This is a genomic window from Xanthomonas sp. NCPPB 901, from assembly GCF_056725085.1.
In genome coordinates this window covers 3824886-3881945 of the sequence record NZ_CM161511.1, presented here as the reverse complement: position 1 = coordinate 3881945, position 57060 = coordinate 3824886, and the positions used below count along the sequence as shown (strand labels likewise).

Here is a 57060-nt window from a genome sequence, read left to right as displayed (position 1 = left end):
TGATGATGGAGCTGGAAGACTGCGCGTTCCCGCTGCTGGCCGGCATGGTCGGCACCGACGACGCCGAGGTGGCGTTCAAGGACGCCGACATCGCCCTGCTGGTCGGCGCGCGTCCGCGCGGCCCGGGCATGGAGCGCAAGGACCTGCTGCTGGAGAACGCCAAGATCTTCACCGCGCAGGGCGCGGCGCTGAACAAGGTGGCCAAGCGCGACGTCAAGGTGCTGGTGGTCGGCAACCCGGCCAACACCAACGCCTACATCGCCATGAAGTCGGCGCCGGACCTGAACCCGAAGAACTTCACCGCGATGCTGCGCCTGGACCACAACCGCGCGCTGAGCCAGCTCTCGCTCAAGCTCGGCAAGCCGGTCGGCGGCATCGAGAAGCTGGTGGTGTGGGGCAACCACAGCCCGACCATGTACCCGGACTACCGCTTCGCCACCGCCGACGGCGCCTCCATCGCCGAGGCGATCAACGACCAGGAATGGAATGCCGGCACCTTCATCCCGACCGTGGGCAAGCGCGGCGCGGCGATCATCGAAGCGCGCGGCCTGTCCTCGGCCGCCTCGGCCGCCAACGCCGCCATCGACCACGTGCGCGACTGGGTGTTGGGCAGCAACGGCAAGTGGGTGACCATGGGCGTGCCGTCCGACGGTTCCTACGGCATCCCGGAAGGGGTGATCTTCGGCTTCCCGGTCACCACCGAGAACGGCGCCTACACCATCGTCAAGGACCTGCCGATCGACGACTTCAGCCAGAAGTACGTCGACAAGACCCTGGCCGAGCTGGAAGAAGAGCGCAGCGGCGTGGCCCACCTGCTGGGCTGATCGCCAGCGCGATCGCGTGATCACGGAACGCCGGGCCCCGCCCGGCGTTTCGCGTTGTGGAAGCCCGAAATCATGATGAATCTGATCCACTGGCGGCTGTACGTCGCCGTCGTCGAGTGCGGCAGCATCAGCGCCGGCGCGGCGCGCTGCGGCATCACACAGTCCGGCGCCAGCCAGGCCATCGCGCAGATGGAGCACGTGCTGGGCGCGGCGCTGCTGCTGCGCGAGCGCGGGCGGATCCGGCCGACCCCGTTCGGCGCGCGTGCGCTGGAACATGCGCGGGCGATGCTGGCCGAACTGGGGCAGCTGCAGGCGCTGGCCAGGGCGCAGCGTGCGCCCGCCGCGCCGTCGCTGCGGGTCGCCGGCTTCGCTTCGTCGCGGCCGTGGCTGGCGCCGCGCCTGCGCGCGTTCGAGCGGGCGCATCCGGACACGGGCGTGGTCTGGCTGGAAGGCAGCGACGAGGAGGTCGAGGCCTGGCTGGCGGCCGGGACGGTCGACCTGGGCGTGGTGCTGGATCCAGCGCCGGAGCGTGACGCCACGGTGTTCGGCAGCGACGAATGGCTGGCGGTGCTGCCGCCGGCGCTGGCGCGTCCGCAGGCGCGCGACATTGCCCTGGCGGAACTGCTGGCGCTGCCGTTCGTGCTGGCCACCGGCGGCTGCTGGCTGCATGCGCAGCGCCTGGCCGAACGCGCCGGGCTGACGATCGCCGACCTGCGCCTGCAGGTGCGCGACTGGTCCAGCGCCTGGACCCTGGTGCGCGACGGCGCGGGCGCCAGCCTGCTGCCGGCATCGGTGCTGCCGGCCGAGCGCGACGGCGTGCAGGTGATGCCGTTGCAGCCGCGGCTGCAGCGCCGCTTCGCGCTGGTCGCCGCCGCGCAACCGGCGCCGGCGGCGTTGCAGCTGCGCGGGTTCCTGGACGCGGCCATCAGCTGCGCTACTGCCACGCCCTGACATTCTTGTTTCTCCGCAGGCGCACGCCCCGCGCACACTGCCGGCGCCGACTGTCCGGTGTTCCTGCGAGACCATCCCGATGCACCTCTATGCCGCCCCCGGCGCCTGTTCCCTGGCGCCGCACATCGTGCTGCGCGAACTGCAACTGCCGTTCCGGCTGGTGCGCGTGGACAATCGCCACAAGCGCACCGAAGCGGGCGAGGATTTCCTCGCGATCAATCCCAAGGGCTACGTGGCCGCGCTGCAACTGGACGACGGGCAAGTGCTGACCGAGGGGCCGGCGATCCTGCTGTATCTGGCCGACCGCGACCCGCAGGCGGCGCTGGCGCCGTCCGCGGACGCAGACGCCTTGCCGCGCTATCGCCTGTACGAGTGGCTGGCCTTCATCAACAGCGAACTGCATGCCGGCAGCGTGCCGCTGTTCGATGCCGGGCTGGCGCCGGAGCGGCGTACCGCGGTCGCCGCGCGGCTGCTGCAGCGCTATGCCCATGCCGAGACCGCGCTGCGCGCGCGACCGTACCTGCTCGGCGAGCGCTTCGGCGTGGCCGATGCCTATCTGTTCACCGTGCTCGGCTGGCTGCCGCGGTTCGGCCTGTCGCTGGACGCGCATCCGGCGTTGGCCGCGTACGCCGCACGCATCGCGCAGCGTCCCAGCGTGGCGGCAGCGCTGGCCGCCGAGCGGGCGCTGGCCCCGGCCTGAGCCGGCGGCACCGGCCGGCCGGACAATGACCTTCGGCAGTCGGCCGCCGCTGGCGGCCGTGCTACGTTGCCGGCGCCATTCGAAAGGGGATTTCGACCATGTTCATGCCGTTCCGCTGGATCGGCGTGCTGGCGCTTGCCAGTGCGTTGCCTGTCGCCGCCATCGCCGCCGCCGCCGGCGGTTACCGGCAACCGCCCGAGCCGCTGCTGGGGGTGATGCGCGCCCCGCTCAATCCCTCGCCGCGGCTGGACCCGACCGGGCGCACCCTGCTGCTGGTGGAGCGCCAGGCCTACCCGCCGATCGCGCGCGTCGCCGAGCCGTACCTGAAGCTGGCCGGGGTGCGCGTGGAACCGCGTACCCACGCCCGCCACGACATGTCCAACGGCTACGGCATCCGCGCCTGCCTGGACGGCTTCAGCCTGGTCGACGTGGCCAGCGGCAAGCAGACCGCGGTGACCCTGCCGGCCGGCGCCTGCCCGGCGCAGCCGGTGTGGTCGCCGGACGGGCGCCGCTTCGCCTTCAACAACACCGCGGCCGACCGCGTCGAGCTGTGGCTGGGCGACGTCGCCACCGGCGCGGTGCGCCGCGTCGACGGCGTGCAGCTCAACCCGGTGCTGGGGGGCGAGATCCAGTGGCTGGGCGGCAGCGACACGCTGCTGGTGCGCGCGGTACCGCAGGACCTGGGCCCGGCACCGGTCAAGGCGGCGGTGCCGCCGGGGCCGGAGGTCAAGGAAGCGATCCGCGGCAAGGGCGAGAGCAGCACCTACGAGGCCCGCGACACCCTGTCCAGCCCCGAGGACGAGGCGCAGTTCACCTACTACGCCACCTCGCAACTGGTCACCGTGGATGCCGCCAGCGGCAAACTGCGCACGGTCGGCAAGCCGGCGGTGTACTCGGTGGTCGACGGCGCGCCGGACGGCCGCCACGTGCGCGTGGAGCGCCTGCAGCGCCCGTACTCCTATGTCACCACCTACGGCCGCTTCGCCCACGACGTGGCGGTGCTGGACCTGGCCGACGGCAGCGAGCGGGTGCTGGCGAACCTGCCGGTGGCCGACCGGGTGCCGGTGCACGGCGTGCCGACCGGGCCGCGCGCCTACAGCTGGCGCGCCAACCAGCCGGCCACCCTGGTCTGGGCCGAGGCCCTGGACGGTGGCGACTGGAAGACGAATGTGCCGGCGCGCGACAAGCTGCTGACCCTGTCGGCGCCGTTCACCGGCAAGCCGCGCGAACTGGCCAAGGTGACCCAGCGCTACGCCGGCCTGAACTGGTTCGCCCAGGGCGGGCAGGTGCTGCTGGACGAGTACGACGAGAACCGCCACTGGCGCCGCACCACGCTGCTCGACGCGGACCGCCCCGGCAGCGCCGGGCGGGTGCTGTTCGATCTGTCCACCGATGACCTGTACGCCGATCCCGGCACGCCCGAACTGCGTCGCCTGGCCAATGGCGAGTACGTGCTGCGCGAGGACGACGGCGCGCTGTTCCTGAGCGGGCAGGGCGCCACCCCGAGCGGCGACCGGCCGTTCCTGGACCGCTACGACCTGGCGAGCGGCAAGACCCAGCGCCTGTTCCGCAGCGACGCCACGGTGGACGAAGCCTTCGCCGGGTTCGCCGGCGACGACACTACCCGGCTGCTGACCTGGCGGCAGTCGCCGAGCGACCCGCCCAACGTCTACCTGCGCACGCTGGGCCAGCCGCAGCCGGACGCGGCGGCGGGCGAGGCGGTGGTCGCCTCCAGCCTGGCGCCGGTCACCCGCTTCCCCGACCCGACCCCGCTGGTGCGGCAGATCCAGAAGCGCCTGGTGACCTACAAGCGCAAGGACGGGGTGGAACTGTCCTTCACCCTGTACACGCCGCCCGGCTACAAGGAAGGCACGCGGGTGCCGGCGATCCTCTACGCCTATCCGCTGGACTACGCCGATGCGTCCAAGGCAGGCCAGGTCAGCGGCGCCAACGACCGCGACTTCACCCGCCTGCATTCCTACCAGCTGCTGTTGCTGGCCGGTTACGCGATCATCGACGATGCCGCGTTCCCGATCGTCGGCGATCCCAAGACCGCCTACGACACCTACCTGCAGCAACTGGTGGACAACGCCCAGGCGGCGGTGGACAAGGCGGTGGCGCTGGGCGTGGTCGACCGCGACCGCATCGGCGTCACCGGCCACAGCCACGGCGCGTTGATGGCGGCCAACCTGCTGGCGCACACCGACCTGTTCCGCGCCGGCGTGGCCACCAGCGGCAGCTACAACAAGACCCTGACCCCGTTCGGCTTCCAGAACGAGCGGCGTTCGTTCTGGGCCGCGCCGGAGGTGTACGCGCAGGCCTCGGCGTTCTTCCACGCCGACAAGATCAACGAGCCGCTGCTGCTGGTGCACGGCATGGACGACGCCAACCCCGGTACCGAGACCACCCAGGCCCCGCGCATGTTCCAGGCGATCCGCGGCCTCGGCGGCACCGCGCGGCTGGTGCTGCTGCCGTTCGAACCGCATTGGTACACCGCGCGCGAATCCAACGAGGACGTGGTGGCGGAGATGCTGGAGTGGTTCGACCGCTACGTGAAGCAGGCGCCGCCGCGTGCGGCGGCGGACGCGGCGGCGCAGAAGCACTAGCGCGAGGACCTGGAAGCGCACGATGAAATTGCGTTTTCTTTGCGCGCCAGTGCTGCTGGCGCTCACCGCATGCGGTGCAGTCGACACGGTGAAGAATGCCTACGCGCATTCGCAGGACGTGGCTGCCGACCTGGAGAAATCGGTCGGCAGCAAGCCGGCCGTCGGCTTCAACTGGGCAAACGGCTCGCTGGTCCAGGTCACGGTCAATTTCCAGGGCGTGCCGCACATGCCGCTGGAGCAGATCGTGCAGCTCAGCAAGGATTCGGTGGCGACGCGCTTCGAGCAGGCGCCGGGGAATGTGGTGGTGATGTTTACGGTGCCGGGGAAGTAGGACGCGCGATAGCAGGTACCACTTGCGGTGGCGGCAAAAACGACGACGCAAGAGCAGTGCTTAGGTCAGATCAAGCTAAGGAAAGAGCTGATGGCAAAGCGAGAAGATCTTCAAGATTGGGTTGTTGCAGCACTGAAAGCACATGCGGGCTCAGCCAGCATCGTCCAAGTTGCGCAGCACATCTGGACGCATCATGAGAAAGAACTTCATGCATCTGGAGAGCTATTCTTTACATGGCAGTACGACATGCGGTGGGCATGCACTCGATTGCGAGAGCGCAAGATCGTTCAACCGGCTGAAGTTTCAAGGCGTGGTGAATGGCGCCTCGCAAGCTAACAATTCATCTAAGGGAAATGGCTTCGTAGGTGGATTAAATCAACCGTTGGGAGCGTCGAGCAATTCCATGCCATCCAAAGTCTTGGTTGTTGTCCTAGCTCTTGTTTGTGCTCTTCTTGGTCATCGTGTCCTTCGTCTAGAGTCAGAGGTGCATGAGCTTCAGCGCAATGCGGCAATTGCATTGCTTTCGGCCGAGATTGCAAACAAGAAGGTCGGGGCTTTTGCGCCTTACTTTGCCGAGGACAAGGAGGCATTTGCTAACGCTTGGCTAGATGGCTCCAATATGCCCAGTCCTGTATTTCCGGAGGACGTTCTGGTTCCTCTTCAGCGAGAGCTAGCTCGGCGTCGAGCGGAGCCGGTGTCGCAAAAGCTCAAGGCTGAAACCTTCCATTAGGTCATTGCCACTTTCATGCTGCACGCTTCGTTGCATGGCACAAGTCAGGCGGTAGCTGCCCAGCCCCTTCGACCAAGGTCTGAACGACGCCCTCCCCGCCGAAGGACTATGCTCGGAGCCGGTGCACCGGCCTTGGGAGGGGCGGCATGGACTACGCGACGCTGTACCGACGTTCGATCGAGCGGCCCGAAGAGTTCTGGGCCGAGCAGGCCAAAGCGATCCACTGGGAGCGCCCGCCGCAGGCGATCCTGGAATACGACACGCCGCCGTTCCGGCGCTGGTTCGTCGGCGGCCTGACCAACCTCTGCCACAACGCGGTGGACCGGCACCTGCCCGAGCGCGCCGCGCAGTTGGCGCTGGTCGCGGTCTCCAGCGAAACCGGGCAGACCCAGGAAGTCACCTATGCGCAGCTGCACCGCGAGGTCAACGCCTTCGCCGCGGTGCTGCAGCGGCTGGATGTGCAGCGCGGCGACCGCGTGGTCATCTACATGCCGAACATGGCCGAGGCGGTGTACGCGATGCTGGCCTGCGCGCGCATCGGCGCGGTGCACTCGGTGGTGTTCGGCGGTTTCGCCGCGCACAACCTGGCGCTGCGCATCGACGATGCGCGGCCCAAGCTGCTGATCGCCGCCGATGCAGGCAGCCGCGGCGGCAAGCGCATCCCCTACAAGCCGCTGGTCGATGCGGCGTGCGCCGAAGCCAGCGCGCCGCCGCCGAAGGTGCTGATCGTCTCGCGCGGGCTGGATCCGGCGCAGCCGCGCGTGCCCGGGCGCGACGTCGACTATGCCGCGCTGCGCGCCGAGGTCGGCGACGCGCAGGTGCCGGTGGTGTGGCTGGAATCCAACGAGCCCAGCTACCTGCTGTACACGTCCGGCACCACCGGCAAGCCCAAGGGCGTGCAGCGCGACGTCGGCGGGCATGCGGTGGCGCTGGCGCTGTCGATGCGCACGGTGTTCGACTGCGGCCCCGGGCAGGCCATGTTCTCCACCTCCGACGTGGGCTGGGCGGTGGGGCATTCGTACAACGTGTACGGCCCGCTGATCGTCGGTGCGACCTCGCTGCTGTACGAAGGCCTGCCGGTGCAACCGGATCCGGGCGTGTGGTGGGCGCTGTGCGAGAAGTACCGGGTGCGCACGATGTTTTCTTCCCCCACTGCGATCCGCGTGCTGAAGAAGCATCCGGCGCGCTACCTGCGCGAGCGCGACCTCAGCGCGTTGCGCTATCTGTTCCTTGCCGGCGAGCCGCTGGACGAGCCCACCGCGCTGTGGATCGCCGACGCGCTCGGCAAGCCGGTGATCGACAACTACTGGCAGACCGAGACCGGCTGGCCGGTGCTGACCCTGTTGCCGGGCGTCGAGCTGCGGCCGGTCAAGCCGGGGTCGCCGGGCTTTCCCAACCTCGGCTATCGCACGCGCATCGTCGACGAGCACGGGGTCGAGGTGCCGGCCGGACGCAAGGGCGTGCTGGTGATCGAGCCGCCACTGCCGCCGGGCTGCATGACCACGGTCTGGAACGACGACGCGCGCTTCCTGCGCAGCTACTTCAGCCATTTCGACACGCTGCTGTACAGCTCGCTGGACTGGGCGATCCGCGACGAGGACGGCTATACCTTCATCCTCGGCCGCACCGACGACGTGATCAACGTCGCCGGGCACCGCCTGGGTACGCGCGAGATCGAGGAAGCCATCGCCGGCCACGCCGATGTGGCCGAAGTGGCGGTGATCGGCATGCACGACGAGCTGAAGGGGCAGGTGCCGGTGGTGTTCGCGACGCTGAAGCAGGCCGCGCCGGATGCGGCGGCGGTGATCGAGGAACTGCGTCAGTGCGTGGTGCAGCGGCTCGGCGCGGTGGCGCGGCCGGCGCAGGTGTATCTGGTGCAGGCATTGCCGAAGACGCGTTCGGGCAAGCTGTTGCGGCGCTCGCTGCAGGCGCTGGCCGAGCAGCGCGATCCGGGCGATCTGTCGACGCTGGACGATCCCGGCGCACTGGAGGAAATCCGCCGCGCCTTGCGCGGTTGACCCAGCACCGATCACGCCGGCGCACACGCGCCGGCGTGCGCGCACCGCTCAGCCGAGGCCTTCGGCCTTCAGCGCCGCCTGCACCTGCGGATCGGCGGACATGCGTTCGAAATGCAACTGCAGGTTGGCGCCGAGCGGGAGCTGCTGCGCGCGCGCCCAGCGCAGGGTGACGAACAGGTAGGCGTCGGCGATGGAACGGCGTGCGCCGCCCAGCCAGGTTTGCTGTTCCAACGCAGCGTCCACGCGCGCGTACAGCGTGCGCAGGCGTTCGCGCGCATGCTCCTGGGTGCGCGCGATGGCCGCGGCGTCGTCGAGATAGCGGGTGCTGCCGAACAGCGGATGGAACGCCGGATGCAGATCGGCGTTGAGGAAGGCCAGCCAGCGCTGCACCTCTGCGCGGCTGCGCAAACTGCCGTCGCCGGCCAGCTGCGCATCGGGGACGAGATCGGCGATGTAGTTGAGGATCGCCGAGTTCTGGGTGAGCACCCAGTCGTCTTCCTGCAACGCGGGCACCGCGCCGGCCGGATTGATCGCCAGATACGCCGGCGCCTTCATCGCGGCGGCGTCCAGTAGTTTCAGCTCGAACGGCAGGCCTGCCCAGCGCAGCACGATGTGATCGGCCAGCGAACAGGCGCCAGGCTTGGAATAGAGTTTCATGGCAGGGGTCCGCACGGTGTCAGGACGCCAGAGCGTACTCGCTGCGCGGGGCGCTTGGCGATCACCACGCGCCTTGTGCGGCGCGCGCGGCCTGCATCAGGAGGTGCCTGCGCGGCGAATGGTCAGGACGCGTTGCGCGGCCGCAGCTTCTGCACGCGATAGAACGTGTGGTCGCCGATGGTCGCGACCTGGTAGGCGTTGCGCCAGCTCGGGCTGGCGATGGCATGCGCAGCGAAGTGGCTGGCGCCAGGCACGATCTCCTTGCGCTGGCCCTGCGGCAGTGCCCAGTTGCGCTCGGCGGCGAAGGCGACCTTGACCGCGTCGGCCCAGGCGTCGTCGTTCTTCAGTTCGGTACCCGGCTTCACCAGGCCCGGCGCGAACTGCTTGCGCGCAGTGACCACCTGGCACATCGAATCGCCCCACAGGCCGCTGTCCAGGCGGCGCAGCGCGACTTCGGCGACGGCTTGCTGTCCGCGCAAGGTCTGGTCGCGCGCTTCCAGGTATACGGTGGTGCTGAGGCACAGCGAATCGGCGGCGGGTTGCGGCAACAATTGCGAAAGCCAGAGAATCCAGGCCAGTTTCATCGTACTCCTTGCTCCGTATGGGCCGTCGTCGTGGCGCCGCGCCGGGATGGCGCGGCAAGCGATGCGGCTTGGCGTCATGGGGAGGCGGCCTGTCACGGGCCGCCCGGGTGCCGGCAATCTGAAGTCCGGCGAATCCGCCAAGATGGGCGGATCGAGAAGAGGCGCGAACGATAGGGGCCGGTTCCCGAATCGCAACTGAACCCGGAGTATTGACAGAGTTCACATCTGGCTGTGCGGGGATGCCGCCGCGCCTGGCCGCGCGACGGCGTGGGCTGCGCCGCGATGCGGCGCGCGCGGCTCAGGGAAACTGCCCGCGTTGCATCAGCATGGCGTAGACCTTGACCACCGGGTCGGCGTGTCCGTTCAGTTGCGCCAGGCGTTGTTCGCGATCGGGCCAGCGTTGTGCCTGATCGGCGAGCACGCGCAGATCGCCGAACCAGGTGTCGTGGTCTTGCGCGTAATAAGGACCGCTCAGCAGCGTGGCGAGCAGCGCCATGCCGCGATCGCGCGCGGCGCCGGCCGGCGCGTACTCGAGATAGCGCAACAGTTCGCGCAGGCGCGCGCGCTGCACGCGGCCGCTGCCGTCGCTGGCCGCGGTCTGCTGCAGCACGCCGTGGTCGAGCTGGTCGAGAAACTCCATCGACGCCTGTTCCGTGGCGGCATCGCCGGCACCGGCGGCGGGATCGAGCAATTGCGCGCGGATGTTGTAGCCGGCCTGGCGGATCAGCGAAATCGCATCCGCATCGACCGTCAGCGCGGGGGCCGGCGGTGCCGGCACGATGCGTTCGGCCGGCAACTGGGCGACGAAGCGTTGTTCCAGCAACCAGTGCTCGCCGAGCACGCTGGACGCACAGCGGGTCTGCGCCAGATGCGCGGCGACATAGTCGCGGTAGGCGCCATGCAGGCGCTCGCGCAGCGCAGCGTCGGACACTTGCTGCAGCAGCAGCGGCATGTCGCCGGCCACGCTCAGCTCGGTGGCGGTAAAGCCGGCATCGTCGCCGCGGATGCGCGCGAACATGCGCACCAGGCTGTCGACGAGCTGCGCCTGCCCGGCGCCGTCCAGCGGCGCCGCGGCAAGCGCCATCTTCAGCGCCGGAGCGGTGTCGGTTTCGTGGTGCGCCGCGTCCAGGCGTGCGGCGAGCGCGCTGGCGCGCGCCGCCGGCTGGGTCGGCTGCAATGCGCTGGCCAACGCATAGGTCGGACTGGGATCGTCGAGATCGTCCGCATCGCAACTGCCGGCATGCGGCGTCGGCAGTGCGGCGAACAGCGCCTGCGCCTGTGCCGGCGTGGCGCGCTGTGCGGCGCGGGTCTGCAGCGTGAGCTGGTCCAGGCCGGCGGTCCGCGATGCGCGCAATTCGTTGTCGCGCTCTTCGTCGATGCTGCCGACGCGGGCCAGGCCGGGCAGGCGCCGTTGCGCGCGCTCGGCCAAGGCCACGGCCTGTTGCGTCAGCCGTTGCGCGGCGGCGGCACGGTCGCCGTCGGCGGGCAGGTCGGCGGATGCGGCCAGGCGCAGCAGCACATCGGCCTGGAAGTCGGGCGGTAGCGCCTGCGCCGCGGCCAGCACCGCGCTTGCGGGCGGTCCGGGCATGGCGCTGCCGTTCATCGACGCGGCGTCGGTGGGCAGGGAGGTCTGCGCGCTTGCCGGGGCGGCATGCGGACGCGTTGCGAGGGAGGCCGGCGCCGCGGTCTGTGCGCCGTGCGCGGTCGCCGCGCGTTGCAGCAGCGGCACGCACGCGCCGGCGACCAGCAGCGCGAGAAGCAGATGGCGGGGACGTGGGGCGGAACGCATGGGGAACTCCTGAAGGCGTAGGGCATGCTGCACGGCGCGCGGGCGCCGTGCAGTGCCGGGGAACGGATTCCCCGGCGCGACCACGCGATGGTCAGTTGTAGCGTGCGGTGTTGCGCGGCACGTTGGCGCCGATCACGCCGAGCGGATCGTCGGTGATGATGCTGGTGAAGCCGGCGGTGACCTGCGCGCGGAAGTTCGGACGGTCGTCGGCGGTCTCGTTGCCGAAGTACTTGGTCCGCGTCAGGTAGTCGTCCAGCGACGCACAGCAGGTGCCGTTGCTGCGCACGTAGTGCTGGCCGTCATGGCTGCTGAGGCGATACTCCGGCACCGGCGAGAACGCGCCGATCGCCTGCTTCTGCGCCTGGTTGTCGGCCAGCAGCTCGGCGGTCGGGTCGCCGCGACGGGGCTGCTTGTTGCCGATTTCCAGCCAGGCGAAGCCGTTCTGCCTGCGCACTTCGGTGATCCAGCCGCTGACGCGGCACAGCGGCGTGTTGGGCGCGGTGGAGCCGCACAGGCCGACGTAGTTGTCGGCGATCCTGTCCATGTCGCCGGCGTAGACGGTCGGTGCGAACGGCACGCCCTTGGTGAAGCGGGTGATGTCGCTCGGGGTCTTCGGCAGCAGCGAGGCGCTGAACTTCAGCACCACCTGGTTCTGCATCTTGAACGCATTGACTTGGTCGGCCGCGCGCGACACCGCGTCCAGCGACTTCAGGTCCAGCACCACCACCATGTGGTTGGCGTAGTGGCTCACCGCGTCCAGTGCGACGCCCAGCGAGGCCGGATGGTCGTTGGTCTTGGCGAAGTTCTTGTCGCGCAGGTACAGGTTGATCAGATCATGGCTGCTCAGGGTGCGGATGTCCGGATTCCAGCCGGCCGGATTGCTTGCCGGCTGGAAGATGTTGAAGCCGGGGTTGTGGTCGATGACACGGCCGGCGTTCTGGTCGTGGAACAGCCAGAGCACGCCATCGGACGCCTGCTTGACGTCCAGTTCGATCGCTTCGATGTCGCGGTTGTAGGTGTCCAGGATCGAGCAGGTGGAGTTCTCGGCGCAGCCGCTGCCGACCAGGCCGCGATGCGAGATCACCACGACGTCGGCGTGATTGCCCTGGTAGGGATGCTTCATCACGTTGAGGATATGCGCCGGGTTCCAGTTGCTGGCGGCCGACGCCATGCCGGACAGCGCCGTCAGCGACGCGCAGGCCAGCGCCAGGGCGAGCGCCTTGGCGGGTTTCTTGGGCAGTTTCATGTGCTCTCTTCCGTTCGGGGGTTGATGGAATGAAGTGAAACAGGCGCAGCGCGCGGCAACCGCCGTGCCCGTGGGCGCGGTCGTCTGCAGCGCAGTGCTCGAAGTGACGGGCATCGTCCTGGCGTTGCATGCCGCCCGTCTGAAACTGGACTCCTGGCGACGCTGCGCGTGGCCATCGCGCGGCATCGCCACGATTGGGACCCAGACCGGCTACCGTGGCGTTTCCGCGCCGTGCAGGTAGCGTTGCAATGCCAACGGTTCGTCGGTCTGGATCATGCTGATGTCGTATTGGCGCAACCGGCCCCAGACCGCGGCCGGATCGCGCAGCGCGCGCTGGTCGGTGTAGTCCGCCGACAGGCGCATCGGTTTGCCGCTGGCGATGTCGTTGGTCATGGTGTTGACGAACAGCCGCGTGTGCGGCGCCAGTACGCGTTGCGCGATGTCCAGCACCGCCGGGTCGTCGAACATCAGCTGCACCACCGCCGGCTGCAAGCTTGCGGCACGGCGCAAGGCCTGCTCCGGCGGCAGTGCCGAATCGCGCTGCAGGTACAGCGCCTGCACCGCGATGTCGGCGTTGCGCGCGCGCTGCAGCACTGCCGCGGGCACGTCCAGCGGCACGTTGAGCAGCACGTCGCGTTGCGCGCCGGCGGCCTCCACCGCGTCGATCACCTGCTCCAGCGCCGCCGCCTTGATGTCGAGGTTCACCAGCACCTTGCCGCGCGCCAGGGCCAGCGCTTGCGCCAGCGTCGGCGGGTGCCGCGCGGTGAGCGCGCTGCTGCCGCCGCCGCCCTGGCTGCGCACGCGCAGCGCGGCGATCTGCGCGGCGTCCAGCTCGGCCACCGCGCCGTGTCCGTCGGTGGTGCGGTCCACGGTGGCGTCGTGCATCAGCACCAGCGCGCCGTCGCGGGTGGTGCGCACGTCGATCTCGACCATGTCCACGCCGCGGGCGATGCACGCGGCGATGCCGTCCAGGGTGTTCTCCGCGGCGAAGGTCCAGCAGGCGCGGTGCGACACCACCAGCGCCGGCCCGTGCGGATCGCGCAGGCGGTCGGGCAGGCTCGGCGCCGCCGCCATGGCCAGCATCGGCAGCGACAGCGCCGCGCCCATCAGCAGTCTCCGGCAGCGCATGCTCACCATCTCCAGGTCAGCGAGGCGTTGTAGGTGCGGCCGAAGATCGGGCGCGCGTAGATCGCGTCGGCGGTGCCCTGTCCGGACAGCGTGTCCACGCGCGCATTGCCTTCGGTCAGGCCGAGCGCGTTGCTGATGTTGGCCGCGTGCAGTTGCAGTTCCAGGTGCTCGCTCAGCCGCGCGAACAGGCCCAGGTCGTAGGTGGTGTAGGCGGGCAGGGCGGTGGCGTTGGTGTAGTCGACGTAGCGCTGGCCCATGCGATAGGCGGTGGCCGACAGTTCCACCGGCCGGCCGTCGAGATCGAAGTACAGGGTCGGGCTGAGCGAGGCCATGAACTTGGGGATGCGCGAGATCTGCTTGCCGTCCAGGTCGCCGTAGCTGGCGCCGGTGGTCGCATTGCTCAGGCTGCGCGTCTGCGGATCCTGCAGCGTCGCCGAGCCGGTGATGCCGAACAGCGGCGACGGGCGCCAGGTGAGCTCCGCTTCCAGGCCCAGGGTGCGGGTCTTGCCGACCAGCGCCAGGCTCTGCACCGCGCCGCTGCCGTCGAGCACGATGGCGTTGATCGACAGGTCGTTGAAGCGGCTCCAGAAGCCGACCGTGGAGAACGAGACGGTCTCGCCGAAGCTGCCGCGCAGGCCGGCTTCGGCCTGGTCGATGTCGGTGACGTCGGCGTTCTGGGTCTGGTAGACGTTCTGCAGCCGCGGCAGCCGTTGCGACTGGGTGTAACGGGCGAAGGTCTGCACCTGCGGGGTCAGCGCGAACTCGGCGCCAAGCGTCCACTGCGTGGCGTGGCGATGATCGGTGCGCGGACTGAATGCGCCGCTGAGGCCGCCGACGTTGTCGTCGGCCAGCGTGGTCGGATCGCCCAGGTTGCGCGTGCTGTTGGCGTACACGCCGCCGTTTGCGTTGTAGCGGGTGTAGCGCACGCCGGCATCCAGGCCGAGGCGGCCCAAGCGCACCGAATCCCACAGGTAGGGCGACAGGTAGGTGCCGTTGGCGAAGCCGCGGGTGACGCCGTTGCCGTAGCGCACGAAGCCGTTCTGCGTCACCGCGCCGACCACGTTGCCGGCGGCGTCGTAGGCCAGTACGTCCAGGCGCTGCGCGTGGTTCTGCAGCGTGGTCAGCACGGTGTTCTGCAGCCGGTCCTGGCGGTATTCGAAGTGCTGCACGTTGAGGCCGGCAGTGAGCGTGTGCTGGCCCAGCGCGGTGTCGTCGAAGGCCTTGCTCAGGCGCAGGTCGTCGGACAGCGTGCGCAGGTGGGTGCGGGCGTTCCACAGGCCGCTCTCCAGCACCAGGCCGTCGGCCGCGGCCGGATCGTAGGCGGCGCCGGTGCGGGTGACGACATAGCCGACCCCGGCCACGCCCGTGCCGAAGCCGCTGCGCGCGCGCCCGAGCTGGGTGGCGAGGTAGGCGTTGGCGTCGTAGGGCGCGGCGCCGGAGAACAGCGCGGTGTAGTCCACTTCCGCATCGACGAAGCGCATGCGGTTGTCGAGGGTCAGGCCGTCGCCCAGATCCCATTCCAGGTGCGTGCCGAGCTGCTTGACCTTGCTGTGGATGCCGTCGGCCAGGTCGAGGTTGCGCGCCAGCGGGCCGTTGCCGTCGAAGCTCAGCACGGTGGTGTGGCGCAGGTCGTCGGACAGCAGCGTGCCGTCCAGCGGATCGATCAGCGCCGACAGCGACTGCGACGGATTGCGCGGGTCGGCGAGCGGGATCGGGTTGTAGAAGGCGGTGCGGTCGTTGAGGTATTTGGCGTCGACGTCGAGTACCGCATCGCCCATCAGGAAGGTCAGGTTGCCGCGCAACTGGCCGCCCTGATCGGCGGTGTAGCCGGTGCGGCGCAGACCGTCGTCGCTGCGGTGGTAGCCGCCGATGCTGTACAGCACGTTCTCGCTGAGCGGGCCGGCACTGTAGGCGTCCTCGCGGCGCAGGCCGTCGCTGCCCACGGTCATGCGCAGCGCGCCCTCGGGCGTGGCGGTGCCGTGGCGGGTGATGGCGTTGACCGTGCCGCCCGGCGCGTTGGTCGCGAACAACGGCGAGGTGCCGCCGCGCACCACTTCCAGGCGCTCGGTCATCATGTCCAGCGCGAACAGGGTATCGACGTTGAAGAAGCTTTCCTGCGGCTCGTCGAACAGGCTCAGCCCGTCTTCCTGGTACTGCACGTAGTACCAGCCGCCGGCCGGCAGGCCGCGCACGTACAGGTTCTGGCCGCCGCCCTGGCCGCCGGAGGGCTCGGCGGAGAAGCCGGGGACCGCGCGCAGCATGTCCACGCTGCTGGTCGGGGTGCTGCGCTCCAGGCGTTCCCTGGACACCACGCTGATCGCGAACGGCGCGTCCTTCTGCGACTGGCCCTGCGGGGTGCCGGTGACCACGATCTGGTCCAGGGTAGTCGCGTCGGCCGATGGCGACGGCGCGTCCTCGGCATGCACGGTGGCGGCACTGCCGAGGATGGACGCGAGTGCCAGCGCCAGCAGGCTCGGGTGCGGATGAACGGTACGCATGAAGGTCCCCACAAAATAATGTGGGATTAATACTATTTGTGATGTATGAAACTTCTATGTCCGCATGCTAGGTTGTAGCGGTCCGTGCATCCATCACGATTTCCATCCACCTGCCCATGCCGCATCCCGCTTTCCCGCCACGCGTCAGCGCCGGCGGCCGCCAGTTGCTCGACCGTGTGTTCAAGACCGGGGTGCAGACCCAGGCGGCGCTGAGCCGCGACCTGGATCTGTCGCAGCCCACCGTGGCGCGCCTGCTGCAGGGCTTCGTGCAGGACCGCATGGTCCAGCTCAGCGCCCGCGCCGCCGAGGGGCGCGGCAATCCCAGCGTCGACGTGCGGTTGGCGCCGGACTACGCCTATGCCTTCGGCATCGGCCTGATGGGCGACGTGGCGGCGCTGGCGCTGGTGGACTTCGCCGGCAACGTGCGCGGCCAGCGCCGCATCGGCCTGGCCGACATGCGCCGCGCGCCGGTGCTGGCGCAGTTGCAGCGCTTCCGTGACGAACTGCTGGCCGAGACCGGCGTGGACCCGGCGCGGGTGGTCGGCATCGGCATGGCGATCTCGGCGTTCTTCACCGGCCAGGGCCGGCAGATGGCCGGGCCGCCGACGCTGGAGGACTGGACCCAGGTGGACCTGGTGCCGATCGTGGAGGAGGCGCTGGGCGGTCCGGTCACGGTCGAAAACGACGGTGCCGCGGCCGCGGTGGCCGAGAGCCTGTACGGCGTCGGCCGCGAGTGCCGCGACTTCGTCTACCTGCATCTGACCAACGGTTTCGGCGGCGGCATCATCGCCGATGGCCGGCTGTTCCGCGGTTACCGCGGCAATGCCGGCGAGTTCGGCGGCATCTGGACCGTCGCCGGCATGGCCTATCCGAATCTGGACGCGTTGCTGTCGCTGGTGCGCGCCGCCGGCCAGGACTATGCCGGGGTCGAGCAGATGCTCGGCGCGATCGAGGCGCACACCCCGGGCGTGGAGGCCTGGCTGGACATGGCCGAGGCACCGTTCTCGCAGCTGTGCGCGTATCTGGCCTATGCGCTGGATCCGCAGGTGATCGTGATCGGTGGGCGCCTGCCACCGGCGCTCGGCGCACGCCTGATCGAGCGCATCCGCATCCCGCGCGCACCCAACCGGCACGGCCTGGCACCGCCGTTGCCGCAGCTGTGCATCGCCCGCACCGTCGGCGACGCGGTGACCCTGGGCGCGGCGCTGATGCCGCTGCAACGGGCCTTCTTCGCTTAGGACAGGCAGGGGGCCGGGCGCGATGCGCCGTGCCCTGTGTGCACCGCGCCGATGCGATGCGGCCGACGATCCGCGTCAGAGAGGCCGCCTGCGTTGTGTCGCGGGCGGGTGCCGCGCGGGCGCCGGCCATGTCCCGACGCCTCACCCGCTGCTGGCGTTCGCCGCCATGCCGGCGCCGACCGGCAGCGATCGGCCGCGCCCGGTGAGCCGGGCCAGCAGCAGGCACAGCGCCCCGCACAGCAGCGGGCCGGCCGCCATCGCCCAGCACAGCAGCACGCAGTGCCCGTTGCGGTAGGCCAGCGCGTCCAGCAGCAGGCCGATCAGCACCACCCCGGCCGCCAGCGCGACCTGCGCGGCGGCGGTCAGCGCGGCGAAGCACAGCGCGTGCTCGGCGACCGCACGGGTCGCGGTGCACTGCGCATGCCAGGCCCACACCAGTTGCCCGCCGCTGCCGCCGATGGCGCCGATGCAGGCCGCCGCGGCTAGGCTCAGCAGCGGCTGCGCCGGCAGCGCCAGCGCGAACAGCGGCGCGCTTAGCAGCAGCGCGCTGCCGAGCCAGGCCAGGCGCTGCGGCGGCGTGCGCTGGCGGCCCCAGCGTGCGGCCAGCGGCTGTACCAGCACGGTGCCGAGCGCGTAGGCGATCAAGACCGCACTGCCCCAGCCGGGCGACAGCAGGCCGTAGGCGGCCACGTACGGGGCGAGTTTGGTGAACGCGGGCAGGGTCAGCGAGACCGCCGCGATCAGTACCAGCGGCTGCCAGGGAATCGCGCGCCAGGAGGGCGCCGCTTCGGCCACGGCCAGGTACCCGGTGGGGGTGCCGGCGGGGGCCGGGTGCGCCTCGGCGTGGCGGCACAGCACCCGTTGCAACCGCCAGGCGCACAGCATCGCCAGCGCCGCCAGCACCGCGCTGGCCTGCAACGCCAGGCCTGCGCCGTCGGCGCCGCGCGCCAGCACCGCGCCGACCACGCCGCTGATCAGCAGCGCCGCCGCGCCGCTGCCGACCAGGCGCAGCGCGCTGGCGCCGTCGTGGCCGCGCCAGGGCCACTGCGCCAGGCTCAGCAAGGTGTTCTGCGCCACGTCGCAGGCGGCGTAGGCCAGCCGGAACAGCAGGCTCACCACCAGCACAAAGCCCAGCCGCAACGGCGGCGGCAGCAACGGCGCGGCGAACACCAGCAGCAGCGCCAGCGCCGCGGCGGCCAGGCCCTGCCATTGCAGGCGCCCGGCGCTGCCCACGTCGCGCAGGCGCCGGCGCAGGCCCCAGCCGGCGCCGAGGCCGATCGCGGCGCTGAGCAGCAGGCCCAGCGCCAGCACCAGCCCGGCGGCGAGCGCACGCAGGCCCGCATGCTCGGTCAGCGAGTAGATCAGCAGCAGTTCGCCGGCGTACCACAGCAGGCTCTTGCCGAAATGCGCCCCCGCATACGCCGCCAGGGCCGCTTGCGGCAGGCGGGGCAGCGTGGACGGGAGCGAGGGACGCGGCATGCCCAGGCTTATAGCCGCGCGATGCGACAGCACCAAGTCGGCTGCACCGGCTTGCTAGGATCGGGGCCGCTGATCCCGGCCGCCCAAGGAGTCCGCCGATGTCGCTGTCGCCGTCGTTGCCCCGGCTGCTGTGCCTGTGTCTTGCCGCCTGCAGTGCGCCTGCCGCCGCGTCGGTGGCCGCGCGTCCGCAGGCGGTCTACCAGCTCTCCGCTGCCGATCTGCTGCGCCTGCTGCGCGGCGATGCGCAGGCCGCGGCGCTGCCGCTGGCCGGCAGCGCCGCGCAACGCCGGGCGCAGGCGAACGCGATGGCGCGGCTGTACATCGCCGGCGTCGCCGATGCCACCGAGGGCCGGCAATGGTGCGCTGGCGAGCAGGGCGTACTGGCGCACGAGCTGGTCGATCGCGTGTTCACCGCGCTCGCCGCGTTGCCGCCGGCACGGTTGCGGCAGCGCGCGGCGATTCCGGTCGGAGAAGCGCTGCACGCGGCGTTTCCCTGCGCGGTCCGTTGAGGCGCGCCGCGCGCGCGGCAACCGCGCCGGGATCGAGGACGACCGCCGTTCGCTGCACGACGTCGCGCCGTACGCGTCGGCGCGGCGGTGCGCGCGCTGTTCGCCGACTGCCTGCCGACCGACCGCGCGCGACGCGCCCTACAGTTGCGCCGCCAGCCGGCTGCCCTGGGCGATGGCGCGCTTGGCATCCAGTTCGGCGGCGACGTCGGCGCCGCCGATCAGGTGCGCGCTGCGGCCGGCGGCCTGCAGTGCCGCGTGCAGGTCGCGGCGCGGTTCCTGGCCGGCGCAGACCACCACGGTGCCGACCGGCAGCACCTGCTCGGCGCCGTCCACGCGGATGCGCAGGCCGGCATCGTCCACGCCCAGGTATTCGACGCCGCCGAGCATGGTCACGCCCTTGGCCTTGAGCGTGGCGCGATGGATCCAGCCGGTGGTCTTGCCCAGCCGCGCGCCGGGCCGGCCCGGGCTGCGCTGCAGCAGCCACACGCTGCGCGCCGGCGGCTCCGGGCGCGGCTTGCACAGCGCCCCACGGCCTTCGAACTGCGGGTCCACGCCCCATTCGGCCATCCACCGTGCCGGGTCCAGCGCGGTCGATGCGCCGGCGTGCACCAGGAACTCGCCGACATCGAAGCCGATGCCGCCGGCGCCGATGATCGCCACCTTGTCCGCCGCCTGCACCCGGCCCTGCAGCACGTCCAGATAGCTGACCACGCTGGGATGGTCGGCGCCGGGGAAGTTCACCGTGCGCGGCACGATGCCGGTGGCCAGTACCACCTCGTCGAAGTCGGCCAGCAGCGCCGCATCGGCGGTGGTGTGCAGGCGCAGGTCCACGCCGGTGGCCTCGAGCTGGTGGCGGAAATAGCGCAGCGTCTCGTGGAATTCCTCCTTGCCGGGAATGCGCTTGGCCACGTTGAACTGGCCGCCGATCTCGCTGGCGCTGTCGAACAGGGTGACGCGGTGGCCGCGTTGCGCGGCCACGGTGGCGCAGGCCAGGCCGGCCGGGCCGGCGCCGACCACGGCGATGCGCTTCGGCGCGCGGGTCGGCAGGTAGTTCAGTTCGGTCTCGGCGGCCGCGCGCGGATTGACCAGGCAACTGGCGGTCTTGTTCTCGAACACGTGGTCCAGGCACGCCTGGTTGCAGGCGATGCAGGTGTTGATCGCCTGCGCCTGGCCGCGTTGCGCCTTGTTCGCCCATTCCGGGTCGGCCAGCAACGGCCGCGCCAGCGACACCATGTCGGCGCCGCCGCCGGCGAGGATGCGTTCGGCCACGTCGGGCATGTTGATGCGGTTGGTGGCGATCAGCGGCAGCCGCACGTGCGGCTTGAGCTTGGCGGTGACCGCGGCGAAGGCCGCGCGCGGCACCGAGGTGGCGATGGTCGGCACGCGCGCCTCGTGCCAGCCGATGCCGGAGTTGATCAGGGTCGCGCCGGCGGCCTCGATCGCCTGCGCCTGCGCCACGATCTCCTGCCAATCGCTGCCGTCCTCGACCAGGTCCACCAGCGACAGCCGGTAGACGATGATGAAGTCCGGTCCGCAGGCGGCGCGGATGCGGCGCACGATCTCCACCGCGAAGCGCATGCGCTTGGCCGCGTCGCCGCCCCAGGCATCGGTGCGGCGGTTGCTGCGCGGGGCCACGAACTCGTTGATCAGATAGCCTTCCGAGCCCATCACTTCGACGCCGTCGTAGCCGGCCTCGCGCGCCAGCTTCGCGGCGTGCGCGTAGGCGTCGATCTGGCGTTCGACGCCGCGCGCCGACAGCGCGCGCGGGGTGAACGGGTTGATCGGCGCCTTCAGCTTCGACGGCGCCACCGACAAGGGGTGGTAGGCGTAGCGCCCGGCGTGCAGCAGCTGCAGGCAGATCTTGGCGCCGTGCGCGTGCACCGCGGCGGTGACCTGCCGGTGCGGGCGCACCTCCCAGGGCCAGGACAGCTTGCCGCCGAACGGCTTCAGCCAGCCGACCACGTTCGGCGCGAAGCCGCCGGTGACGATCAGCCCGACGCCGCCGGCGGCGCGCTCGGCGAAGTACGCGGCCAGCTTGGGGAAGTCGCGCGCGCGGTCCTCCAGGCCGGTGTGCATGGAACCCATCAGGATGCGGTTGCGCAGCGTGGTGAAGCCCAGGTCCAGCGGGGCGAACAGGTGCGGATAGGCGGCGGGGGCGGATTCGGGCTGGCCGGAGGCGGGCGACATGGCGTGGATACGCAGGCGTACGGAAGGGCGCAGGGTGCCGTGAAACTTGGGTTACGGCAAGAGGGACATTGCCTTACGTGTCCTTGCGTGCCTTTACGGTGACGTCGAGGTTGCCTTCCTTCTGGCGCTGCGATTTGAAGCATGAAGCTTTGAATCAAGAGCAAAAGCTTCCGCTGGCGCGGGTTACTTTTCTTTGCTTGTGCAAAGAAAAGTAACCAAAAGAAGCGCTTCACCACAGCCGAAGGCTGGTCAAGCACACCCCGCAGCGCGCCCTCCGCGCTGCGCGCTCCGGGTCCGCAGCCACGACGGGGATTCGCGGAAGGGGCTTGTCTGCTTCGCAGCCAAGTCCGGGGCAGTCGCCTCACGGCGCCAGCCCGCCCGCCGGGGCGAAGCAGTGCTTCGCCTTTTTCCGGCGAGCCCTGCCCCTGCCGCGAACGGCGCACATCCATGTGCGCCGCCCTTCGGGTTTTTCCCCGCCGCGTCTGCCGCGCTGAGGGGACCCGGTAGATCAAAAGCACAGCAAAGGCAGCAGCAACAAAAGCAGCAACAGAAGCAGAGCTATCAGTCACGTTCGGGCGATGACCGCTAGGCGCGCAAAGCTGGGCGATCGCACCCGTGTTCCAGTCACAGCGTGGCCCACTCAGCCCCAGCCGACCAGCGCCAGTTTGCCGATGGTGCTGCCCGACTCCAGGCGCCGGTGCGCCTCGCGCAGGGTGGCGGCGTTGATCGGGCGCAGTGTCTCGGTCAGGGTGGTGCGCAGTTCGCCCGCGTCCACCAGGCTGGCGGTGCGCGCCAGGATGCGGTGTTGCTCGATCATGTCCGCGGTGCGGAAATGGGCGCGCGCGAACATCATTTCCCAGTGGATGCCGATGGACTTGGCCTTGTACGGGTCGCCGATGTGCAGCGGCCCGCTCGGCTCGACGATCAGCCCGACGTGGCCCTGCGGCGCCAGCAGCTCGCCCAGCGCCTGCCAGTAGCGGTCGGTGTCGGCCAGGTTCAGCGCCGCTTCCACCTGGTCGATGCCCAGCGCCTGCAACTGCGCTGCCAGCGGCTGGCGATGGTCGATCACGTGGTGCGCGCCGAGCTGCAGGCACCAGTCGCGGGTCTGCGGCCGCGAGGCGGTGGCGATCACCTCGAAGCCGGCATGCCGCGCCAGCTGGATCGCGATCGAGCCGACCCCGCCCGCACCGCCGATCACCAGCAGGCGGCGACCGCGGTTGCGTTCGTCGTCGAAGTCGAACGGCATGCGCTGGAACAGCAGCTCCCAGGCGGTGAGGGTGGTCAGCGGCAGCGCCGCGGCCTGGGCGAAGTCCAGCGTGGCCGGCTTGCGCGCGACGATGCGCGCATCCACCAGCTGGTACTGCGCGTTGCTGCCGGCGCGGGTGACGTCGCCGGCGTAGTAGACCTCGTCGCCAGGTTCGAAGCCGTCGACGTCGGGTCCGACCGCCTCGACCACGCCGGCGGCGTCGTAGCCCAGCACCTTGGGCTGGCCGTCGGTCGCGGCCTTGGCGCGGACCTTGGTGTCCACCGGATTGACCGACACCGCCTCCACCCGCACCAGCAGGTCGTGGCCGCCGGGCGCGGGCGGCGGCGGCAGCTCGAGGTCGCGCAGCGACTGGGGATCGTCGATCGGCAGGGGGTGGAGAGTGGCGACCGCTTTCATGGAGGCTCCTGGATGTGAGGGAAAGGAGGGCGTGGCCACGGCTCAGACCGGCCGTGGGTTGCGCTCGGCGAAGCCGCGCTGGTGCCAGTAGGGATAGGCCGGTACCGCTGCGCTGGCCGCATCCAGTTGTTGCAGGTGGGCGGCATCGAGGGTCCAGCCGACCGCCCCCAGATTCTGCCGCAACTGCTCCTCGGTCCGTGCGCCGATGATCACGCTGCTGACCGTCGGCCGCTGCAGCAGCCAGTTCAGTGCGATCTGCGGCACGCTCTTGCCGGTCTCGGCGGCGATCGCCTCGAGTGCGTCGAGCACCCGGAACAGACGCGCTTCCTCCACCGGCGGGCCGGCTTCGGTGACGGTCTTGTCGTGCAGGCGGCTGCTGTCCGGCAGCGGCTGGCCGCGGCGCAGCTTGCCGGTCAGCCGGCCCCAGCCCAGCGGGCTCCACACCAGCGCGCCCACGCCCTGGTCCAGGCCCAGCGGCATCAGTTCCTCTTCGTAGTCGCGGCCGATCAGCGAGTAGTAGGCCTGGTGCGCGACATAGCGCGACCAGCCATGGCGGTCGGCCACCGCCAGCGACTTCATCAGGTGCCAGCCGGAGAAGTTGGACACGCCCAGGTAGCGGAGCTTGCCGGCGCGCACCAGGTCGTCGAGCGTGGACAGGGTTTCCTCCACCGGCGTGCGCGCGTCGAAGCCGTGCAGCTGGAACAGGTCGATGTAGTCGGTGCCCAGGCGCGCCAGCGCCGCGTCCACTGCGCGGATCAGATGGAAGCGCGAGGCGCCGACGCTGTTGGGGACGTCGCGGTCGAAGCGGAAGCCGGCCTTGGTCGAAATCAGCACCTGGTCGCGGCGGCCCTTGATCGCCGCGCCCAGCACCGATTCGGCGGCGCCGCCGGAGTAGATGTCGGCGCTGTCGAACAGGGTGACGCCGGCGTCCAGGCAGATGTCGATCAGCCGGCGCGCCTGCGCCACGTCGGTGTTGCCCCAGGCGGCGAAGAACGGATCGCTGCCGCCGAAGGTGCCGGTGCCGAAGCTGAGGACGGGAACCTGGAAGCCGGAGGCGCCGAGGTAACGGTATTCCATGGGAGAACTCCTGCGTGGGAAAGGGAGAGAGGTCAGCGCGCCGCGGCGGGGGCGGCGGCGTCGGGAAGCGCAGCGGGGGCTGCGCCGAGCAATTGCGCGGCGGCGTCGGCCATGGCCGCGTAGCCGGCATCGCCGGGATGCAGGTGATCGCCCGAGTCGAACGCCGCCCGCATCCGCGTCGGGTGCGCGGGGTCGCGCAGCACTGCATCGAAGTCGAGGATCGCGTCGAAGCCGTTATCGGCGCGTAGCCAGGCGTTGACCTGCTGGCGCACGGCTTCCTTCTGCGCGCTGTAGTAGCCGGGGATCGGCGCGTCCGGCAGCGCGCCTTCGAACGGGGTGAGGGTGGCGCCGATCACCCGCAGGCCGCGCGCCTGCGCGCGCTGCAGCAACTGCCGGTAGCCGGCGATCAGGTCCTCGGCCGGCACCGGCGCATCGTCCGGGGCGAACGGCGTGGCGTACCAACTGATGTCGTTGATGCCCATCAACAGGATCAGGGTGTGCACGCCGGGCTGCGCCAGCACGTCGCGGTCCAGCCGCGCCAGCGCGTTGCGGCCCATGCGGTCGCGCAGCACGCGGCCGCCGGAGATGCCGGCGTTGAGCACCGCCACCCGCTGCGCCGCCAGCCGCGTGGCCAACTGGTCCGGCCAGCGCCGGTCCTGTCCCGGCGTCGAGGCGGCGCCGTCGGTGATCGAATCGCCCAGCGCCACCACCGCACCGGCGGCGTCGGCGCGGCGCACCTGGATGCCGCTGACGAACAGCCGCACCGGCAGCGCCGTGGCGTCGGCCAGCGCGGCGTCGGCGGTGCGCTCGCCCTCGGCCAGCCAGGCGCTCTGCAGGCCTTCCCAGTGGAAGGTGGACGGCGCGGTCGGCTGCGGCAGGTACAGGCTGATGCTGAGCCGGGCCAGGTCCGGCACGACCAGCGCCACCGGGTCGCTGAGCACCGGCGCGCCTGGCGGCACGATGACATCGGTCTTGCCGCCGAAGCGCAGCGGCCGCTGCGACCCGGGCCGGATCGCAGCGCCGTCGCCGGCCAGCGCCAGCGACGCGGCGCCGATGTGCAGCGGCGTGTCGCCATAGGCGTTGCTCAGCTCCACGCGCACCTCGCTGCCGCCGAGGCTGACCCGTGCCACCTGGCGTACGGTCTGCCGCCACAGGTGGAACGGCGTCTGCGTCGGGAACGGGAAGTCCGCGCTCCACAGCGGCTGCGGGCTGGCCTGCCAGGTCGCGATCCAGTCGCGCGGCGCCGCGTCGGCCGCGATCGCCAGTGTGCCCAGCAGCGCCGTCGCCAGCACCGTCCGCGCCCGGCTCATGCCGCACCGCCGGCGGCGCAGCCCGCGCCGGCGCTGGTGCCGGCCGCGGTGGCGGCGGTGGCCGGCGACAGCCGCAGCGCGCCCAGCGCCACCGCCAGGCCGGCCAGGGTCAGCAGCGCCGCCACCCAGGGCAGTTGCGACAGGCTGCCGCCATGGCCGAGCACCAGGCCACCGAGCCAGGCGCCCAGCGCATTGCCCAGGTTGAACGCGCCGATGTTCAGGCTCGAGGCCAGATGCCGGCCGGCCTCGCCGGCCTTGCCCAGCACCCACACCTGCAGCGGCGCCACCGTGGCGAAGGCGGCCACGCCGAGCAGGCCGATGCCCAGCGTCATCGCCGGCGGCGACGGCAGGGCCAGGGTCAGCGCCGCCAGCACCACGGCCAGCACGCCCAGGCTCAGCGGCAGGGCCTGCCGCGGGCGGCGGTCGGCCAGGCGTCCGCCCAGCACGTTGCCGACGATCATGCCCACGCCGAACACCAGCAGCAGCGCCGACACCGCGCTGTCGGCCACCCCGGTGACCTGGGTCAGCAGCGGTTGCACATAGGTGTACACGGCGAACACGCCGGCATAGCCCAGCACCGTCGTCGCCAGGCCCAACAGCACCGGCGCACGACCGACCGCGCGCAGTTCCTCGCGCAGCGGCACGGTCGCCGGCGCGGCGCGGTCGGCCGGCACCAGCGCGGCGATCACCACGGTGGCCAGCGCGCCGATCGCCGCCACCGCCCAGAACGTGGCGCGCCAGCCGTAGTGCAGGCCCAGCCAGGCGCCGGCCGGCACCCCGAGCAGGGTGGCGACGGTGAGGCCGGTGAACATGGTCGAGATCGCCGAGGCCTTGCGCTGCGGCGGCACCAGCGTAGTGGCGACCACCGCGCCGACGCCGAAGAAGGTGCCGTGCGCCAGCGAGGTGACCACCCGCGCCGCCATCAGCGCCGCGTAGCTCGGCGCCAGCGCACAGGCCAGGTTGCCGGCGGTGAACACCAGCATCAGCGCCAGCAGCACGCGCTTGCGCGGCCAGCGCCGGCTGGCCACGGTCAGCAGCGGCGCGCCGAGGAACACGCCCAGCGCATAGCCGGAGATCAGCAGCCCCGCGGCGGGGACGCTGACCTGCAGGTCGGCGGCGACCTGCAGCAGCAGGCCCATGATCACGAATTCGGTGGTGCCGATGCCGAAGGCGCCGGCCGTCAACGCGAACAGCGCGAGCGGCGTGCGGCCGGCCGCGGGCGGGTGGGGAGGCGGGGCGAGCGAGGCGGCCATGCGGCGGCTCCGGAAGTGGCGGGGAGAACGGCAGCCTAGGCCTGCAGGTTCTTAGTAAAAACAGTAAAAATATTGAACTACTTTCAATGGAATCCACACAATGGACCGGATCGGCGATATCGCCCTGTTCCTGCGCGTGCTCGACCTCGGCTCGATCAGCGCCGCCGCACGCAGCCTGGACCTGTCGGTGGCGGTCGCCAGCCAGCGGCTGCAACGGCTGGAACGCACGCTCGGCGTGCGCCTGCTGCACCGGACCACGCGGCGCCTGCACCCGACCCCGGAAGGCCTGCACCTGGCCGAGCAGGGGCGCCCCCTGGTCGAGGACCTGGAATCGCTGGCCGGCGGCCTGCGCCAGGCCGGCGCCAGCGCCGCCGGCACCCTGCGGGTGACGATGTCGGCGGCGTTCGGGCGCCTGTACGTGTCGCCGCTGCTGCCGCGCTTCATGGCGCTGCACCCGCAGGTGCGGCTGAGCGTGCACCTGAGCGACAACGTGGTGGACCTGGTCAGCGAAGGCTTCGACCTGGCGATCCGGATCGGCACGCTGCGCGATTCCAGCCTGGTCGCGCGGCGCCTGGCCGGCAATCGGCGCATGCTCTGCGCCTCCCCCGACTACCTGCGCCGCCATGGCACCCCGGCCACGCCGGCCGACCTGGCCGCGCACGCCTGCCTGCTGCTGACCGGCAGCGACGGCCGCCAGGACACCTGGCGGCTGCAGGGCCCCGACGGCGAGATCGCCGTCCGCGTGGCCGGGCCGCTGGAGACCAACTTCGGCGAGGTGTTGCGCGATGCCGCGATCAACGGGCAGGGCATCGCCCTGCATTCGGAATGGCACGTGGCCGAGGACCTGCGGCAGGGACGGCTGCGCCAGGTGCTGGCCGACTACCCGCTGGCCGAGACCGGCATCTATGCGGTGATGCCGCAGCGCCGGCTGGTGCCGCCGCGGGTGCGCGCCTTCGTCGAGTTCATGCAGGCCGAACTGGCCGACCCGCCGCCGTGGGCGCGGCCGCGGTGAGACCTGGGTCGCCGTGTGGGTGGTTGTCTACGACCGCAAACGGTCATCGCCCCGCCGCATTGCGGGATTTCATTAACCTGTATAGGGTGTATCCACGGCCTGGCAGGGGCTGGCGTCGACTTTCACATGTTACGTGCTCGTTAACGCCATCTTCACTATGCCGCGCATAATGTGCGCGGCGATGGCGTGCGGAAACGGCCGTCTGGATGTGACGAGACATCTGTACTGAACCATGCCTCTACCGGTTTCTATCTCCCCGAAACAAGGAGTTGTATTAATGAACAAGAAAATTCTCACCGCCGCGTTGCTGGGCGGTCTGGCCGTCGCCCAGGCAGCGTCCGCGCAGGAATTCGACGACCGCTGGTACCTGACCGGTTCGGCTGGTTTCAACTTCCAGGACAAGGACCGCACCACCAACGATGCGCCCTTCGTCACCCTGGGCCTGGGCAAGTTCATCAACCCGAACTGGTCGCTGGACGGTGAGCTGAACTATCAGAACCCGAACTTCGACAAGAACCAGGACCTGAACTGGAGCCAGTACGGCATCTCGTTCGACCTGCGTCGCCACTTCATCCAGGAAGGCCGCGGCTGGAACCCGTACCTGCTGTTCGGCCTGGGCTACCAGCGCTCGGAAGAAGAGTTCGACACCGGCGGTCCGGTCTCCCCGGGCCAGCGCAAGGACGGCAACTTTGCCGCCAAGGCCGGCGTCGGTCTGCAGACCACCTTCGACAAGCGCGTTGCCGTGCGTGCCGAAGTGGCCTACCGCGCTGACTTCGACGACCAGAGCGTTGCCGCTCCGTCGCAGAACTGGTTCGGCGACGTGCTGGCTTCGGTCGGCGTCGTGATCCCGCTGGGCCCGCCGCCGGCTGCCCCGGTCGCCCCGCCGCCGCCGCCGGCCGCTGCGCCGAGCTGCGCCGATCTGGACGACGACGGTGACGGCGTCAACAACTGCGACGACAAGTGCCCGAACTCCCAGCCTGGCCAGACCATCGGTCCGGACGGCTGCCCGGTGCCGGTGTCGATCGACCTGAAGGGCGTCAACTTCGACTTCAACAAGGCGAACCTGCGTCCGGACGCCGTGGCGATCCTGAACGAGGCCGTCGAGATCCTGAAGCGTTACCCGGATCTGCGCGTCGAAGTGGCGGGCAACACCGACTCCATCGGTACCCCGGCCTACAACCAGAAGCTGTCGGTGCGTCGTGCGGCCGTTGTGTATGACTTCCTGGTCAACAACGGAATCGACAAGTCGCGTCTGATCGGCCCGATCGGCTACGGCGCTACCCGCCCGATCGCTCCGAACACCCTGCCGGACGGCAAGGACAACCCGGAAGGTCGTGCGAAGAACCGTCGTACCGAACTGAACGTCCAGAACTAATCGGACGCTTCCAGTCTCAAGCAAAGCCCGGCCTCGTGCCGGGCTTTGTTTTTGTGGGGTGGGTGTTGCATCGTCCGCCGCCGGCGGAGGAGCGGCTTCAGCCGCGACGGGTGTTCCCGTGAACGCCTGTCGCGGCTGAAGCCGCTCCTGCGTGGGGGCTCCTGCGTGTTGCTGGCGTCGATCGCTGCCCCGAGACCGGTCCAAGCTGAATTTTTTCAGCAATCCCAATTATTTAGCGCATGTAGTGCCGGTAACAGTTGAAAGCGCGCCGGGGCCTGCCTACACTCGCTCGTCGACTCGCCTGAATGGAAAAAAACCGATGCTGCGTATCGTGACGGCCAGCCTGCTCGCGCTCGCCCTGATTCCTGCGGCCCATGCCGCACCGGATTGCTCCGGTGACCTGCTGCCCAAGCCGCTGGCGCTGCCGGCCACGGTCGCCGCGCCGGTCGCTTCGGAACTGTTCAGCCGCAACGTGCAGCTGGGCATGCCCAGCGGCGTGCTGACCCAGTCCTACAGCAGCGACCAGTCGCTGGAGCGCGTGCTGCTGCGGCTGCGCGCCGACGGCTGCCAGAGCCTGGCCAATGCCACCCCGGGCGCGGTCAAGCCGAACGACCCGGCTGCCTACAAGCCGACCACCGCGTTCGACAACACGCCCTGGCGCTTCGACATGAGCCAGAACGGCAAGCGCATGACCGCCGAGGAGTTCGACGCCTGGATGAAGGCGCGCGGCGTGCGCGTGGTCAAGGCGCGTCCGGCACCGGCTGCCGCCGCCGAGGCGCCGGCACCGGTCGACGTCAACAAGCAGTAAGTCCGGCGCGCGGCCGCCTGCGGCCGCGCCCGTTCGCGCCGTGCGAGGGACCAAGCCGCCGCGTTCCCGCCGTCCGGCGTCGTCCCCGGCGGCGCCCACGCGTCCGCGTCCGCCCGCGCGCGGCGGCGCACCGGCCGCGCCGCGGCACGGCCTGGCGCGGACCCTGTCCAAGCTGGGCCTGTGCTCGCGCACCGAGGCCGCGCGCTGGATCGCCGCCGGCCGCGTCGCCGTCGACGGGCGCATCGTCACCGATCCCGAATTCCCGATCCTGCCGGGCCGCCACCGGTTGGCCGTGGACGGCGCGCCGCTGGCCGATACCGCGCGCCGGTACCTGATGCTCAACAAGCCGCGCGGGCTGGTCACCAGCGCGCAGGACGAGCGCGGCCGCGATACCGTGTACCGCTGTTTCGACGGCGCCGGCCTGCCGTGGCTGGCGCCGGTCGGGCGCCTGGACAAGGCCAGCGAAGGCCTGCTGCTGTTCAGCAACGACCCGCAATGGGCGGCGCGGGTGACCGATCCGGGCAGCGGCCCGGACAAGACCTATCACGTGCAGGTGGACGCGGTGCCCGACGCGGCGCTGCTGGCGCGGATGTGCGCCGGCGTGGTCGCCGAGGGCGAACCGCTGCGCGCCAAACAGGTGCGCCTGCTGCGCCACGGCGAGCGCCATGCCTGGCTCGAGGTGGTGCTGGACGAAGGCCGCAACCGGCAGATCCGGCGGCTGCTCGCCGCGCTCGGCCTGGACGTGCTGCGGCTGGTACGGGTGGCGATCGGCGAGCTGGCGTTGGGCGAGCTGGGCAAGGGCGCCTGGCGCGAACTCAGCGCCGCCGAAGTCACCGCGTTGGCGCCGGCGGCGGACGCCAGCGCGCCGGCCGCGCGCTGAGCAGGGCGGCGACCACCGCGCGGGCGCACCTCGCGGGCGCGCGCGTCCTGTGGCTCGCGCGCATCGTGGTGGCGGCCCTTGGCGTGATTGCAGCCGGCACAGGCCAGCGCTAGGGCGTGTCGCCCATCTCCGAGTATGCCGCGTTGGGCCTGGCAGGCGCGTGGCTGGTGTTGCGTGGCGCAGCGCCTGACTGGCCGTCAGGTCAAGCCGCGCGGCGCCTGCCAGGCGCAACCCGAGGGGCCGCGCTTGCGCACGCCCATGGCCGCGTCATCGCTAGGGCGTGGACGGACGTCCACTTCCTCGCGCTTCCTTGCCACAGGCGCGTGCAAGCGCGGCGCGGCATGCTCGGGGATTGGTGACACGCGCCAGATCGCGCGCATCGTTGGGGGCGTCGCCGACCCGGGCGCATAACGTCGCGGCGGTGCGGCGCCCGAACCAGGCCTGCGGCACCACGTGTTCGAGCGAGCAATGGCCCAGCGGCTCGCCGTCGCCACGCCCTAGGCGCCGCCGGCAATGCAGGCGGCGGCTATGCCAACCGCCGGCCGTCGGCTGCGCCTGGGCGTCGGTCTGCGCCGCCAGCACCAGCCGTTGGCGCAGCGCGTTGCGCATCTCAGGCGGCGAGCACGCCCAGTTCGCGGCCGATGCGGGTGAACGCGTCGATCGCCCGGTCCAGGTGCTCGCGGGTGTGCGCGGCGCTGATCTGGGTGCGGATCCGCGCCTGGCCCTTGGGCACCACCGGGAAGAAGAAACCGATGGCGTAGATGCCTTCCTCCAGCAGCCGCTCGGCGAAGCGCTGCGCCAGCGGCGCGTCGTACAGCATCACCGGGCAGATCGGATGGGTGCCGGGCTTGATGTCGAAGCCGGCGGCGGCCATGCGCTCGCGGAAGTAGGCGGTGTTCTCGACCAGGCGTGCGCGCAGGTCGTCGGCGGCGTCGAGCATCGCGAAGGCCTTGATGCCGGCGGCGACCACGTGCGGCGGCAGTGAGTTGGAGAACAGGTAGGGCCGAGAGCGCTGGCGCAGCAGTTCGATCACCTCGCGGCGGCCGGTGGTGAAGCCGCCCAGCGCGCCGCCCATGGCCTTGCCCAGGGTGCCGGTGAAGATGTCGATCTTGTCCAGCACGCCCTTGACCTCGGCCGAGCCGCGGCCGCTGGCGCCGAGGAAGCCGGTGGCATGGCATTCGTCGATGTGCACCAGCGCGTCGTACTTCTTCGCCAGCGCGGTGATCGCGTCCAGCGGGGCGATGAAACCGTCCATCGAGAACACGCCGTCGCTGGTGATCAGCTTGGTCTTGCAGCCGGCGGCGTCGGCCGCCTGCAGCTGCGCTTCCAGGTCGGCCATGTCGCAGTTGGCGTAGCGGAAGCGCTTGGCCTTGCACAGGCGCACGCCGTCGATGATCGAGGCGTGGTTGAGCGCGTCGGAGATGATCGCGTCCTGCTCGCCCAGCAGCGGTTCGAACAGGCCGCCGTTGGCGTCGAAGCAGGCGGCGTAGAGGATGGTGTCCTCGGTGCCGAAGAACGCGGCGATCTGTGCTTCCAACTGCTTGTGCAGGTCCTGGGTGCCGCAGATGAAGCGCACCGAGGCCATGCCGAAGCCGTGCGTGTCCAGCGCGTCCTTGGCGGCCTGGATCAGCGCCGGATGATCGGCCAGGCCCAGGTAGTTGTTGGCGCAGAAGTTGAGCACGCGGCGGCCGTCGGCGAGGACGATCTCCGCCGCCTGCGGGCCGACGATGATACGCTCGGACTTGAACAGGCCCTGGGCGCGGATCGCGTCCAGTTCCTCGGCGTAATGCTGGGTGAGGCGGGAGTCGGTCATGACGGGCACGCGCGGCGAAAGAGACGGCGATTTTACCGCGGCGCCCGCGCAGGCCGGGGTCGTCATGCGCAAATGGCATGAGCCGCTGCCCGGAAGTCATTTCACCCGCCGCCTGCCGCTGCGCAGCATGCGTCATGGTCCGCGGCGGGCATCGGCCGCGGCGTCGGCCTGTGTTTTCGGAGAACCGTCCATGTCCAGCCTTCCGCCGCGCCGTTGGCGCCCGCTGCTCGCACTCGCGCTGTGCGTGTTCGCCGGGGCCGCGGCCGCCGCCGAGACGCAACTGCTCAACGTCTCCTACGATCCCACCCGCGAGCTGTACCGGGACTACAACGCCGCCTTCGCCAAGCACTGGGCGCAGTTGCATCCCGGCGACACGGTCACGGTGGAGACCTCGCACGGCGGCTCCGGCAAGCAGGCGCGCGCGGTGATCGACGGGGTCGAGGCGGACGTGGTGACGCTGGCATTGGCCTACGACGTGGATGCGATCGCGGCCAAGAGCAAGCTGATCGATCCGAACTGGGCCACGCGCCTGCCCGACAACAGCGCGCCGTACACCTCGACCATCGTGTTCCTGGTGCGCAAGGGCAATCCGAAGGGGATCAAGGACTGGCCCGATCTGCTGCGCAGCGGCGTGTCGGTGATCACTCCCAATCCCAAGACCTCCGGCGGCGCGCGCTGGAACTACCTGGCCGCCTGGGCCTACGCCGACCACATCTTCAAGGGCGACCGCGAGCGCATCCTCAACTACATGCGCGCCTTGTTCCGCAACGTGCCGGTGCTGGACACCGGCGCGCGCGGCGCCACCACCACCTTCGTCCAGCGCGGCATCGGCGACGTGCTGCTGGCCTGGGAGAACGAGGCGTTCCTGGCGCAGCAGGAACTGGGCCAGGACAAGTTCGAGATCGTGGTGCCGAAGCTGTCGATCCTGGCCGAGCCGTCGGTGGCGCTGGTCGACAAGAACGTGGACAAGCACGGCACCCGCGCGGTGGCCGAGGAATACCTGAAGTACCTGTACTCGCCGGAAGGGCAGAAGATCGCGGCCAGGCACTATTACCGGCCGCGCCATCCCGAGTATGCCGATCGCGCGGATCTGGCGCGGCTGCCGAAGGTGCGGCTGGTCACCATCGATCAGGCGTTCGGCTCCTGGGCCAAGGCGCAGGCCACGCACTTCGACGACGGCGGCCTGTTCGACCAGATCCAGGCGAGCAAGTGACGCGATGGCCGTGACCGCCGCTGCCGTTCCCCGCGCACCGCGCCAGCGCCGGGTGATGCCGGGCCTGGGGCTGAGCCTGGGCATCACCCTGACCTGGCTGGGGCTGGTGGTGCTGATTCCCTTGCTCGCGGTGCTGCTCAAGAGCAGCGGGCTGGGCTGGGAAGGCGTGTGGCGGGTGTGGAGCGAGCCGCGGGTGCTGGCGGCGCTGCGCTTGAGCTTCGGCACCGCGCTGGTCGCGGCCGCGTTCAATGCGCTGATGGGCACCTGGGTGGCCTGGGTGTTCGTGCGTTATCGCTTTCCCGGCAAGCGCCTGTTCGACGCGATGATCGACCTGCCGTTCGCGCTGCCGACCGCGGTGGCCGGCATCGCCCTGACCGCGCTGTACGGCAGCAACGGCTGGATCGGGCGCTGGCTGGAGCAGCCGGCGCAGGCGCTGGCGGCCAGCCTGCCGACGCTGGCCTGGTGGTGGCCGCGGCTGGCGCTGCTGCTGGCGCTGTCGGCCACCGGTTACGCGCTGTTGCGACGCAGCCAGACGCTGCTGCCGGCACCGCTGCGCGCGCTGCAGCGCCTGCTCGGCACGGTCGCGGTGCTCAGCCTGGCCGCGCTGGGCGTCGGCGGCCTGCTGATCGGCTATGCCGGGCTGATGCAGAGCAGCGGTGCGGGCGGGATCAAGGTCGCCTACACGCCGCTGGGCATCGTCGTGGCGCTGGTGTTCGTGGGGCTGCCGTTCGTGGTGCGGATCGTGCAGCCGGTGCTGGCCGAGGCCGAGCGCGAACTGGAAGAGGCCGCGGCCACGCTCGGCGCCGGGCGCTGGCAGACGGTGCGCCGGGTGCTGCTGCCGACGCTGTGGCCGGCGGTGCTGACCGGGTTCGCGCTGGCCTTCGCGCGCGGCGTCGGCGAGTACGGCTCGGTGATCTTCATCGCCGGCAACCTGCCCAATGCCACCGAGATCGCGCCGTTGCTGATCACCATCCGCCTGGAAGAATTCGACTACGGCGGCGCCAGCGCGATCGCCGCGGCGATGCTGCTGCTGTCGCTGCTGTCGTTGCTGCTGGTCAACGCGGCGCAGGCCTGGTTCGCGCGGCGCGGCAGGGCGGTGGCGTGATGGCGTCCGTGGTCTCCGCGCTGGCCGCGCGCGTGCCCGGGCAGGCCGGCGCGGCCGCCGTGCCGTTGCACGTGCAGGCCTCGGTGGTCGACGAGCCGCGCTGGGTGCGGCGGCTGCTGATCGGCGGCGCGCTCGGCTTCCTGCTGGCGTTCCTGCTGCTGCCCTTGCTGCTGGTGTTCGTCGAGGCGCTGCGCAGCGGTGTCGACGTGTTCTGGCGCGCGATCTCCGATCCGGATGCGCTGGCGGCGATCCGCCTGACCCTGCTGGTCGCGGCGATCGTGGTGCCGTTGAACCTGGTGTTCGGCGTGGCCGCGGCCTGGGCGGTCAGCAAGCATCGCTTCCCCGGCAAGCGCCTGCTGGTGAGCCTGATCGATCTGCCGTTCTCGGTGTCGCCGGTGGTCGCCGGGTTGCTGTTCATCCTGATCTTCGGCCGCAACGGCTGGGCCTGGCCGCTGATCGACGAGGGCGTGCGGCTGTCCCTGCCGCTGCTGGGCGAGGTGGTGCTGCGCCTGCCGCGCATCGTGTTCGCGCTGCCGGGCATCGTGCTGGCGACCACTTTCGTCACTTTCCCCTTCATCGCCCGCGAGTTGATGCCGCTGATGGAGCAGCAGGGCGACGACGAGGAACTGGCGGCGCTGAGCCTGGGCGCCAGCGGCTGGCAGACCTTTCTCCGGGTGACCTTGCCCAACATCCGCTGGGGCCTGCTGTACGGCGTGCTGCTGTGCAGTGCGCGGGCGATGGGCGAGTTCGGCGCGGTGTCGGTGGTGTCCGGGCACATCCGCGGGCGCACCAACACGCTGCCGCTGCATGTGGAGATCCTCTACAACGAATACGCCTACAGCGCTGCCTTCGCCTGCGCCAGCCTGCTGGCGCTGACCGCGCTGCTGACGCTGGCCGTGAAGTCCTGGCTGCACTGGCGCCACGGCGCGGCGCTGGCCGCCACTCACCGACACTGAGGTTGCAATGAGCATCCGCGTACAGCACCTGGACAAGCGCTTCGGCGATTTCGCCGCGCTCGACGACGTCGGCCTGGACATCCGCCAGGGCGAACTGTTGGCGCTGCTGGGGCCATCCGGCTCCGGCAAGACCACGCTGCTGCGGGTGATCGCCGGGCTGGAGCACGCCGATCGCGGACGCGTGCTGATCCACGGCGAGGACGCCACCGCGCTGTCGGTGCAGGCGCGCCGGGTCGGCTTCGTGTTCCAGCACTACGCCTTGTTCAAGCACATGACCGTGTACGAGAACATCGCCTTCGGCCTGCGCGTGCGCCGCGAGGCGCGCTGGACCGAGGCGCGCATCCGTGCGCGGGTGCAGGAACTGCTGGCGCTGGTGCAGTTGCACGAGCTGGAGCGGCGCTACCCGGCGCAACTGTCCGGCGGCCAGCGCCAGCGCGTGGCGCTGGCCCGCGCGCTGGCGATCGAGCCGCGCGTGCTGCTGCTCGACGAACCGTTCGGCGCGCTCGACGCGCAGGTCCGCCGCGACCTGCGGCGCTGGCTGCGCGACCTGCACGAACGCACCGGTCTGACCACGGTGTTCGTCACCCACGACCAGGAAGAGGCGCTGGAGCTGGCCGATCGCGTGGCGATCCTCAACCGTGGCCGGATCGAGCAGATCGGCAGCCCGGCGCAGGTCTACGAGCAGCCGGCCTCGCCCTTCGTGTACGCCTTCGTGGGCGCGGTGAACCGGCTGCCGGCGCGCCTGCACGACGGTGCCGTGCAGATCGGCGGGCTGGCCTTGCCGGTACCGTCGACAGCGCTGTCCAGCGGCCCGGTCGAGCTGTACGTGCGGCCGGAAGACCTGGCGCCGGGCAGCGAGGGCTGGGCGGCGACGGTGCTGTCGATCCAGCGCAGCGGCCCGCGCCTGCGCCTGCGCGCGCAACTGGCGCACGGCCACGACGAGGTGGAGGTGGAACTGCCGGCGGGCGAGGGGGTGCCCGACTATGTGCCGGGCCAGCCGCTGCACCTGCGCGCGCGTCGCTACGGGGTCTTTGCCCGGCCCGACTGAGGCGCCATCGCGCCACGCAGAGGCGCACTGCCGTGCATGCACGGCGGTGCCGCCAACGGCTGCCCGAGCGGTCCTGGCCTGGCCGTCAGGACGCTGGCTGGGACCGCGCCTGGCGAAGCCGTGGCCGCAGTCGGCGCGCCGGCCATGTCCGTGTGTGACGTGATCCAGGGGCGTTGTGTCAGGGCATGGCATGCGCTTGGCGAAAAGTTGTTGCGCTGCACGATCAAAACAGTTAAAAAAGCGTGAAAGCGACATACGCCCGTCGCTGCAACCCACCCCTCTTCAACCGCAGGAGACTGACCGGTGAACAAGACCACTCTCGCCCTGGCCCTCGCACTGGCCGCTTCGCCGCTCACCGTCCTGGCCCAGGACGAGCCCACCTCGCCGATCACCGGCTCCTACGGCGTGGTCAGCGACTACGTGTTCCGTGGCGTCTCCCAGACCGACAAGGGCCCGGCGTTCCAGGCCGGTCTCACCTACACCTCGCCGTTCGGCCTGTACGTGGGCGCCTGGGGTTCCAACGTCGACTTCGGCGCCGGCGATCCGGATTGGGAAACGGACGGCTTCGTCGGCTACAACGTCGATTTCTCCCCGGACTGGAACTTTGACGTGATGGTCAACCGCTACGGCTATCCGGGCGCCGGCCGGTTGAACTACAACGAACTGATCACCAAGACCAAGTTCCTCAAGACCTACACCCTGACCGTGGCCTACACCGACAACGTGTACAACCTGGACAAGGACAGCTTCTACTACGCGCTGGACGGGAACTGGTCGCTGCCGCAGGGCTTCAGCGTCGGCGCGCACGTCGGCCGCACCACCTACGAAAGCGCGCTGACCGCCTACCAGGACTACACCGACTACAACGTCAGCGTGGGCAAGATGGTCGGCCCGCTGGCGCTGAGCGTGGGCTACTACGACACCGACAACAAGGGGCCGGAGAACTTCACCGAGCGCCTGGCCGGTCACCGCGTGGTGGTCTCGGGCACGATCGCGTTCTGATCGCATCGCTACCATGAAACGACGAAGGGCGCCGCAAGGCGCCCTTCGTATTTTTCCGGGACCGCCGCGCTGCCGCGGCGGGCGCCTCACCAGCTCAGCACGACCTTGCCGGCCTTGCCTTCTTCCATCAGGTCGAAGCCCTTCTGGAACTCGTCGATGGTCAGCTGGTGGGTCAGCACCTTGCCCAGCGGGAAGCCGGACAGCACCAGCTGGGTCATCTTGTACCAGGTCTCGTACATCTTGCGGCCGTAGATGCCCTGCACGGTCAGGCCCTTGAAGATGATCTTGTCCCAGTCGGCGCCGGCGCCGCGCGGCATGATGCCGAGCATGGCGATCTTGCCGCCGTGGTACATGCAGTCGAGCATGTCGTTGAAGGCGCGCGGGTTGCCGCTCATCTCCAGGCCCACGTCGAAGCCTTCCATGTGCAGGTCGGCCATCACCTCCTTGAGCGAGGTGTTGGCGACGTTGACCACGCGCGTGGCGCCCATGTCCGCGGCCAGCTTCAGGCGGAAGTCGTTGACGTCGGTGACCACCACGTTGCGCGCGCCGATGTGCTTGCAGATGCCGGCGGCGATGATGCCGATCGGGCCGGCGCCGGTGATCAGCACGTCCTCGCCGATCACGTCGAACTCCAGCGCGCAGTGCGCGGCGTTGCCGTAGGGATCGAAGAACGCGGCCAGCTCGGAGGGGATCTGGTCGGGGATCGGCCACAGGTTCGAGGCCGGCATCACCATGTACTCGGCGAAGGCGCCGTTGACGTTGACGCCGATGCCGACGGTGTTCGGGCACAGGTGCGGGCGCCCGCCGCGGCAGTTGCGGCAGTGGCCGCAGACGATGTGGCCTTCGGCCGACACGCGCTGGCCGACCTCGTAACCGGTGACCGCCGAGCCGAGCTGGGCGATGCGGCCGACGAATTCGTGGCCGATGGTCAGGCCGGGCTTGATGGTGCGCTGGCTCCACTCGTCCCACAGGTAGATGTGCAGGTCGGTGCCGCAGATCGCGGTCTTTTCCAGCTTGATCAGCACGTCGTTGGGGCCGGGGACCGGCACCGGCACCTGTTCCAGCCAGATGCCCTTGGCGGCGTCGCGCTTGACCAGCGCCTTCATTGTTTGCGCCATGTCGGTGCAGATTCGATGGGAAGAGGGCGCGCAGTATAAGCGCCCGGCCGGCGCGCCCATGTTGCGGCGCGGTCAGGGCGCGCCCGCCATGCCGTGCGCGGCGTACTCGGCGCTGGATGATCCGCCCCAGGGTGCCATTGGTCACGGTCCGGGCACTTGATGACAGCCGTTACACTCTAACGTCTGTCATCAAGGAAACCGCTCGATGCGTTCGAATCCGTTGGCTGTCGCCATCGCCGTCGTGGCCGCCCTGTCCGCTGCCTCCGCCGCCCATGCCGGCGAGGGCATGTGGGTCCCGCAGCAGTTGCCGGACATCGCCGGGCCGCTGCAGCAGGCCGGCCTGAAGCTGTCGCCGCAGCAACTGGCCGATCTCACCGGCGACCCGATGGGCGCGGTGGTCTCGCTCGGCGGCTGCACCGCCAGCTTCGTCTCGCCGCAGGGCCTGGTGGTGACCAACCACCACTGCGCCTACGGCGCGATCCAGCTCAACTCGACCCCGCAGAAGAACCTGATCCGCGACGGTTTCAGCGCCGCCAGCCAGGGCGCGGAACTGAGCGCCGGTCCCAACGCGCGCATCTACGTGCTCGACCGCATCACCGACGTCACCGCGCAGGCCAAGGCGGCGATGGCCGCCGCCGGCAACGATGCGCTCAAGCGCACGCAGGCGCTGGAGGATTTCGACAAGGCCCAGGTCGCCGCCTGCGAAGCCGACGCCGGCTACCGCTGCGCGCTGTACAGCTTCTCCGGCGGCAACACCTACCGCCTGTTCCGCACGCTGGAAATCCGCGACGTGCGCCTGGCCTATGCGCCGCCCTCGGGCATCGGCAAGTTCGGCGGCGACGTCGACAACTGGATGTGGCCGCGCCACACCGGCGACTTCTCGTTCTACCGCGCCTATGTCGGCAAGGACGGCAAGCCGGCCGCCTATGCCAAGGACAATGTGCCGTACCAGCCCAAGCACTTCCTGAAGTTCGCCGACCAGCCGCTGGGCGCCGGCGATTTCGTCATGGTCGCCGGCTACCCGGGCCGCACCAACCGCTATGCGCTGGCCTCCGAATTCGACGCCACCGCCGACTGGGGCTATCCCACCGCCGCGCGCCAGTACCGCGACCTGATCGCCTTGGTCGAGCAGGCCGGCAAGCAGAACCCGGACATCCAGGTGAAGTACGCGGCGACCATGGCCAGCTGGAACAACGTCGCCAAGAACTACGAGGGCCAGCTGGAAGGCTTCAAGCGCATCGACGCGGCGGCCAAGAAGCACGCCGAGGAACGTGCGGTGCTGGACTGGCTCAAGCGCCAGGGCGGCGAGGGCAAGGCCGCGCTGCAGGCCCACGCGCAACTGCTGGCGCTGGGCGAGCAGGCCAAGGCGACGCGCGATCGCGACCTGGTGCTGCGGCAGATGCAGCGGACCGGGGCGCTCGGCAGCGCGGTCATGCTGTACCGGCTGTCGATCGAACGCGCCAAGCCGGATGCCGCGCGTGAGCCGGGCTACCAGGAGCGCGACCTGCCCGAGATCGAGGGCGCGATGAAGCAGATGGAGCGCCGCTACGTCGCGTCCATGGACAGCCAGTTGCAGCGTTACTGGTTCGACCAGTACCTGAAGCTGCCGCAGGCGCAGCGCCTGCCGGCGCTGGACCAGTGGCTGGCCGGTGCCGATGCGCAGGCCGCCGCGGCGCGCCTGGCCGGTACCCAGCTGGGCAGCACCGAGCAGCGCCTGAAGTGGCTGCACGCCGACCGCGCCGCGTTCGAGGCCAGCGACGACCCGGCGCTGCGCTACGCGGTGGCGCTGATGCCGACCCTGCTGCAGATCGAGCAGGACCAGAAGCGCCGCGAAGGCGAGGAGCTGCTGGCGCGTCCGCGCTACCTGCAGGCCGTGGCCGACTACAAGAAGAGCCAGGGCGAGTTCGTGTATCCGGACGCCAACTCCTCGTTGCGCATCACTTTCGGCAACGTCAAGGGCTATTCGCCCAAGGACGGCGTGGAATACACCCCGTTCACCACGCTGGAAGGCGTGGTCGCCAAGGACACCGGCGTGGAGCCGTTCGACTCGCCCAAGGCGCTGCTGGAGGCGGCCAAGGCCAAGCGCTACGGCGGGCTGGAGGACAAGCGGCTGGGCACGGTGCCGGTGAACTTCCTGTCCGACCTGGACATCACCGGCGGCAACTCCGGCTCGCCGGTGATGGACGCGCACGGCAAGCTGGTCGGCCTGGCTTTCGACGGCAACTGGGAGTCGGTGAGTTCGAACTGGGTGTTCGACCCGGCGATGACCCGGATGATCGCCGTCGACGCGCGCTACCTGCACTGGATCATGCAGGAAGTGGCGCCGGCGCCGCGGCTGCTGAAGGAGCTGAACCTGGCCAAGTGAGCCAGGCCCGGCGGGCGGCGGTCGCGGCCGCCGCCCGCGTGTCCGCCACGCTGCGCCGCGGCGGCGCATCACGGGGATGCCGCGCAGGGTTTCCGGCGACGGAGCGGGTATCATGCCGCTCCGTTTTCGTTTGCGAGACGGTCCCTTCCCCCCAAGGAATCCAGCGCATGCGCATTCTGCTCGCCCGTCATGGCGAAACCCCGTGGAACGCCGAAGGCCGCTACCAGGGCCAGATCGACATCCCGCTGTCGCCGGTCGGCGACGCCCAGGCGCAGGCGCTGGGTGCGCGCCTGCGCGAAGTGCCGCTGACCCGCGCCGTGGCCTCGCCGCTGGCGCGTGCGCAACGCACCGCGCGCTTCGCGCTGGGGCCTGAGCGCGAGGCGCTGCTGCAGACCGATCCGGACCTGCAGGAGATTGCCCATGGCGAGTGGGAAGGGCTGCTGGCCAGCGAGATCCACGAGAAGGATCCGGCGCGCCTGCGCGCCTGGCGCGAGGAGCCGGACACGGTGCTGATGCCGGGCGGCGAGTCGCTGCGGCAGGTGCTGGAGCGTTCCTGGCGCGGTCTGGCCCGCGCCGCCGAGGGGCTGGGCGAACACGACACCTTGCTGGTGGTGGCGCACGATGCGGTCAACCGGGTGATCCTGTGCCGGATACTGGGCCTGCCGATCGCGCGGCTGTGGAGTTTCCGTCAGGCGCCGACCACGCTGAACCTGCTGGAAGGGCCGGACGTGGAGCGTCTGGAGGTGGTACGGCTGAACGATTGCGCGCACCACACGCCGTTCTTCGGCGAGGCGAAGCATCGGGCGCTGTAGCGCTTCTGCTGGTTCGTTGCCAGGACGCGTTGAGTTGATGCAAAGGCAAGATCGAGTGCTTTCGCGCTTGGTGCGCGAGTCACTTTTCTTTGCTTGTGCAAAGAAGGCTTTACAGCAGCCGGAGGCTGATCAAACTAACCAAAAGAAAGCACACCCGGGCGGCACGCCCTCCGCGCTGCGCGCTCCGGGTGCGCAAGCAGGCCGGACATTTTTCGGCTGCACTTGCCCGCTCCGCGGCCAAGCCCGGGGCAGGCGCCTCACGGCGCCAGCCCGTTCGCCGGGGCGAAGCAGTGCTTCGCCTTTATCCGACTCACCCATGTGCCGTCGAAAAACGGTGCGCTTCCTGCGCGCCGCCCCTGCGGGGTTTTTATCCGGCCTGCTTGCCGTGCCTCACGGAATCCGGAATAGCAACAGCCAAAGCCAAAGCAGCAGCAAAATGCGTCGTCGCTATGAGTGCGCGTGCTGGCGCCGTATCAATCGAGTTCAATCGCCTCCATGAACACCCTCCCCGAATGGCTCGCCTACATCGAGCGCCAACACCCCCAGGACATCGCCATGGGCCTGGAGCGGGTGCGCGCGGTGGCCGCGCGCATGCGCCTGACCCGGCCGGCCAAGCACGTCATCACCGTCGGCGGCACCAACGGCAAGGGCTCCACCGTGGCCTTCGTCGAGGCGATCGCGCGTGCCGCCGGCTGGCGCGTGGGCAGCTACACCTCGCCGCACCTGCTGCGCTACAACGAGCGCGTGCGCATCGACGGCGAAGAGGCCAGCGATGCCGAGCTGGTGAGCGCCTTCGCCACGGTGGAAGCCGCGCGTGGCGATACGGCGCTGACCTATTTCGAATACGGCACGCTGGCGGCGCTGTGGCTGTTCCAGCAGGCCAAGCTGGAACTGGCGGTGCTGGAAGTCGGCCTCGGCGGCCGCCTGGACGCGGTGAACCTGGTCGATGCCGACGTGGCGGTGATCACCACCGTGGACATCGACCACACCGACTGGCTCGGCAGCGACCGCGAGGCCATCGGCACGGAGAAGGCGGGCATCGCGCGGCCGTGGAAGCCGCTGGTGCTGGGCGAGATCGATCCGCCCTCCAGCGTGCTGCGCCGCGCCTACGCGATCGGCGCCAACGCGCTGCGCGCCGGCAGCGACTTCTTCCACGAGCCGATCGACGCCGAGCGCTGGCGCTGGCGCGACGTCGGCACCGAACTGCAGTTGCCGCTGCCGCAGCTGCGCGCGCCGGTGCAGCGCGCCAACGCCGCCACCGCCATCGCCGCCCTGCGCGCGCTGCGCCGGTCGCTGCCGCGCCACGCCTACGCCGAGGGCATCGCCGCCGCGCGCCTGCGTGGGCGCCTGCAGCCGTGCGTGCGCGACGGCGTGGAGGTGCTGGTCGACGTCGGCCACAATCCGCAGGCCGCCCGCGAACTGGCCGCCGCGCTGCAGGCGCAGCCGGCCGCCGGCCGCACCCATGCGGTGTTCGCGGCGCTGGCCGACAAGGACGCCGCCGGCGTGGTGGCCGCGCTGGCCGCGCAGGTCGACGCCTGGCATCTGGCCGGCTTGGGCGGCAGCCGCGGCCAGAGCGGTGCGCAGCTGCGCGCGCGGTTGGCGGACACGGCCGCCGCCGAGGCCGATCTCGCCGAGAGCGTGGCGCAGGCGCTGCAATCGGCGCTGGCGCAGGCGCGGCCGGGCGACCGGGTCCTGGTGTTCGGCTCGTTCCATACCGCTGGCGAGGCGCTGCACTGGCTGCATTCAGCCGGCTGATCCCGTCTCCGCGCGGGCCGACCTTATAATCGGGGCGGCACTCCGCCACGCCGCCCTCTCACCCTTTCCGTGGATACCGTCCTGAAACAGCGATTGATTGGCGCCCTCGTCCTGGTAGCGCTCGCCGTGATCTTCCTGCCGATGCTGGTGAAGGGGCCTGCGCCCGACAGCGGCGTGGCCAATGTGCCGCTGAAGGCGCCCGACGCGCCGGCCGACGGCCAGTTCGAGACCCGCGAGCTGCCGCTGGTGACCCCGGGCGACGCACCCAGCGGCGGGGCCGTGGGCATGGCCAAGGCCCCGGGCGCCACGCCCGCGGCGGCGGCCACGCCGGCGCCGGTCAAGGACAATCCCGATGCTGCCGACCTGGCCGATCCGGCCGCCGGCAGCGCCGCGCAGCCGTTGCCGCCGAGCACGGCTGCCGGCAACTACGCGGTGAATTTCGGCGCCTATGCCACCGCCGCCGATGCCGACGCGGTGATCGCGCGGCTCAAGCAGGCGCAGCTGCCCGGCTTCCGCGAGCAGGCCACGATCGGCGGTCGCCAGGCCTGGCGGGTGCGGATCGGGCCGTATGCCGATCGCGCCCAGGCCGAATCGGTGCGCCTGCAGGCGGTCAAGGTCCGCAACGACGTCAACGCCCAGGTGGTGACCCTGGACGCGGCGCCGAGCAACGCCACCCCCACCAGCAACGTCGTCGCCGCCGCGGCTGCCGCCCCGGCCAAGACCGAGGCGCTGCCGACGGAGCCGGCCAAGCCGGTGGCCACCGCCGCCAAGCCGGCGACGCCGCCGGTGCCCAAGCCGGCCACGCCCAAGCCCGAACCCGCCAAGCCGGCGCCCACCCCGGCCACCACGGCGGCCACCACGGCGGCGGCCAAGCCGGCGCCTAGCGTGCCCGCCGCGCCGGCCGCTGCCGGCACCGGCTTCGCCGTGCAACTGGGCGCCTTCGGCAAGGTCGAGGACGCCAATGCCCTGCGCGACAAGGCCCGCGCGGCCGGCTTCAGTGCTTTCGTCGAACAGGTGCGCACCGACAAGGGCGCGTTGAGCCGGGTGCGGGTCGGTCCGGTCGCCACCCGCGCCGATGCCGAGCAGTTGCGGGCCCAGGTCGCGGCCAAGGTCGGCATCAGCGGTATGGTACGTCCACATCCTTGATCGGGCTGCGGCCCATGGAGTAGTTGGCATGTCCCAGGGAAGGCAGGCGCGACGCGCGATCGGCGCGATGCAGCGGCTCGGCCGCGGGAGGCGCGCATGATCGACATGGTGCTGTTGACGGTGATCCTGGTCTCGGCCCTGCTCGGGGCGCTGCGCGGCTTCGTCGGCATCGTCGTCGGCACGCTGTCCTGGTTCCTGGCCGGCTGGGCGACCTTCCAGTTCGGCGGCAGCGCCGGGCAGTGGTTGGCCGACGGGGCCCGGCCGAGCATGAGTTATTACCTGGGCGGCTATGCGCTGACCTTCGTGACGGTGATGGCGGTGGTCGCCATCGTCGGCATGGTGATCCGCACCGCGGTGCGTTCGACCGCGCTGTCAGGCACCGATCGGGCGCTCGGCTTCGGCCTGGGCGCGGCGCGCGGCGGTTTGTTCGCCGCGGTACTGGCCTTCCTGATGAGCTTCACTCCGCTGACCCGCGAGCCGGACTGGCGCCATTCGATGGTGCTGCCGGTACTCAGCCCCGGGGTGGGCTGGATGCGCGCGCAACTGCCGGACTGGCGCATGCCGCAGATGCCGCAGTTGAACCTGTCGCAGATGCCGCAACTGAACGTGTCGCAGATGGATTTGGGCAACTTGCCCGCGGCAGGCGATAATGCCGCGCTGGGCAACGCCCTGCAGTCCAGTGGGCTGCAGGAGATGATGTCCAAGGCCCTGGGACGTCCCGGGGTGCGGTCCGCGCAGCCCGGGGGCGATCCGTCGCAACCGATGCCCGCGAACATCGATCCGGCGCAGGCGCGTCCGGTGCAATCCGACCCGGCACGGGTCGAACCCAACGGCCAGGCACGGCCACCTTCCCAATAGCGGCATCCCCGCCGCGGAGAGCGTTGACATGTGTGGCATCGTCGGAATCGTCGGCACCCAGAACGTGGCCGGGCAACTCTATGACGGCCTGGCCGTGCTGCAGCACCGTGGCCAGGACGCGGCGGGCATCGCCACCGCCGATGGCACCCGCCTGCGCGTGCAGAAGGCCAACGGCCTGGTCCGCGACGTCTTCGACGAGAAGCGCATGGCGGTGCTGGAAGGCCGGGTCGGCATCGCCCATTGCCGCTATCCGACCGCCGGGTCGGAAGGCATGGACGAGGCGCAGCCGTTCTACGTGAATTCGCCGTACGGCATCGCGCTGGCCCACAACGGCAACCTGGTCAATACCGAGGCCCTGCGCCAGCAGGTGTTCGAAGCCGACCGCCGCAACATCAACACCGATTCGGACAGCGAAGTGCTGCTGAACGTGTTCGCCTACGAACTGGACGCGCAGCGCATGCTGACCCCGGAAGCGGCGATCCGCGCCGTGGCCGGTGTGCACCGCCGCTGCAAGGGCGGCTACGCGGTGGTCAGCGTGGTGCTGGGCCTGGGCCTGGTCGCGTTCCGCGATCCGCACGGCATCCGCCCGCTGGTGCTGGGCAAGCGCGAGAGCGTGGAGGGCGACGAGTACATCGTCGCCTCCGAGTCCTCGGCGCTGGACATCCTCGGCTTCACCCGCGTGCGCGACGTGCGCCCCGGCGAAGCGCTGGTGATCACCGGCCGCGGCGAGCTGTTCTCCGAGGTGTGCGCCTCGCCCACCGACCACACCCCGTGCATCTTCGAGTACGTGTACTTCGCGCGCCCGGACTCGATGATCGACAACGTCTCGGTGCACAAGGCGCGCATGCGCATGGGCATGAAACTGGGCGAGAAGATCCTGCGCCTGCGCCCGGACCACGACATCGACACCATCATTCCGATCCCGGACACCTCGCGCGATGCCGCGCTGGAGATGTCCAACGTGCTCGGGGTGAAGTACCGCGAGGGCTTCGTCAAGAACCGCTACGTGGGCCGTACCTTCATCATGCCGGGGCAGGGCGAGCGGGTGAAGTCGGTGCGCCGCAAGCTCAACCCGATCCACCTGGAGTTCCGTAACCGCGTGGTGCTGCTGGTCGACGATTCGATCGTGCGCGGCACCACCAGCCGGCAGATCGTGCAGATGGCGCGCGACGCCGGCGCGCGCAAGGTGTACCTGGCCAGCGCCGCGCCGCCGGTGCGCTACCCCAACATCTACGGCATCGACATGCCGGCCGCCGACGAACTGGTCGCGCACGGCCGCAGCGAGCAGGAGATCCAGGAGTTCCTGGGCTGCGACTGGCTGATCTACCAGGATCTGGAAGACCTGGAGACCGCGGTGCGCGAGGGCAACCCGGAACTGAAGACCTTCGACTCCTCCTGCTTCAACGGCCAGTACACCACCGGCATCGAACCCGGCTACTTCGAGCGGATCATGCAGCTGCGTTCGGACGAGGCCAAGCGCAAGCGCCGTGCCTGAGCCCCGCGGCGCCCGCACCCGGGCGTGGCCCCTGCGCGCGGCGGCGGCGCCGTGAACGGCGACCTGTACCAGGCCGCGCGCGCCTGCCTGGACGCGGCCGACCCCGACGAGAAGGTCGTGCTGACCCAGCGCCATGCCGCGGCCTGGCGCGAGGGCACGCTGGCGCTGCCGGCCACCGCGCCGGCGCCCGAGCCGATCCGCATGCCGGGGCGGCCGCCGCGGCCGCTGCTGGTGCATCCGCGCGAGCTGCCGCGGCGCGGTCTCGGCAGTGCCGAGGGCCGCGCCGCCTTCATCCACGCCATCGCCCACATCGAACTCAACGCCATCGACCTGGCCTGGGACGCGGTCTACCGCTTCCGCGGCCTGCCGCCGGCGTTCTACGCCGACTGGGTGGCGGTGGCGGACGACGAGTCGCGCCATTTCGTGCTGCTGCGCGACCGCCTGCGCGCACTGGGCCACGCCTACGGCGATTTCGCCGCGCACAACGGCCTGTGGGAAATGTGCGAGAAGACCGCGCACGACGGCCTGGCGCGGATGGCGCTGGTGCCGCGGGTGCTGGAGGCGCGCGGCCTGGACGTGACTCCGGGCATGATCGCCAAGCTGCGCGCGCTCGGCGACGATGCCGCCGCCGACATCCTGGAGATCATCCTGCGCGAGGAAGTGGCGCACGTGGCCGCCGGCTCGCGCTGGTACCGCTGGTACTGCGCGCAGGCCGGGATCGAGCCGCGCGCCCGCTTCGCCGCGCTGCTGCGCGAGTACGCCGGCGGCTATCTGCACGGCCCGTTCAACCTGCAGGCGCGCCTGCTGGCCGGGTTCGACGAGGACGAATTGCTGGCCCTGCAGCAGCAGGCCGGCTGAGGCGGCACTGCCCCTCGGCAGGCGCTGCACCTGCCGCGACGACGCGCAGGCATGGACGGAATTCCGGTTGCGCCACGTGCGTTCTGTGATGTCTATCTCCGACCGGCGCCGCGACTGCATTTGTTGCTTGCGCTGAACGGTGGCTGAGCGGCTAATCGAACTCCCCCGCGCGGCCTCCCCCGTCTGCGGCCGCGCGCGGGGCGACGTTCGTCCCTACTCACCACCCTGGAGTCCGACATGAAGTCGATGTGCAGCCTGACCGCGATGCTTGCCCTGTGTGTCGCCGGTTCCGCCTCCGCCGCCGCAAAGCCCCTGTTCCAGAGCAGCCAGTACGTTTCCAAGTCCATTGCCGGCGAGCCGGCGCTGAACCGCCTGCTGGCCAATCCCGCCACCGGCGCGGTGCAGCGGGTCGGCGTGGATGCCGCCGCCGTCACCGCCGGGCAGGCCCAGTTGGAACTGGACCTGCTGGGCAAGCGCGTCACCGCCACGCAACTGAAGACCGAGCAGCTGGAAGGCGGCAACAGCATCTGGTACGGCAATCTCGGCAATGCCGCGGTGGCCCGGACCCGTGCGCGCTCCGGCCTGGATCCGTTGAACTCGGCGATCCTGGTGCGCAGCGGCGACACCATCACCGGCAGCATCCGCAGCAACGGCACGCTGTTCCACCTGCGTCCGATCGCCGGCGGCGGCCATGTGCTGGTGGAGGTCGACGAACGGCGCATGCCGGCCGAGCATCCGGCCGACTACGCGCTGCTGCCGACCGTGCAGATGCCGCAGTCGGTGATCGACGAACGCGTCACCGCCGCCGGCGCCTCGTCCGGCTCGCCCGCGACCATCCGCGTGCTGGTGGTGGCGACCAACAAGGCGGTGACCAGCTACGGCGGCAACATGCAGTCGCTGGTGCAACTGGCGGTGGCCGAGTCCAACCAGGGCTACAGCAACAGCAACGTCGGCATCACCATGCAGCTGGCCGGCTACGAGACCACCAACTACACCGAATCCGGCGACTTCAACACCGACCTGACCCGCTTCCGCGGCACCAGCGACGGCTACATGGACAGCATCCATACCTCGCGCAACAGCACCGCGGCCGACGTCGGCGTGCTGATCATCGATAATTCCGCCTACTGCGGCCTTGCGTCGGGCATCGGCTCCACCGCCGCCACCGCGTTCGCGGCGGTGTACTGGGATTGCGCCACCGGCTACTACAGCTTCGCCCACGAGATCGGCCACCTGCAGAGCGCGCGCCACGACGTGGCCACCGACTCCAGCACCTCGCCGTACGCCTACGGCCACGGCTATCGCTATGGCAACAGCTGGCGCACGATCATGGCCTACAACTGCAGCAGCAGTTGCCCGCGGCTGAACTACTGGTCCAACCCGAACGTGTCCTACAACGGCGTGCCGATGGGCAACGCCAGCACCGCCGACAACCAGCGCGTGCTGGTCAACACCAAGGCGACGGTGGCCGGCTTCCGTTGAGCCGGCACGCGGGTGGCGCAGGCCGCATGCCTGCGCCGCCCGAGGCGACGAGGGCTGCAGCGGGCGCGGCGGCGTCCGCTTCGGCTATGCTGGGAAGCGGCGCCGGCGCGGCCGGTGCCGACCGACTTCCTGGGATCGACGATGTTCAAGCGCATGCGACTGCCGGCCGCGCTGCTGCTGGCGATGCTGAGCGCGGGCTGCGGCCCCGCCCCCGAGCGGCAGACGGACGCACCGTCGCCGACCGCCAAGACCGACGCGCCGCGGGCGACCCCGCCGGCCGCACCGGCCGACACCTTCGACGCACAGCGTGCGATGGACGTGTTGCAGGCGCGCCTGGCCGCCGACCATGCCTACCCCGACCTGCCGTGCCTGGGCTACGCCGTCGAGGACGCGAGCGAGGATCAGGCTGCGACCGATGCGGGGGCGATCGCCTCTGCGACCTCCGTGTCCGCGCCGGCGGCGATCGAGATCGCGGTGCGCGAGAAACACGGCGACGGCTGCCCGGGCGATCCGCAGACCGAGCCGGTCCGCGATCGTTTCCGCGTCGAGCGCTCGGGTGCGATCCGCTGGTACGACGTGGTCGATGGCGACTTCGTCGATTACGCGCAATGGCGGCAGCAGCATGCCGGCGGTGGCCTGCCCTGAGCTGAGAGGTGGGCCTTCGCGCTGTGGCGGACGCATGCTTGCCGCGGTGCGCGGCGAGGAAATACAAGAAGACGCAGATGCCCGCACGTGGGCGAGTGCGACGTCGCGCGCGGATTGTCCGGCCGATTGCGGCGTCCGCTGAGGGAGGCAGAGACGAGCTGGTGCGTCTCAATGCTGCGATCAGCTGCCCTGCGGAATCCCGGGCCGAAGCGTAGTTCGGTGCCGTCTTGCAGTCGCGCCGCTGCTGGCAGGGGAATGCCGTGCAGCGGCGCGCCGAGTGCGCGTTGCCAGGCTGCGCGCGGCGGCGCGGACGCGTACGCTAGAACTGTTGCAGCCGGCAGCCCTGCGCGTCCACGCGCAGCACCGAGCCCTGTTCGTACCAGTCGCCAAGCACGATGCGGGTGCAGGCGCGGCCCTCCACGTCCAGCGCATGCACCGCCGGCCGATGGGTGTGGCCATGGATCATCCGCGCCACGCCGTAGCGGGAGAAGGTGGCGGCGACTTCGGCCGGCGCCACGTCGGTGACGGTCTCGAACTGCGCGCGATCGCCCTGCTTCAGATCGGCCTGGCGCGCCTGGCTGGCGGCGCGCGCCTGCTGCGCGTAGGCGATGCGTGCGGCCAGCGGCTGCGCCAGGAACTGCTGCTGGAAGGCCGGGTCGCGGGTCTGCGCACGGAACGCCTGGTAGGCGGTGTCGTCGGTGCACAGCAGGTCGCCGTGCAGCAGCAGGGTCGGTTCGCCGTACAGGTCGATCACGCAGGGATCGGGCAGCAGGCGCAGGCCGGCGCGCCGCGCGTAGTCGGCGCCGAGCAGGAAGTCGCGATTGCCGTGCATGAAGAACGCCGGCACCCCGGCCTCGTGCAGCGCGTGCAACTCCAGCGCCACCGCATCGGCCGCCTCGGACGGCGTGTCGTCGCCGATCCAGGCCTCGAACAGGTCGCCGAGGATGTACAGCGCCTCGGCCTGGCGCGCCTCGCCACGCAGGAAGTCGAGAAACAGCGCGGTGATCGCCGGCCGTGCCGGATCCAGGTGCAGGTCGGAGATGAACAGCGTGGTCATCCGGACATTGTAAGGCCGGGAGTGGGGAATCGGGCTTGGGGAATGGCGAGTGTTCGCGAGCGCAGGCGTTGCTCCGCTTTCGAAGGGCCGGGATTGGGATTCGGGAACGGGAATTAGGGATTCGGAGGGTGCGCTAACGTAGGCGTTGTTGCGCTTTCGTAGGAGCGGCTTCAGCCGCGACCTCGTCCGGAGCCAGGATTGAGGAGAGGGCATGGAGCCGGACGGCGCCGGCTGTTTCCATTCCCTATTCCCTATTCCCTATTCCCGGTTCCCCATTCCCAGCCTCATACCAACCACAGCGACACGCCGGCCAACACCGCGCCGATGCCGGTGGCGGCGAGCACGTCGCTGGGGTAGTGCAGGCCCAGCACCACCCGCGACAGCGCCACGCAGGCGATGAACGGCACCAGCAGCGGCGCCAGCCACGGGTAATAGGCGAGGGCGACGATGCCGAAGGACACCGCGTGCAGGGTGTGGCCGGAGGGGAAGCTGAACTCGTCCAGCGGTGCCACCCAGGCGCGGATGCGCATGTCGGCGGCGTAGGGCCGCGGACGCCGGGTCCAGCGCTTCAGGCCCTTGTACAGGCTCAGCGCGACCACGCCGGTGGCGGCCATGTGCGCCGAGGCGAACACGCCGTCCATGCCGTCGCACAGCACCAGCAGGGTCATCAGCGCGTACCAGAACACGCCGTCGCCGAGTCGGCTGATCGCCGAGAAGAAGCGCCGCACCGAACGCCGCCGACACCAGTGGTTGGCGCGCCGGCACCAGCGGGTCTCGTGCCCGCGCAGGATCTCAAGCCGCGTCGACATGCGTCCTCCGGGTTTCCGCCAGTTCGGTGAGCAGCGCATCGAAGTCGGCCACCACCCGCTCCGGGCGCAGTTGCTGCATCGACGCGCAGGCGGCCTCGCCCAGGCGCCGGCGCAGCGCGTCGTCGCTGCCCAGGCGCAGGGCGGCGGCGATGAAGGCCGCATCGTCGGCGACCGCCGCGCCGTTGAGGCCGTCGCGCAGGTATTCGCGCGCCGCGCCGTAGTCGAAGGCGACCGTGGCCACGCCGCTGGCCATCGCCTCCAGGGTCACGTTGCCGAAGGTCTCGCTGCGGCTGGGGAACAGGAACAGGTCGCCGCTGGCGAAGTGCCGCGCCAGCGCGTCGCCGCGCTGTACGCCGCAGAAAATGAAGTCCGGATTCTCCTGCGCCAGGCGCTCGCGCAGCGGGCCATCGCCGACCCAGACGAAGCGCGCCCGCGGGCGCAGCTGCTGCAGCTGGCGGAACGCGCGCACCGCCAGCGGCAGGTTCTTCTCCGAGGCGATGCGGCCCACGTACAGCACCGCGCAGTCGTCGTCCTGCAGGCCCCACTGCTGGCGCAACTGCGCATCGCGGCGCTGCAGCTCGAACTGCTTGCTGTCCACCGCGCGCGCCAGCAGGCGCACGCGCTCGAAGCCCTGGGTGGCGAGGAAGTCGTGCAGCTCGCGGGTCGGCACCAGGGTCGCCTGGGCCTGGTTGTGGAAGCGCCGCATCCAGCGCAGCGCGGTCGACTGCAGCCAGGCCGCGCCGTACTGCGGCAGGTATTCGTCGAAGCGGGTATGGAAGCCGGTGGCGATCGGAATGCCCAGGCGCCGCGCGCTGCGCAGCGCCGACCAGCCCAGCGGGCCCTCGGTGGCGATGTACACGGCATCCGGCGGCGCCGCCTGCCACAGCCGGGTCAGGCGCCGCGGCGCGGGCAGGCCGAACTTCAGTCCGGGGTAGCGCGGCAGCGCCGCACCGCGCACCAGCCGCAGATCGGCCGGGTCGGCATCGTCGGCCTGGCGCGGACGCACCACGTCGACGGTATGGCCGCGCGCGCGCAGCCCCAGTTCCAGCCCCTGCACGGTCAGCGCGACGCCGTTGACCTCAGGGGGATACGTCTCGGTGACGATCGCGTAGCGCATGTCGGGGCTCCGGTTTGGCAAAGCCTCGCGCACCGCGGTGAAGCGAACATGTCCAGCGCATGTAGGAACGATGACGCCCCGCCAGGCATTCATCCGCGCTTGAACCACCGGGCGACCAGGCGCAGCGCGCGCAGGCGAGCGAAGCCTTCCCCGTACCGCTTCAGCTCAAGCGAACCACCCAATCCCCATTCCCGATTCCCCAATCCCGGCTTTCAAGCCACAAACGGCCGGAAATTGATCCCCAGTCCCGCCATGCCCTCGACCTCGCCGATCAGGTCGGCACGCTGCAGCGGCCGCGACTCGATCCACGGCTGCGACAGGATCAGGTGCAGGTTGGGGCCGTCGGCCTTCAGCTCCAGCGCCGGGATCGGGTCGGCCTCGTGCGCGCGGTGCAGCAGCACCGCCAGGCGCAGCAGCGCGGCCTTGCGTTTGGCGCCGAGCAGCAGGCGGTCGGGCAGCGCATCGAACGCGGCCTTGGGCACGTTGCGGCGGTGCGTGCGCACCAGCGTGGCCAGCACCTGCTGTTCCTGCCGCGAGAAGCCGGCGATGTCCGAATGCTCCAGCACGTAGGCGCCGTGCACGTGGTACTGGCTGTGCGCGATGGCCTGGCCGAGTTCGTGCAGGCGCGCGGCCCAGCTCAGCATGCGGCCGTCGTCGGCATCCAGCGCCCAGTCGCCGGCGACCTGTTCGAACAGCGCCATCGCGGTCTGCTCCACGCGCGCGGCCTGCGCCTCGTCGATGCCGTAGCGCCGGGTCAGTGCGGCGATCGCGCTTTCGCGCGGATCGTTCTGGCCGGCGCGGCCGAGCATGTCGTAGAGGATGCCTTCGCGCATGGCCGCCTTGCTCACCATCAGCCGTTGCAGGCCCAGCGCCTGAAACGCCGCCTCCAGCACCAGCACGCCGCCGGCGATGATCGGCCGGCGGTCGGCGGACAGGCCGGGCAGGTCGATGTCCTCGATGCGCTTGGCCAGCAGCAGGCGCTCGCGCAGTTGCGGCAGCGCCTCGGCGGTGATCGCGCCCTTGGTCAGCTTCATCGCCGCGCAGATCTCGCCGATCGCCTTGTGCGTGCCGGACGAGCCCAGCGCCTCGTGCCAGCCCAGCGCGCGATACTGCCCGGCGAACTGCTGGAACTCGGCGCCGATCTCGGTCAGCGCGTCCTTCCACTTCTTCTTGGACAGCTTGCCGCCGGGAAAGAAGCGCCGCGTGCTGGCGATGCAGCCGGCCTGCAGGCTCTCGCGCTCCAGGGTCTGGAAGCCGCTGCCGATGATGAACTCGGTGGAGCCGCCGCCGATGTCGATCACCAGGCGGCGTTCGTCCGGCTTGGGCGGCTGCGCGTGGGCCACGCCCAGGTAGATCAGGCGCGCTTCCTCGCGGCCGCTGACCACTTCGATCGGATGGCCGAGCGCGGTCTCGCCGGGAATCAGGAAGGTCTGCGGCGAGCGCAGCTGGCGCACGGTGTTGGTGGCCAGCGCGCGCACCCGCAGCGAGGGCAGGTCGCGGATGCGCTGGCCGAAGCGCGCCAGGCATTCCAGCGCGCGCTGCCGCGCCTCGGCGGACAGCCCGCCCTTGTTGTCCAGGCCGTCGGCCATGCGCACGGTCTCGCGCAGGCGGTCCACCACCCGCAGCTGCCCGAGCTGGTAGCGGGCGATGACCATGTGGAAACTGTTGGAACCCAGGTCGACGGCGGCCAGCAGGTCGCCGTCGCACAGCGGCGGATGAGTGGGGGAGGTGACAGGCATGGCGGAATGGTAGCCGATGCGTGGCGCACGCCGTGGAGACGGCGCGCGCCGCGCTCAGAGCCCCTCGAGCAGGGCCATCTGCGCCGAATGCGGCGGCTGGTCCTGGCCCGGAGCGAGCTTGTGGTAGTTGCCGGTCGCGTCCAGTTCCCAGGCGTTGAGATTGTCGGCCAGGTAGTTCTGCAGCACCTCGCGGTGGATGCGCTTGACAAGGTCCGGATCGAGGATCGGGAAGCCGGTCTCCACGCGCCGCAGCAGGTTGCGCTCCAGCCAGTCGGCGCTGGCGCAGAACAGTTCCGGCGCGCCGTCGTTGCCGAACCAGTAGACGCGGCTGTGCTCGAGGAAACGGCCGACGATCGAACGCACCCGGATGTTGTCGGACACGCCCGGCACGCCGGGGCGCAGGGTGCAGGCACCGCGCACGATCAGGTCGATCTTCACGCCCGCCTGCGAGGCCGCGTACAGCGCGCGGATCACCTGCGGCTCGTTGAGCGCGTTCATCTTGGCGATGATGCGACCCGGGCGGCCGGCATGCGCCAGCTTGGTCTCGCGTTCGATCCGGTGCAGCACGCCCGGGTGCAGGGTGAAGGGCGATTGCAGCAGGCGCTTGAGACGGATCTTCGGCGCCAGGCCGGACAGCTGCTGGAACAGCAGGTGCACGTCGTTGCCGATGTCCACGTCGGCGGTGATCAGGCTCAGGTCGGTGTAGGCGCGCGCGGTGCCGCTGTGGTAGTTGCCGGTGCCCAGGTGCACGTAGCGGCGCAGCTTGCGGCCCTCGCGGCGCACGATCAGCAGCATCTTGGCGTGGGTCTTGTAGCCGACCACGCCGTACACCACCTGCACGCCGGCTTCCTGCAGGCGGTCGGCCAGGCCCAGGTTGGCCTCTTCGTCGAAGCGCGCGCGCAGTTCCACCACCACGGTGACGTCCTTGCCGTTGCGCGCGGCCAGCACCAGCGCATCGACGATCGCCGAGTCCTTGCCGGTGCGGTACAGGGTCTGCTTGATCGCCAGCACGTTGGGGTCGATCGCGGCCTGCTTGATCAGGTCCAGCACCGCGGTGAACGCGTCGAACGGGTGGTGCAGCAGCACGTCGCCGGCGGCGGCGATCTCGAAGATGCCTTCGCTGTCGCGCAGGGTGCGCGGGTTCATCGGCGGATACTTCAGGTCCGGGCGCTGCACCAGGTCGTAGACCTGGTTCACCCGGCTCAGGTTGACCGGGCCGTTGATCCGGTAGACCGCGTTTTCGGGCAGTTCGAAGTTCTGCAGCAGGGTGCGCACGATCGACTTCGGGCAGTCCTCGGCGATCTCCAGCCGCACCGCCGGCCGGTAGCCGCGGTTGACCAGTTCGTCGCGCAGCGCCAGCGCCAGGTTCTCCACTTCCTCCTCGTCCACCACCAGTTCGGAGTTGCGGGTGACGCGGAACTGGTAGGAGCCCATCACCTCCATGCCCGGGAACAGCTCGTCGACGAAGGTGGACAGCACCGAGGACAGGAACACGAAGCTCTGCCCGCCGTCGGCCAGGCTTTCCGGTAGCTGGATGATGCGCGGCAACGAGCGCGGCGCGCGCACGATCGCCAGGTGGCCGACGCGGCCGAACGCGTCCACGCCCTTGAGCACCACCACGATGTTCAGCGACTTGTTGAGGATCTTCGGGAACGGATGCGCCGGATCCAGGCCCAGCGGCGACAGCACCGGCATGATCTCGTTGCGGAAGTAGGCGCGCAGCCAGCGCTTCTGCCGCGCGTTCCAGGAATGCCGGCCGAGCACGCCGATGCCGGCGTCCTTCAGCGCCGGGCGCAGCACCTCGTTCCAGCAGC

Annotated in this window: 46 protein-coding genes and 2 pseudogenes (2 of these 48 running past the window's edge); 27 read left to right on the top strand and 21 right to left on the bottom strand. The window is 70.5% G+C overall.

Annotated elements, in window-relative coordinates; genetic code table 11:
* The 7 genes from AC1PME_RS16340 to prpE all read left to right on the top strand — a co-directional run.
* Positions 1 to 824, top strand: the 3' portion of a protein-coding gene (locus AC1PME_RS16340) for a malate dehydrogenase (protein WP_026143870.1). The gene continues 163 nt to the left of window position 1, outside the view; the window shows 824 of its 987 coding nt (coding positions 164–987); the start codon falls outside the window, past its left edge; the stop codon is at positions 822 to 824.
* A 72-nt stretch (positions 825 to 896) separates the two neighbouring features.
* Positions 897 to 1775: a LysR family transcriptional regulator gene (locus AC1PME_RS16335; protein ID WP_481096445.1), complete on the top strand. Its 879-nt coding sequence runs from the start codon at positions 897 to 899 to the stop codon at positions 1773 to 1775.
* A 79-nt stretch (positions 1776 to 1854) separates the two neighbouring features.
* The gene (gstA, locus tag AC1PME_RS16330; RefSeq protein WP_481096444.1) at positions 1855 to 2475 is read left to right on the top strand and encodes a glutathione transferase GstA; all 621 of its coding nucleotides are present in this window, start codon (positions 1855 to 1857) and stop codon (positions 2473 to 2475) included.
* Positions 2476 to 2573: 98 nt separating this feature from the next.
* Entirely contained in the window at positions 2574 to 5081 is a 2508-nt protein-coding gene (locus AC1PME_RS16325) for a S9 family peptidase (RefSeq protein WP_481096443.1), read from the top strand.
* A 22-nt stretch (positions 5082 to 5103) separates the two neighbouring features.
* Positions 5104 to 5412 (top strand): hypothetical protein, encoded by a 309-nt coding sequence (locus AC1PME_RS16320; protein WP_481096442.1) that lies wholly within the window; start codon positions 5104 to 5106, stop codon positions 5410 to 5412.
* 193 nt (positions 5413 to 5605) lie between these two features.
* Entirely contained in the window at positions 5606 to 6142 is a 537-nt protein-coding gene (locus AC1PME_RS16315; RefSeq protein WP_481096441.1) for a hypothetical protein, read from the top strand.
* Between the two features lie 146 nt (positions 6143 to 6288).
* Positions 6289 to 8160 (top strand): propionate--CoA ligase, encoded by a 1872-nt coding sequence (prpE, locus tag AC1PME_RS16310; protein WP_481096440.1) that lies wholly within the window; start codon positions 6289 to 6291, stop codon positions 8158 to 8160.
* Positions 8161 to 8208: 48 nt separating this feature from the next.
* Here the strand turns inward: prpE and AC1PME_RS16305 are convergent, their stop codons facing one another.
* The 6 genes from AC1PME_RS16305 to AC1PME_RS16280 form a co-directional block, all read right to left on the bottom strand.
* On the bottom strand, positions 8209 to 8817 hold the full coding sequence (locus AC1PME_RS16305) for a glutathione S-transferase N-terminal domain-containing protein (protein WP_481096439.1): 609 nt from the start codon (positions 8815 to 8817) through the stop codon (positions 8209 to 8211).
* Positions 8818 to 8939: 122 nt separating this feature from the next.
* Entirely contained in the window at positions 8940 to 9401 is a 462-nt protein-coding gene (locus AC1PME_RS16300; RefSeq protein ID WP_019797714.1) for a cell wall hydrolase, read from the bottom strand.
* A gap of 298 nt (positions 9402 to 9699) precedes the next feature.
* The gene (locus tag AC1PME_RS16295; protein WP_481096438.1) at positions 9700 to 11190 is read right to left on the bottom strand and encodes a hypothetical protein; all 1491 of its coding nucleotides are present in this window, start codon (positions 11188 to 11190) and stop codon (positions 9700 to 9702) included.
* Between the two features lie 91 nt (positions 11191 to 11281).
* Positions 11282 to 12436 (bottom strand): glycerophosphodiester phosphodiesterase family protein, encoded by a 1155-nt coding sequence (locus tag AC1PME_RS16290; RefSeq protein ID WP_307552026.1) that lies wholly within the window; start codon positions 12434 to 12436, stop codon positions 11282 to 11284.
* A 210-nt stretch (positions 12437 to 12646) separates the two neighbouring features.
* Positions 12647 to 13543: a glycerophosphodiester phosphodiesterase family protein gene (locus tag AC1PME_RS16285; protein WP_481098133.1), complete on the bottom strand. Its 897-nt coding sequence runs from the start codon at positions 13541 to 13543 to the stop codon at positions 12647 to 12649.
* 23 nt (positions 13544 to 13566) lie between these two features.
* Positions 13567 to 16062 (bottom strand): TonB-dependent receptor, encoded by a 2496-nt coding sequence (locus tag AC1PME_RS16280; RefSeq protein ID WP_481096437.1) that lies wholly within the window; start codon positions 16060 to 16062, stop codon positions 13567 to 13569.
* 116 nt (positions 16063 to 16178) lie between these two features.
* Here AC1PME_RS16280 and AC1PME_RS16275 point away from each other — a divergent pair, with 116 nt between their 5' ends.
* Positions 16179 to 17300, top strand: coding sequence for an ROK family protein (locus tag AC1PME_RS16275; protein WP_481096436.1), 1122 nt, complete (start codon positions 16179 to 16181; stop codon positions 17298 to 17300).
* Between the two features lie 141 nt (positions 17301 to 17441).
* Here the strand turns inward: AC1PME_RS16275 and AC1PME_RS16270 are convergent, their stop codons facing one another.
* Positions 17442 to 18779, bottom strand: coding sequence for an MFS transporter (locus tag AC1PME_RS16270; protein WP_481096435.1), 1338 nt, complete (start codon positions 18777 to 18779; stop codon positions 17442 to 17444).
* A 98-nt stretch (positions 18780 to 18877) separates the two neighbouring features.
* Between AC1PME_RS16270 and AC1PME_RS16265 the strand changes: the two genes are divergently transcribed.
* Positions 18878 to 19288: a Rap1a/Tai family immunity protein gene (locus AC1PME_RS16265; protein WP_481096434.1), complete on the top strand. Its 411-nt coding sequence runs from the start codon at positions 18878 to 18880 to the stop codon at positions 19286 to 19288.
* Between the two features lie 138 nt (positions 19289 to 19426).
* On the opposite strand, the gene AC1PME_RS16260 is transcribed toward AC1PME_RS16265, so the two are convergent.
* The 5 genes from AC1PME_RS16260 to AC1PME_RS16240 form a co-directional block, all read right to left on the bottom strand.
* Positions 19427 to 21475: an oxidoreductase gene (locus tag AC1PME_RS16260; protein WP_481096433.1), complete on the bottom strand. Its 2049-nt coding sequence runs from the start codon at positions 21473 to 21475 to the stop codon at positions 19427 to 19429.
* 640 nt (positions 21476 to 22115) lie between these two features.
* Entirely contained in the window at positions 22116 to 23138 is a 1023-nt protein-coding gene (locus tag AC1PME_RS16255) for a zinc-binding alcohol dehydrogenase family protein (RefSeq protein ID WP_481096432.1), read from the bottom strand.
* Positions 23139 to 23180: 42 nt separating this feature from the next.
* Positions 23181 to 24215 carry an aldo/keto reductase gene (locus tag AC1PME_RS16250; protein WP_307552011.1) on the bottom strand — a complete coding sequence of 345 codons (1035 nt, stop codon included), beginning with the start codon at positions 24213 to 24215 and terminating at the stop codon, positions 23181 to 23183.
* 32 nt (positions 24216 to 24247) lie between these two features.
* On the bottom strand, positions 24248 to 25525 hold the full coding sequence (locus AC1PME_RS16245; protein ID WP_481096431.1) for an SGNH/GDSL hydrolase family protein: 1278 nt from the start codon (positions 25523 to 25525) through the stop codon (positions 24248 to 24250).
* A complete protein-coding gene (locus AC1PME_RS16240) occupies positions 25522 to 26778 on the bottom strand; it encodes an MFS transporter (RefSeq protein ID WP_481096430.1) in 1257 nt (418 codons plus the stop codon). Before AC1PME_RS16240 ends, AC1PME_RS16245 begins: the two co-directional genes overlap by 4 nt.
* 100 nt (positions 26779 to 26878) lie before the next feature.
* Between AC1PME_RS16240 and AC1PME_RS16235 the strand changes: the two genes are divergently transcribed.
* From AC1PME_RS16235 to AC1PME_RS16220, 4 genes are all read left to right on the top strand, one after another.
* Positions 26879 to 27790 carry a LysR family transcriptional regulator gene (locus tag AC1PME_RS16235; protein ID WP_254458930.1) on the top strand — a complete coding sequence of 304 codons (912 nt, stop codon included), beginning with the start codon at positions 26879 to 26881 and terminating at the stop codon, positions 27788 to 27790.
* A 277-nt stretch (positions 27791 to 28067) separates the two neighbouring features.
* Positions 28068 to 29165 (top strand): OmpA family protein, encoded by a 1098-nt coding sequence (locus tag AC1PME_RS16230; protein ID WP_254458929.1) that lies wholly within the window; start codon positions 28068 to 28070, stop codon positions 29163 to 29165.
* Between the two features lie 319 nt (positions 29166 to 29484).
* Positions 29485 to 29973 carry a hypothetical protein gene (locus tag AC1PME_RS16225; RefSeq protein WP_254458928.1) on the top strand — a complete coding sequence of 163 codons (489 nt, stop codon included), beginning with the start codon at positions 29485 to 29487 and terminating at the stop codon, positions 29971 to 29973.
* 40 nt (positions 29974 to 30013) lie between these two features.
* Positions 30014 to 30853 (top strand): pseudouridine synthase, encoded by an 840-nt coding sequence (locus AC1PME_RS16220; RefSeq protein ID WP_481096429.1) that lies wholly within the window; start codon positions 30014 to 30016, stop codon positions 30851 to 30853.
* Here AC1PME_RS16220 and AC1PME_RS16215 read toward each other — a convergent pair.
* From AC1PME_RS16215 to kbl, 3 genes and pseudogenes are all read right to left on the bottom strand, one after another.
* Positions 30804 to 30966: pseudogene (locus AC1PME_RS16215) on the bottom strand (HNH endonuclease); the annotation flags it as partial. The gene AC1PME_RS16220 and the pseudogene AC1PME_RS16215 overlap by 50 nt on opposite strands.
* A 249-nt stretch (positions 30967 to 31215) precedes the next feature.
* A pseudogene (locus tag AC1PME_RS16210) lies at positions 31216 to 31462 on the bottom strand (HNH endonuclease); the annotation flags it as partial.
* A gap of 1 nt (position 31463) precedes the next feature.
* Complete coding sequence (kbl, locus tag AC1PME_RS16205; RefSeq protein WP_481096428.1) at positions 31464 to 32666, bottom strand: glycine C-acetyltransferase; 1203 nt, start codon at positions 32664 to 32666, stop codon at positions 31464 to 31466.
* Positions 32667 to 32856: 190 nt separating this feature from the next.
* On the opposite strand from kbl, the gene AC1PME_RS16200 reads away from it, so the two are divergent.
* From AC1PME_RS16200 to AC1PME_RS16180, 5 genes are all read left to right on the top strand, one after another.
* Entirely contained in the window at positions 32857 to 33879 is a 1023-nt protein-coding gene (locus AC1PME_RS16200; RefSeq protein WP_481096427.1) for a sulfate ABC transporter substrate-binding protein, read from the top strand.
* A gap of 4 nt (positions 33880 to 33883) precedes the next feature.
* Positions 33884 to 34984 carry an ABC transporter permease subunit gene (locus tag AC1PME_RS16195; RefSeq protein ID WP_307551999.1) on the top strand — a complete coding sequence of 367 codons (1101 nt, stop codon included), beginning with the start codon at positions 33884 to 33886 and terminating at the stop codon, positions 34982 to 34984.
* Complete coding sequence (gene cysW, locus AC1PME_RS16190) at positions 34984 to 35940, top strand: sulfate ABC transporter permease subunit CysW (RefSeq protein WP_307551997.1); 957 nt, start codon at positions 34984 to 34986, stop codon at positions 35938 to 35940. Before AC1PME_RS16195 ends, cysW begins: the two co-directional genes overlap by 1 nt.
* Before the next feature lie 7 nt (positions 35941 to 35947).
* On the top strand, positions 35948 to 36988 hold the full coding sequence (locus tag AC1PME_RS16185; protein WP_254458924.1) for a sulfate/molybdate ABC transporter ATP-binding protein: 1041 nt from the start codon (positions 35948 to 35950) through the stop codon (positions 36986 to 36988).
* Between the two features lie 303 nt (positions 36989 to 37291).
* Complete coding sequence (locus AC1PME_RS16180; protein WP_019796739.1) at positions 37292 to 37990, top strand: TorF family putative porin; 699 nt, start codon at positions 37292 to 37294, stop codon at positions 37988 to 37990.
* Between the two features lie 86 nt (positions 37991 to 38076).
* Here AC1PME_RS16180 and tdh read toward each other — a convergent pair whose 3' ends face one another.
* A complete protein-coding gene (gene tdh / locus AC1PME_RS16175) occupies positions 38077 to 39108 on the bottom strand; it encodes an L-threonine 3-dehydrogenase (RefSeq protein ID WP_254458922.1) in 1032 nt (343 codons plus the stop codon).
* A 205-nt stretch (positions 39109 to 39313) separates the two neighbouring features.
* On the opposite strand from tdh, the gene AC1PME_RS16170 reads away from it, so the two are divergent.
* The 9 genes from AC1PME_RS16170 to AC1PME_RS16130 all read left to right on the top strand — a co-directional run bounded on the left by AC1PME_RS16170 (position 39314) and on the right by AC1PME_RS16130 (position 50524).
* Positions 39314 to 41473: a S46 family peptidase gene (locus AC1PME_RS16170; RefSeq protein WP_307551993.1), complete on the top strand. Its 2160-nt coding sequence runs from the start codon at positions 39314 to 39316 to the stop codon at positions 41471 to 41473.
* Between the two features lie 167 nt (positions 41474 to 41640).
* Complete coding sequence (locus AC1PME_RS16165) at positions 41641 to 42285, top strand: histidine phosphatase family protein (RefSeq protein WP_254458920.1); 645 nt, start codon at positions 41641 to 41643, stop codon at positions 42283 to 42285.
* Positions 42286 to 42771: 486 nt separating this feature from the next.
* Positions 42772 to 44040 (top strand): bifunctional tetrahydrofolate synthase/dihydrofolate synthase, encoded by a 1269-nt coding sequence (gene folC, locus AC1PME_RS16160; protein WP_481098132.1) that lies wholly within the window; start codon positions 42772 to 42774, stop codon positions 44038 to 44040.
* A gap of 69 nt (positions 44041 to 44109) precedes the next feature.
* Positions 44110 to 45186: an SPOR domain-containing protein gene (locus tag AC1PME_RS16155; RefSeq protein ID WP_481096426.1), complete on the top strand. Its 1077-nt coding sequence runs from the start codon at positions 44110 to 44112 to the stop codon at positions 45184 to 45186.
* A 96-nt stretch (positions 45187 to 45282) separates the two neighbouring features.
* A complete protein-coding gene (locus tag AC1PME_RS16150; protein WP_481096425.1) occupies positions 45283 to 46044 on the top strand; it encodes a CvpA family protein in 762 nt (253 codons plus the stop codon).
* Between the two features lie 28 nt (positions 46045 to 46072).
* Positions 46073 to 47539 carry an amidophosphoribosyltransferase gene (gene purF / locus AC1PME_RS16145; RefSeq protein ID WP_481096424.1) on the top strand — a complete coding sequence of 489 codons (1467 nt, stop codon included), beginning with the start codon at positions 46073 to 46075 and terminating at the stop codon, positions 47537 to 47539.
* A 51-nt stretch (positions 47540 to 47590) separates the two neighbouring features.
* The gene (locus AC1PME_RS16140) at positions 47591 to 48397 is read left to right on the top strand and encodes a ferritin-like domain-containing protein (RefSeq protein ID WP_481096423.1); all 807 of its coding nucleotides are present in this window, start codon (positions 47591 to 47593) and stop codon (positions 48395 to 48397) included.
* 237 nt (positions 48398 to 48634) lie between these two features.
* Positions 48635 to 49879 (top strand): zinc-dependent metalloprotease, encoded by a 1245-nt coding sequence (locus AC1PME_RS16135; RefSeq protein ID WP_307551987.1) that lies wholly within the window; start codon positions 48635 to 48637, stop codon positions 49877 to 49879.
* A 141-nt stretch (positions 49880 to 50020) separates the two neighbouring features.
* Positions 50021 to 50524, top strand: coding sequence for a hypothetical protein (locus AC1PME_RS16130; RefSeq protein ID WP_481098131.1), 504 nt, complete (start codon positions 50021 to 50023; stop codon positions 50522 to 50524).
* Between the two features lie 319 nt (positions 50525 to 50843).
* On the opposite strand, the gene lpxH is transcribed toward AC1PME_RS16130, so the two are convergent.
* The 5 genes from lpxH to ppk1 form a co-directional block, all read right to left on the bottom strand.
* Positions 50844 to 51581 carry a UDP-2,3-diacylglucosamine diphosphatase gene (gene lpxH / locus AC1PME_RS16125; protein ID WP_481096422.1) on the bottom strand — a complete coding sequence of 246 codons (738 nt, stop codon included), beginning with the start codon at positions 51579 to 51581 and terminating at the stop codon, positions 50844 to 50846.
* 284 nt (positions 51582 to 51865) lie between these two features.
* The gene (locus AC1PME_RS16120; protein WP_254458913.1) at positions 51866 to 52390 is read right to left on the bottom strand and encodes a phosphatase PAP2 family protein; all 525 of its coding nucleotides are present in this window, start codon (positions 52388 to 52390) and stop codon (positions 51866 to 51868) included.
* Positions 52374 to 53507, bottom strand: coding sequence for a glycosyltransferase family 4 protein (locus AC1PME_RS16115; protein WP_481096421.1), 1134 nt, complete (start codon positions 53505 to 53507; stop codon positions 52374 to 52376). Before AC1PME_RS16115 ends, AC1PME_RS16120 begins: the two co-directional genes overlap by 17 nt.
* A 212-nt stretch (positions 53508 to 53719) precedes the next feature.
* On the bottom strand, positions 53720 to 55246 hold the full coding sequence (gene ppx / locus AC1PME_RS16110) for an exopolyphosphatase (RefSeq protein ID WP_481096420.1): 1527 nt from the start codon (positions 55244 to 55246) through the stop codon (positions 53720 to 53722).
* A gap of 54 nt (positions 55247 to 55300) precedes the next feature.
* Positions 55301 to 57060 carry the 3' portion of a polyphosphate kinase 1 gene (ppk1, locus tag AC1PME_RS16105; RefSeq protein ID WP_254458910.1) on the bottom strand. It continues 340 nt past the right edge of the window, so 1760 of the gene's 2100 nt are visible here — the last part of the coding sequence; the start codon falls outside the window, past its right edge; the stop codon is at positions 55301 to 55303.

What these genes read in the sequence shown, in the direction of transcription:
- AC1PME_RS16335 (WP_481096445.1), top strand. Translation starts at nt 897, where the DNA reads ATGATGAATCTGATCCACTGGCGGCTGTACGTCGCCGTCGTCGAGTGC.
- gstA (WP_481096444.1), top strand. Translation starts at nt 1,855, where the DNA reads ATGCACCTCTATGCCGCCCCCGGCGCCTGTTCCCTGGCGCCGCACATC.
- AC1PME_RS16325 (WP_481096443.1), top strand. Translation starts at nt 2,574, where the DNA reads ATGTTCATGCCGTTCCGCTGGATCGGCGTGCTGGCGCTTGCCAGTGCG.
- AC1PME_RS16320 (WP_481096442.1), top strand. Translation starts at nt 5,104, where the DNA reads ATGAAATTGCGTTTTCTTTGCGCGCCAGTGCTGCTGGCGCTCACCGCA.
- AC1PME_RS16315 (WP_481096441.1), top strand. Translation starts at nt 5,606, where the DNA reads ATGAGAAAGAACTTCATGCATCTGGAGAGCTATTCTTTACATGGCAGT.
- prpE (WP_481096440.1), top strand. Translation starts at nt 6,289, where the DNA reads ATGGACTACGCGACGCTGTACCGACGTTCGATCGAGCGGCCCGAAGAG.
- AC1PME_RS16305 (WP_481096439.1), bottom strand. Translation starts at nt 8,817, where the DNA reads ATGAAACTCTATTCCAAGCCTGGCGCCTGTTCGCTGGCCGATCACATC.
- AC1PME_RS16300 (WP_019797714.1), bottom strand. Translation starts at nt 9,401, where the DNA reads ATGAAACTGGCCTGGATTCTCTGGCTTTCGCAATTGTTGCCGCAACCC.
- AC1PME_RS16295 (WP_481096438.1), bottom strand. Translation starts at nt 11,190, where the DNA reads ATGCGTTCCGCCCCACGTCCCCGCCATCTGCTTCTCGCGCTGCTGGTC.
- AC1PME_RS16290 (WP_307552026.1), bottom strand. Translation starts at nt 12,436, where the DNA reads ATGAAACTGCCCAAGAAACCCGCCAAGGCGCTCGCCCTGGCGCTGGCC.
- AC1PME_RS16285 (WP_481098133.1), bottom strand. Translation starts at nt 13,543, where the DNA reads ATGGGCGCGGCGCTGTCGCTGCCGATGCTGGCCATGGCGGCGGCGCCG.
- AC1PME_RS16280 (WP_481096437.1), bottom strand. Translation starts at nt 16,062, where the DNA reads ATGCGTACCGTTCATCCGCACCCGAGCCTGCTGGCGCTGGCACTCGCG.
- AC1PME_RS16275 (WP_481096436.1), top strand. Translation starts at nt 16,179, where the DNA reads ATGCCGCATCCCGCTTTCCCGCCACGCGTCAGCGCCGGCGGCCGCCAG.
- AC1PME_RS16270 (WP_481096435.1), bottom strand. Translation starts at nt 18,779, where the DNA reads ATGCCGCGTCCCTCGCTCCCGTCCACGCTGCCCCGCCTGCCGCAAGCG.
- AC1PME_RS16265 (WP_481096434.1), top strand. Translation starts at nt 18,878, where the DNA reads ATGTCGCTGTCGCCGTCGTTGCCCCGGCTGCTGTGCCTGTGTCTTGCC.
- AC1PME_RS16260 (WP_481096433.1), bottom strand. Translation starts at nt 21,475, where the DNA reads ATGTCGCCCGCCTCCGGCCAGCCCGAATCCGCCCCCGCCGCCTATCCG.
- AC1PME_RS16255 (WP_481096432.1), bottom strand. Translation starts at nt 23,138, where the DNA reads ATGAAAGCGGTCGCCACTCTCCACCCCCTGCCGATCGACGATCCCCAG.
- AC1PME_RS16250 (WP_307552011.1), bottom strand. Translation starts at nt 24,215, where the DNA reads ATGGAATACCGTTACCTCGGCGCCTCCGGCTTCCAGGTTCCCGTCCTC.
- AC1PME_RS16245 (WP_481096431.1), bottom strand. Translation starts at nt 25,525, where the DNA reads ATGAGCCGGGCGCGGACGGTGCTGGCGACGGCGCTGCTGGGCACACTG.
- AC1PME_RS16240 (WP_481096430.1), bottom strand. Translation starts at nt 26,778, where the DNA reads ATGGCCGCCTCGCTCGCCCCGCCTCCCCACCCGCCCGCGGCCGGCCGC.
- AC1PME_RS16235 (WP_254458930.1), top strand. Translation starts at nt 26,879, where the DNA reads ATGGACCGGATCGGCGATATCGCCCTGTTCCTGCGCGTGCTCGACCTC.
- AC1PME_RS16230 (WP_254458929.1), top strand. Translation starts at nt 28,068, where the DNA reads ATGAACAAGAAAATTCTCACCGCCGCGTTGCTGGGCGGTCTGGCCGTC.
- AC1PME_RS16225 (WP_254458928.1), top strand. Translation starts at nt 29,485, where the DNA reads ATGCTGCGTATCGTGACGGCCAGCCTGCTCGCGCTCGCCCTGATTCCT.
- kbl (WP_481096428.1), bottom strand. Translation starts at nt 32,666, where the DNA reads ATGACCGACTCCCGCCTCACCCAGCATTACGCCGAGGAACTGGACGCG.
- AC1PME_RS16200 (WP_481096427.1), top strand. Translation starts at nt 32,857, where the DNA reads ATGTCCAGCCTTCCGCCGCGCCGTTGGCGCCCGCTGCTCGCACTCGCG.
- AC1PME_RS16195 (WP_307551999.1), top strand. Translation starts at nt 33,884, where the DNA reads ATGGCCGTGACCGCCGCTGCCGTTCCCCGCGCACCGCGCCAGCGCCGG.
- cysW (WP_307551997.1), top strand. Translation starts at nt 34,984, where the DNA reads ATGGCGTCCGTGGTCTCCGCGCTGGCCGCGCGCGTGCCCGGGCAGGCC.
- AC1PME_RS16185 (WP_254458924.1), top strand. Translation starts at nt 35,948, where the DNA reads ATGAGCATCCGCGTACAGCACCTGGACAAGCGCTTCGGCGATTTCGCC.
- tdh (WP_254458922.1), bottom strand. Translation starts at nt 39,108, where the DNA reads ATGGCGCAAACAATGAAGGCGCTGGTCAAGCGCGACGCCGCCAAGGGC.
- AC1PME_RS16170 (WP_307551993.1), top strand. Translation starts at nt 39,314, where the DNA reads ATGCGTTCGAATCCGTTGGCTGTCGCCATCGCCGTCGTGGCCGCCCTG.
- AC1PME_RS16165 (WP_254458920.1), top strand. Translation starts at nt 41,641, where the DNA reads ATGCGCATTCTGCTCGCCCGTCATGGCGAAACCCCGTGGAACGCCGAA.
- AC1PME_RS16150 (WP_481096425.1), top strand. Translation starts at nt 45,283, where the DNA reads ATGATCGACATGGTGCTGTTGACGGTGATCCTGGTCTCGGCCCTGCTC.
- purF (WP_481096424.1), top strand. Translation starts at nt 46,073, where the DNA reads ATGTGTGGCATCGTCGGAATCGTCGGCACCCAGAACGTGGCCGGGCAA.
- AC1PME_RS16135 (WP_307551987.1), top strand. Translation starts at nt 48,635, where the DNA reads ATGAAGTCGATGTGCAGCCTGACCGCGATGCTTGCCCTGTGTGTCGCC.
- AC1PME_RS16130 (WP_481098131.1), top strand. Translation starts at nt 50,021, where the DNA reads ATGTTCAAGCGCATGCGACTGCCGGCCGCGCTGCTGCTGGCGATGCTG.
- lpxH (WP_481096422.1), bottom strand. Translation starts at nt 51,581, where the DNA reads ATGACCACGCTGTTCATCTCCGACCTGCACCTGGATCCGGCACGGCCG.
- AC1PME_RS16120 (WP_254458913.1), bottom strand. Translation starts at nt 52,390, where the DNA reads ATGTCGACGCGGCTTGAGATCCTGCGCGGGCACGAGACCCGCTGGTGC.
- AC1PME_RS16115 (WP_481096421.1), bottom strand. Translation starts at nt 53,507, where the DNA reads ATGCGCTACGCGATCGTCACCGAGACGTATCCCCCTGAGGTCAACGGC.
- ppx (WP_481096420.1), bottom strand. Translation starts at nt 55,246, where the DNA reads ATGCCTGTCACCTCCCCCACTCATCCGCCGCTGTGCGACGGCGACCTG.